The sequence below is a fragment of the Mesorhizobium sp. L48C026A00 genome (assembly GCF_000502375.1).
GTDB classification, from domain to species: Bacteria; Pseudomonadota; Alphaproteobacteria; order Rhizobiales; family Rhizobiaceae; genus Mesorhizobium; species Mesorhizobium muleiense.
This window is the reverse complement of sequence record NZ_AYWU01000032.1, coordinates 1-57,248: the sequence shown is the minus strand read 5'-3', so window position 1 is coordinate 57,248 and position 57,248 is coordinate 1. Positions and strand designations below refer to the sequence as shown.

At 63.2% G+C, this 57,248-nt stretch carries 48 protein-coding genes, 1 tRNA gene and 2 pseudogenes (1 of these 51 running past the window's edge); 23 read left to right on the top strand and 28 right to left on the bottom strand.

The window, feature by feature from the left end:
* Positions 1-638, top strand: partial view of an epoxide hydrolase family protein gene (locus X738_RS74785; RefSeq protein ID WP_023802907.1) — the 3' portion only. Its footprint begins 520 nt before the window's first position; 638 of the gene's 1,158 nt are visible here — the last part of the coding sequence; the start codon falls outside the window, past its left edge; its stop codon occupies positions 636-638.
* Positions 639-651: 13 nt separating this feature from the next.
* Here the strand turns inward: X738_RS74785 and X738_RS83565 are convergent.
* The 3 genes and pseudogenes from X738_RS83565 to X738_RS89345 all read right to left on the bottom strand — a co-directional run.
* Positions 652-744: pseudogene (locus X738_RS83565) on the bottom strand (Atu4866 domain-containing protein); the annotation flags it as partial.
* 237 nt (positions 745-981) lie between these two features.
* On the bottom strand, positions 982-1,731 hold the full coding sequence (locus X738_RS74780; RefSeq protein WP_023802906.1) for a DUF4336 domain-containing protein: 750 nt from the start codon (positions 1,729-1,731) through the stop codon (positions 982-984).
* 264 nt (positions 1,732-1,995) lie between these two features.
* A complete protein-coding gene (locus X738_RS89345) occupies positions 1,996-2,373 on the bottom strand; it encodes an MAPEG family protein (RefSeq protein WP_373420486.1) in 378 nt (125 codons plus the stop codon).
* Between the two features lie 772 nt (positions 2,374-3,145).
* On the opposite strand from X738_RS89345, the pseudogene X738_RS74770 reads away from it, so the two are divergent.
* Positions 3,146-4,067, top strand: a pseudogene (locus X738_RS74770) (adenylate/guanylate cyclase domain-containing protein).
* Between the two features lie 590 nt (positions 4,068-4,657).
* A tRNA-Thr gene (locus tag X738_RS74765) sits at positions 4,658-4,733 on the top strand.
* A gap of 262 nt (positions 4,734-4,995) precedes the next feature.
* On the opposite strand, the gene X738_RS74755 is transcribed toward X738_RS74765, so the two are convergent.
* Complete coding sequence (locus X738_RS74755; RefSeq protein ID WP_023802904.1) at positions 4,996-6,123, bottom strand: PQQ-dependent sugar dehydrogenase; 1,128 nt, start codon at positions 6,121-6,123, stop codon at positions 4,996-4,998.
* Between the two features lie 296 nt (positions 6,124-6,419).
* On the opposite strand from X738_RS74755, the gene X738_RS74750 reads away from it, so the two are divergent.
* From X738_RS74750 to X738_RS74740, 3 genes are all read left to right on the top strand, one after another.
* Positions 6,420-6,845, top strand: coding sequence for a globin family protein (locus tag X738_RS74750; protein WP_023802903.1), 426 nt, complete (start codon positions 6,420-6,422; stop codon positions 6,843-6,845).
* A 63-nt stretch (positions 6,846-6,908) separates the two neighbouring features.
* Complete coding sequence (locus X738_RS74745) at positions 6,909-7,235, top strand: hypothetical protein (RefSeq protein WP_023802902.1); 327 nt, start codon at positions 6,909-6,911, stop codon at positions 7,233-7,235.
* Between the two features lie 127 nt (positions 7,236-7,362).
* Positions 7,363-7,896 carry a DUF2380 domain-containing protein gene (locus tag X738_RS74740; RefSeq protein ID WP_023802901.1) on the top strand — a complete coding sequence of 178 codons (534 nt, stop codon included), beginning with the start codon at positions 7,363-7,365 and terminating at the stop codon, positions 7,894-7,896.
* 68 nt (positions 7,897-7,964) lie between these two features.
* Here the strand turns inward: X738_RS74740 and X738_RS74735 are convergent, their stop codons facing one another.
* Genes X738_RS74735 through X738_RS74715 form a run of 5 tightly spaced genes read right to left on the bottom strand, consistent with a single transcriptional unit; the run spans position 7,965 to position 13,265 of the window.
* Entirely contained in the window at positions 7,965-8,795 is an 831-nt protein-coding gene (locus X738_RS74735; RefSeq protein WP_023802900.1) for a dipeptide ABC transporter ATP-binding protein, read from the bottom strand.
* Positions 8,792-9,685, bottom strand: coding sequence for an ABC transporter ATP-binding protein (locus X738_RS74730; protein ID WP_023802899.1), 894 nt, complete (start codon positions 9,683-9,685; stop codon positions 8,792-8,794). Before X738_RS74730 ends, X738_RS74735 begins: the two co-directional genes overlap by 4 nt.
* Positions 9,686-9,687: 2 nt before the next feature.
* The gene (locus X738_RS74725; RefSeq protein ID WP_023802898.1) at positions 9,688-10,605 is read right to left on the bottom strand and encodes an ABC transporter permease subunit; all 918 of its coding nucleotides are present in this window, start codon (positions 10,603-10,605) and stop codon (positions 9,688-9,690) included.
* Position 10,606: 1 nt separating this feature from the next.
* On the bottom strand, positions 10,607-11,614 hold the full coding sequence (locus X738_RS74720) for an ABC transporter permease subunit (protein ID WP_023802897.1): 1,008 nt from the start codon (positions 11,612-11,614) through the stop codon (positions 10,607-10,609).
* Between the two features lie 58 nt (positions 11,615-11,672).
* Positions 11,673-13,265 (bottom strand): ABC transporter substrate-binding protein, encoded by a 1,593-nt coding sequence (locus X738_RS74715; protein WP_023802896.1) that lies wholly within the window; start codon positions 13,263-13,265, stop codon positions 11,673-11,675.
* A gap of 428 nt (positions 13,266-13,693) precedes the next feature.
* Between X738_RS74715 and X738_RS74710 the strand changes: the two genes are divergently transcribed.
* Positions 13,694-15,628, top strand: coding sequence for a long-chain fatty acid--CoA ligase (locus tag X738_RS74710; protein ID WP_023802895.1), 1,935 nt, complete (start codon positions 13,694-13,696; stop codon positions 15,626-15,628).
* Between the two features lie 29 nt (positions 15,629-15,657).
* Positions 15,658-16,419 carry a class I SAM-dependent methyltransferase gene (locus X738_RS74705; protein WP_023802894.1) on the top strand — a complete coding sequence of 254 codons (762 nt, stop codon included), beginning with the start codon at positions 15,658-15,660 and terminating at the stop codon, positions 16,417-16,419.
* Here the strand turns inward: X738_RS74705 and X738_RS74700 are convergent.
* Together X738_RS74700 and pgi are read right to left on the bottom strand one after the other, a co-directional pair.
* Positions 16,403-17,125 carry an HAD family hydrolase gene (locus X738_RS74700; RefSeq protein ID WP_023802893.1) on the bottom strand — a complete coding sequence of 241 codons (723 nt, stop codon included), beginning with the start codon at positions 17,123-17,125 and terminating at the stop codon, positions 16,403-16,405. The genes X738_RS74705 and X738_RS74700 overlap by 17 nt on opposite strands.
* 5 nt (positions 17,126-17,130) lie before the next feature.
* Positions 17,131-18,774 (bottom strand): glucose-6-phosphate isomerase, encoded by a 1,644-nt coding sequence (gene pgi / locus X738_RS74695; protein ID WP_023802892.1) that lies wholly within the window; start codon positions 18,772-18,774, stop codon positions 17,131-17,133.
* A gap of 370 nt (positions 18,775-19,144) precedes the next feature.
* Between pgi and pdxR the strand changes: the two genes are divergently transcribed.
* Complete coding sequence (gene pdxR, locus X738_RS74690; RefSeq protein ID WP_023802891.1) at positions 19,145-20,638, top strand: MocR-like pyridoxine biosynthesis transcription factor PdxR; 1,494 nt, start codon at positions 19,145-19,147, stop codon at positions 20,636-20,638.
* Between the two features lie 297 nt (positions 20,639-20,935).
* Positions 20,936-22,525, top strand: a complete 1,590-nt coding sequence (locus tag X738_RS74685; protein ID WP_023802890.1) for a trimethylamine methyltransferase family protein — start codon at positions 20,936-20,938, stop codon at positions 22,523-22,525.
* Positions 22,526-22,706: 181 nt separating this feature from the next.
* On the opposite strand, the gene X738_RS74680 is transcribed toward X738_RS74685, so the two are convergent.
* The 3 genes from X738_RS74680 to X738_RS74670 form a co-directional block, all read right to left on the bottom strand.
* The gene (locus X738_RS74680) at positions 22,707-23,105 is read right to left on the bottom strand and encodes a hypothetical protein (protein ID WP_023802889.1); all 399 of its coding nucleotides are present in this window, start codon (positions 23,103-23,105) and stop codon (positions 22,707-22,709) included.
* 268 nt (positions 23,106-23,373) lie between these two features.
* Positions 23,374-24,801 carry a chromate efflux transporter gene (gene chrA / locus X738_RS74675; protein ID WP_084833904.1) on the bottom strand — a complete coding sequence of 476 codons (1,428 nt, stop codon included), beginning with the start codon at positions 24,799-24,801 and terminating at the stop codon, positions 23,374-23,376.
* A complete protein-coding gene (locus X738_RS74670) occupies positions 24,798-25,616 on the bottom strand; it encodes a chromate resistance protein ChrB domain-containing protein (RefSeq protein ID WP_023802887.1) in 819 nt (272 codons plus the stop codon). Before X738_RS74670 ends, chrA begins: the two co-directional genes overlap by 4 nt.
* A gap of 187 nt (positions 25,617-25,803) precedes the next feature.
* Between X738_RS74670 and X738_RS74665 the strand changes: the two genes are divergently transcribed.
* Positions 25,804-26,223 carry a GFA family protein gene (locus X738_RS74665; protein ID WP_023802886.1) on the top strand — a complete coding sequence of 140 codons (420 nt, stop codon included), beginning with the start codon at positions 25,804-25,806 and terminating at the stop codon, positions 26,221-26,223.
* A gap of 181 nt (positions 26,224-26,404) precedes the next feature.
* Here the strand turns inward: X738_RS74665 and X738_RS74660 are convergent, their stop codons facing one another.
* On the bottom strand, positions 26,405-28,210 hold the full coding sequence (locus tag X738_RS74660) for an IlvD/Edd family dehydratase (protein WP_023802885.1): 1,806 nt from the start codon (positions 28,208-28,210) through the stop codon (positions 26,405-26,407).
* Positions 28,211-28,367: 157 nt separating this feature from the next.
* Here X738_RS74660 and X738_RS74655 point away from each other — a divergent pair, with 157 nt between their 5' ends.
* Positions 28,368-28,829: an SRPBCC family protein gene (locus X738_RS74655; RefSeq protein WP_023802884.1), complete on the top strand. Its 462-nt coding sequence runs from the start codon at positions 28,368-28,370 to the stop codon at positions 28,827-28,829.
* Between the two features lie 140 nt (positions 28,830-28,969).
* Here the strand turns inward: X738_RS74655 and X738_RS74650 are convergent, their stop codons facing one another.
* Positions 28,970-30,163, bottom strand: coding sequence for an Mrp/NBP35 family ATP-binding protein (locus X738_RS74650; protein WP_023802883.1), 1,194 nt, complete (start codon positions 30,161-30,163; stop codon positions 28,970-28,972).
* A gap of 236 nt (positions 30,164-30,399) precedes the next feature.
* On the opposite strand from X738_RS74650, the gene X738_RS74645 reads away from it, so the two are divergent.
* From X738_RS74645 to X738_RS74615, 7 genes are all read left to right on the top strand, one after another.
* Positions 30,400-30,777 carry a VOC family protein gene (locus tag X738_RS74645; protein WP_023802882.1) on the top strand — a complete coding sequence of 126 codons (378 nt, stop codon included), beginning with the start codon at positions 30,400-30,402 and terminating at the stop codon, positions 30,775-30,777.
* A gap of 97 nt (positions 30,778-30,874) precedes the next feature.
* Positions 30,875-31,774 (top strand): LysR family transcriptional regulator, encoded by a 900-nt coding sequence (locus tag X738_RS74640; RefSeq protein WP_023802881.1) that lies wholly within the window; start codon positions 30,875-30,877, stop codon positions 31,772-31,774.
* Between the two features lie 130 nt (positions 31,775-31,904).
* Positions 31,905-32,384, top strand: a complete 480-nt coding sequence (locus X738_RS74635) for a formate dehydrogenase subunit gamma (RefSeq protein ID WP_023802880.1) — start codon at positions 31,905-31,907, stop codon at positions 32,382-32,384.
* Positions 32,381-33,937, top strand: a complete 1,557-nt coding sequence (locus X738_RS74630) for a formate dehydrogenase beta subunit (RefSeq protein WP_023802879.1) — start codon at positions 32,381-32,383, stop codon at positions 33,935-33,937. The genes X738_RS74635 and X738_RS74630 overlap by 4 nt, the downstream gene beginning before the upstream one ends.
* Positions 33,938-33,947: 10 nt before the next feature.
* The gene (gene fdhF / locus X738_RS74625; RefSeq protein WP_023802878.1) at positions 33,948-36,824 is read left to right on the top strand and encodes a formate dehydrogenase subunit alpha; all 2,877 of its coding nucleotides are present in this window, start codon (positions 33,948-33,950) and stop codon (positions 36,822-36,824) included.
* 275 nt (positions 36,825-37,099) lie between these two features.
* Complete coding sequence (gene fdhD, locus X738_RS74620; RefSeq protein WP_023802877.1) at positions 37,100-37,927, top strand: formate dehydrogenase accessory sulfurtransferase FdhD; 828 nt, start codon at positions 37,100-37,102, stop codon at positions 37,925-37,927.
* Positions 37,917-38,264: a formate dehydrogenase subunit delta gene (locus X738_RS74615; protein WP_023802876.1), complete on the top strand. Its 348-nt coding sequence runs from the start codon at positions 37,917-37,919 to the stop codon at positions 38,262-38,264. Before fdhD ends, X738_RS74615 begins: the two co-directional genes overlap by 11 nt.
* 69 nt (positions 38,265-38,333) lie before the next feature.
* Here X738_RS74615 and X738_RS74610 read toward each other — a convergent pair whose 3' ends face one another.
* The 7 genes from X738_RS74610 to X738_RS74575 all read right to left on the bottom strand — a co-directional run bounded on the left by X738_RS74610 (position 38,334) and on the right by X738_RS74575 (position 46,053).
* The gene (locus X738_RS74610) at positions 38,334-39,761 is read right to left on the bottom strand and encodes a gamma-aminobutyraldehyde dehydrogenase (protein WP_023802875.1); all 1,428 of its coding nucleotides are present in this window, start codon (positions 39,759-39,761) and stop codon (positions 38,334-38,336) included.
* A 29-nt stretch (positions 39,762-39,790) separates the two neighbouring features.
* Positions 39,791-40,606 (bottom strand): ABC transporter permease, encoded by an 816-nt coding sequence (locus X738_RS74605; protein ID WP_023802874.1) that lies wholly within the window; start codon positions 40,604-40,606, stop codon positions 39,791-39,793.
* Entirely contained in the window at positions 40,596-41,561 is a 966-nt protein-coding gene (locus X738_RS74600; protein ID WP_023802873.1) for an ABC transporter permease, read from the bottom strand. The genes X738_RS74605 and X738_RS74600 overlap by 11 nt, the downstream gene beginning before the upstream one ends.
* A 253-nt stretch (positions 41,562-41,814) precedes the next feature.
* Positions 41,815-42,813, bottom strand: coding sequence for an ABC transporter ATP-binding protein (locus X738_RS74590; protein WP_023802871.1), 999 nt, complete (start codon positions 42,811-42,813; stop codon positions 41,815-41,817).
* Positions 42,814-42,999: 186 nt separating this feature from the next.
* Positions 43,000-44,151, bottom strand: coding sequence for an ABC transporter substrate-binding protein (locus X738_RS74585; RefSeq protein WP_023802870.1), 1,152 nt, complete (start codon positions 44,149-44,151; stop codon positions 43,000-43,002).
* A gap of 125 nt (positions 44,152-44,276) precedes the next feature.
* Positions 44,277-45,203, bottom strand: coding sequence for a LysR substrate-binding domain-containing protein (locus X738_RS74580; RefSeq protein WP_023802869.1), 927 nt, complete (start codon positions 45,201-45,203; stop codon positions 44,277-44,279).
* 76 nt (positions 45,204-45,279) lie between these two features.
* Positions 45,280-46,053, bottom strand: a complete 774-nt coding sequence (locus X738_RS74575; RefSeq protein ID WP_023802868.1) for a DeoR/GlpR family DNA-binding transcription regulator — start codon at positions 46,051-46,053, stop codon at positions 45,280-45,282.
* Between the two features lie 426 nt (positions 46,054-46,479).
* Here X738_RS74575 and X738_RS74570 point away from each other — a divergent pair, with 426 nt between their 5' ends.
* Entirely contained in the window at positions 46,480-47,364 is an 885-nt protein-coding gene (locus tag X738_RS74570) for a phosphotransferase family protein (RefSeq protein WP_023802867.1), read from the top strand.
* Positions 47,361-49,814, top strand: a complete 2,454-nt coding sequence (locus X738_RS74565; RefSeq protein WP_023802866.1) for a GcvT family protein — start codon at positions 47,361-47,363, stop codon at positions 49,812-49,814. Before X738_RS74570 ends, X738_RS74565 begins: the two co-directional genes overlap by 4 nt.
* A gap of 115 nt (positions 49,815-49,929) precedes the next feature.
* Here X738_RS74565 and X738_RS74560 read toward each other — a convergent pair whose 3' ends face one another.
* Complete coding sequence (locus tag X738_RS74560; protein WP_023802865.1) at positions 49,930-50,562, bottom strand: class I SAM-dependent DNA methyltransferase; 633 nt, start codon at positions 50,560-50,562, stop codon at positions 49,930-49,932.
* 158 nt (positions 50,563-50,720) lie between these two features.
* Here X738_RS74560 and X738_RS74555 point away from each other — a divergent pair, with 158 nt between their 5' ends.
* On the top strand, positions 50,721-51,623 hold the full coding sequence (locus X738_RS74555; protein WP_023802864.1) for a phosphotransferase family protein: 903 nt from the start codon (positions 50,721-50,723) through the stop codon (positions 51,621-51,623).
* A gap of 41 nt (positions 51,624-51,664) precedes the next feature.
* Here the strand turns inward: X738_RS74555 and X738_RS74550 are convergent, their stop codons facing one another.
* From X738_RS74550 to ilvD, 4 genes are all read right to left on the bottom strand, one after another.
* Positions 51,665-52,585, bottom strand: coding sequence for a DMT family transporter (locus tag X738_RS74550; protein ID WP_023802863.1), 921 nt, complete (start codon positions 52,583-52,585; stop codon positions 51,665-51,667).
* A 140-nt stretch (positions 52,586-52,725) separates the two neighbouring features.
* Entirely contained in the window at positions 52,726-52,980 is a 255-nt protein-coding gene (locus tag X738_RS74545) for a hypothetical protein (protein WP_023802862.1), read from the bottom strand.
* Between the two features lie 46 nt (positions 52,981-53,026).
* Entirely contained in the window at positions 53,027-54,337 is a 1,311-nt protein-coding gene (locus X738_RS74540; RefSeq protein ID WP_023802861.1) for an amidohydrolase family protein, read from the bottom strand.
* Between the two features lie 28 nt (positions 54,338-54,365).
* On the bottom strand, positions 54,366-56,210 hold the full coding sequence (gene ilvD / locus X738_RS74535) for a dihydroxy-acid dehydratase (RefSeq protein WP_023802860.1): 1,845 nt from the start codon (positions 56,208-56,210) through the stop codon (positions 54,366-54,368).
* Positions 56,211-56,485: 275 nt separating this feature from the next.
* Between ilvD and X738_RS74530 the strand changes: the two genes are divergently transcribed.
* Positions 56,486-56,962: a VOC family protein gene (locus X738_RS74530; protein WP_023802859.1), complete on the top strand. Its 477-nt coding sequence runs from the start codon at positions 56,486-56,488 to the stop codon at positions 56,960-56,962.
* The last annotated feature ends 286 nt before the right edge of the window (positions 56,963-57,248 follow it).

Genomic DNA, 57,248 nt, shown 5'->3' with positions numbered 1-57,248 from the left:
AAGGGGGCGATATCGGCGCCGGTGTCTCGGCTTGGCTCGCGCGGCAGTTCCCAGAGAGCTTGGCAGGCGTTCATGTCAACTATATTCCCGGCAGCTTCCGCCCGACCCTGGGACCGGCATCACCGCCCGTGACAAATGAGGAGCAAGAGTTTCTTAAACGGGTTTCGTCCTGGGCGGCAGATGAAGGAGCCTATGCGGCTTTGCAAGGCACCAAGCCACAGACGCTGGCCTTCTCGCTGACTGATTCTCCCGTGGGTCTCGCTGCCTGGATTGTCGAGAAATTCAGATCCTGGAGCGATTGCGATGGTGATATCCAGCGCGTTTTCTCCCTGGATACGCTGCTTACCGATATTTCTATTTACTGGTTCGGCGACAGCCTCAGCGCCTCCTTGCGGCTGTACAAGGAGAATCGCCTTTGCCCGCTCTCGTTCGACCTTGATGAGCGCGTGACGCCGCCATTTGGCGTCGCGCTCTTTCCCCACGAACTGCCGATGCCGCCACGGTCTTGGGTCGAGCGCGTTTTCGATGTCGTCCGCTGGACTGAGATGCCGGCGGGGGGCCATTTCGCGGCACTTGAGCAGCCAGAGTTGCTGGCGCATGAAATTCGCGCCTTTTTTCGGCCGCGTCGTCAACCTTAGAGACTGTCACCTCTTACGGGTAGAGGACCATTCCTGCGTGGTGGAGCGCGCCGTCGACGAACTTCCCGTCGGCGGTGAAGCCGGTATCGTCCCAATAGAAGATGTCATCGCCTCGCAGTCGCTTAGGACAGCAGCCTCGACGGCAGCTTTCTGATGCCGCGCCAAAGAGCGGACCGGCTCCTAACGGCCCCTAACGCGACGTTCGGAGATTCGCGCGGCGATGACAGCTCATGGCGCCATCGAGCCGGCCGGGGCATGGGCTCGGATTATTCCGCGATGGAGTGTTCTACGTCTCAAACGGGGTGGAGAGCCGATCGCACTTATCTCGCGCCCGCAAGGACAACTACCCGCCGTAGGGCGGTGCTCCGAATATCCTTCGGATGACCTTGTCCGCATCCGCATCAAAGCAGCGGCCATGACTGAGCACGATTCGCTGCGGCTGCCATGAGTGGATCCTTCCGATTGCAGCCTTTGCCTTCCGTCGCTGCACGAGTAGCGGCAGCCGCATACCGAAGAATATTTGACCCCTGGGATGATACATCCCAGTGAGCTTAGTGGCCGTTCGCCATGGCTCGGAAATCTTGTCCAGTTCGATGTTGATGATAGCGTCGGTGAGTATCAGCGTCCTCGACGCTTTGTGGAAAAAAATGAACTCTTTGAAATAACCGCCGGGAAAAAGCACTTGATCGATCTCTCGACGCCATTCTTCAGGCGAACTGACTTCCAGGTCTCTCTTGAAGTCGACAGCCACATGCCGTGCCCGTTGGCGCACACGCGGTGACGCCCAGGTGATCGTATCAGGAAACGCCGCCGCCCATTCCCCGATGTGCGCGTAGTGGAATTGGTTGGGCGATACGAGATGGCGAACCCTCCCCACACCTTGCAGTTCCTCGGCCAGCCTCGCGTCGAACTTGATCGGCGAATGAAGGAAGAGGTCACCGCTTGAAAGGCGAACCACAGTCATTCGTGTCGTGAACGGAAGCGGCAGCTTAAGCCCGCCTACAGTCAAGTATTCCAAGGGACCATCGACGATGCCGATGTCCGGAGCGAGTGGCTTGTAGACGTTTATCGGCTCGTAGAGGGAGGCACCCATGTTGCTGTCAAGATTACCGCATCTTAGCGCAGGCTGGCTACCGGTGCCGACGTCTGCTTCGGGGTCGATTTGAGCCGTTGGGCGAACGGCGCCTCTGGAGAAGCGCCGGGAAAGTCGGCTCCTGGCGCTAGTTACCGGTTCGGGCCGCCGGCTCAAGCGGCAAACCTGACCCAATGAGGTCGTTCGAGAGTTGTTCTTGGAACTTCCGCGATGGTGAAGGAAGCGGACGTCGCCGCAGCGGCGATCGGCATACGGTCACGACAGCTAAGGCCAGACTGACGCGAGCAAAAGAAGGATAATTCCAACGAACGCGGTGTTCCAGACGAGCGAGCGCAGCAAGGGAACGCCCGCTGCGTAGAGTGGAAAGTAAACCAATCTGGCCGAAAAATAGAGACCAGCTCCCCATTCGCTCAGCGCACTCTCACGACCGGGCACGTGAACAAGGAAGACCGCAGCTACAAACACCGGGAACGTCTCAAGGAAGTTTCGAAGTGCTCTTTCCAAACGTCCTGCTACGCCCGTGAGCGGAGGGACTTCGGCGTCGCGAGAGCTGGCCGTCCAGCGATAACCTCGCTGAAGGCTGGCTGCGTGGGAGGAGACAACAATCTGGACTAAACAGAGCACGCAGCTCGCTGCAAGCATCGTTAGTTCGAAGCTCATTCAACCCTCACACCTGCCCGTTCTTCAAAGACCTTACCAGAATCGTGCATTGTATGCCGGTCCGCTGGCCGGACTGACTGTCCCGCCGAGGGTCGGAACAGGTGCGCATCGGCGGCGGTTAATCTCGGAACGGACCAAAACGGCCCTCGCCTCGCGCAAGACCACTGGCATAATACTCGGTAATCCGACTAACACAGCGGAAGCTGCGGCGAAGGGTCGGAAGATGTCGATCGAAGAAGCCGACCGGTTTGCCCAGACTGCCAATCATCGCTTCCATTCAGCGGTCGGGCATCACCAGCCTACGTGGCCTGGCAATCGCTCTGAACAATCGCGGCGTGCGCACAGCGCGCAATGGACAATGGCAGGTGTCGAACGTGCGCAACGTTCTCGCGCGGCACTCCCCTATGCTTTTATAAGCGGGAAATAGCCGCACAGCGGGCTCCATCGGGGCTCCGGGCTTGGCGGCTGGCGCTCCGGCTCGCAAATAAGAAGAACGCGAAACGTCGACGATGCAGCTTCCGCAGGACGCGACGGAAGCGGTCACCGTCCATGACTTCGGGACCCTCCCCCGCCGGGCGGCTTTTCGGGCCCTCCGGTCGACACAACGCGCTTCCTGTTCGCTGCGGCCAGAACCGCCATCCCCGCGCCCAGAAAGAGTGTTTTCAGTATCTTCATGCGACGCGGGAATGCGACGTAGACTCAGCCAACGGAGCACGGCAAGCTTCGGCTGCTCACATCGAGCAGGGACAGTTCAATGTCGGCGACACGACGCAAACTGACGACCATCTTTTCGGCGGATGTTCAGGGCTATACGCGCCTGATGGAAGCCGACGAAGAAGGAACGCTGGCGACTCTGAAACAGTACAGGGACGCAATGGCGCGCCTAATCGAGGCCCGCGGCGGGCGTCAACACCTGGGGCGACGGGTTGATCGCCGAATTCCCGAGCGTGGTCGAGTCCGTCCGGACGGCCATCGACGTTCAGAACGAGTTGGCCGGGCACAATGCCGTTCGCCCGGCCGAAACGCAGATGCGCTTTCGGATTGGAATCAACCTTGGCGATGTCATGGTCGAGGGAGATGACATTTATGGAGACGGCGTCAACATTGCCGCCCGCCTTCAGACCGCCGCCCCGGCAGGCGGGATCGTGATCTCAAATACGGTGTACGATCAGGTCCGCAACAAAATGGCGGTCGGGTTCGAGTTCCTGGGCGACCTCGCCGTCAAGAACATCGAAGAAGGTGTGCCGAGCTACGTTGTCCGGATCGGCGGTGAGAAGAGCGGGGCCGAAGCGGTGGCGCGCCGTGCCGAACCGGCCGCTGACGGGCGGTCGCGCGACGCCGCCCGGTCTGGCGCTTTCCTCGGGCGCAGGATCAGCCGGAAATTCCTTCTGCCTGCCTTGACCGCGCTGGGGTTGGTGGCCATCAATGTGCTTTCGTGGAATGGGATTTTCTGGGCTGGGTGGCCGATGCTCGCCGTAGCGGTTCTGGCGGGCCTCCGCTGGGCAAGCATGACGAGGCTCATCAATCGGGGCGTCGCCATGCTGAGTGTCGTCGCGTTGGGGGTCGTCGGTGTAAACCTGCTGACCTGGAACGGGATTTTCTGGGCGAAATGGCCGCTACTCGGCATCGTGCTTGCGGGAGGCATCGGGTGGATCATCCGGAAACGGGCGTCATGAGCAGGCTACATGCCTGATCGTCCAGTTCTCAGTTTCATCCTCTTTGGCGTACAATGATTTCAAAGGTTTACCAACCAATCGACCAATCGAGAGATGCGGGCCAGATAGGGACCCGAAAAGCAACCACAGAACCTCTAAATGTGACGCAAACCACGGTTTACGTTTCGGTTCCTGTCGCGCTAACGCCTGCGTAGCGCATCCTTCGTAGTCACGGGTCAAGGCATGGCTATTGGTCGGGTTTGCCAGCGCTGATCATCGAATTCGGTGGTTGCAGGAAGGTGATTGGATTTGGGTTGAATGCGTTCGTGCTTTCAGCGTTGAGCATGACACAACAGAAACCACGAAAGGCAGGATTAGACCGGGAGGTGTCGATCCATCAGAGATTCAGGATTCGCCAGATCCACATCCTGCAGCCCTCAATTCGAAGGGGACGGCAGCAGCAAAGAGGTTGACGCGAACCGACGTTTCCTGCGATCAGAACTGCATGGTTTCGGGGGGATTGGATGCGAGACGCAATCAGGCGGATATGTGAGTTGCAGTGGCGGGTTGCGTCTATCACCCAGCGCATCTTGGAGGCCTTGGCTTCCCGGGCCGCTTTAGCTCAGTTGGTAGAGCACATCATTCGTAATGATGGGGTCAGGTGTTCGAGTCACCTAAGCGGCACCAGTTCTCCATCCGACGCAAGCGTGACGGCAGGTGCAAGGCTAATGCACGTCACTCCCTACGCCNCCGCTTTAGCTCAGTTGGTAGAGCACATCATTCGTAATGATGGGGTCAGGTGTTCGAGTCACCTAAGCGGCACCACTAATCAACTGATATCATTACGCTTTCTGCTGTATCGAGACGCAACGTTTCGAATGAGTTGGAAGTGTGCCGAAAAGTGTGGCAGCGATGATGTTCGGCCCTTTCCCAGCACCACCGCGCGGCATCACTGCGACGCTGCCGGCGTCAGTCGCAATATCTTTCCCGCTGGTTCGTCGGTTAGCGCCATGACCCCGCCGTCGGGAGCCTGCACCACGTCCCGGATACGCCTGCCGAGAGCGAGGACTTCCTCGCCGGCGACCTGCTTTCCGTCGATCCTGACACGAACGATGCCTTCCGCCGACAGTCCGCCAATCAAGAGGTCGCCTCTCCAATCGGCAAACATGTCGCCGGTGTAGAAGGTCATGCCAGAAGGCGAGATGACGGGCGTCCAGCTATGGATGGAGTCGGCAAACTCCGGCCGCGTCGACGGCTCGGGGATGCGTTCGCCAGAATAGTGCCGGCCCCAGCTGACCTCGGGCCAGCCGTGATTCCTGCCCGCTTGCGGAATGTTCAGCTCATCGCCGCCGAGCGGTCCCATTTCCGCCGTCCAGAGCACGCCGGTTTCGGGATGGAGCGCAGCACTTTGCACATTGCGATGGCCGTAGGACCAGATCTCGTCGGCGCCGTCCTTGCCGACGAAGGGATTGTCGTCAGGCACGGAACCATCGGGGTTGATGCGGACGATCGTGCCGAGATGATTGTTCGGGTCCTGCGCCTCTCGCATCTTGCCGCGCTCACCGAGCGTGACGAAGAGCTTGCCGTCCGGCGCGAATACCAGGCGGGAGCCGTAGTGCAGCCGGCTGGATACGGCTGGTTCCTGCCGGAAGATCACTTCGAAGTTCGAAAGCGCGCTGCCGTTCTCGTCCAGGCGTCCACGGCCGACCGAGGTGGCCGCGCCGCCGCCGCGTTCCTCCGAATAGGAGAGATAAACCGTCCGGTTGTCGGCAAAGTCCGGATCGAGCGCCACATCCAGCAGACCGCCTTGTCCGCTGGCAAGGACGTCCGGCACACCGTCGATCGGGTCGGAAACGGCCCCGTCGGTCGAGACGAGCCGCAGGCGCCCCGGACGCTCGGTGACCAGCAACGCGCCGTCGGGCAGGTAGATCGCGCCCCAGGGATGCTCGAGCCCTTCGGCAAAGGTCTCGACCGCAACGCGGCCTGTTTCGCTCTCGATGCTGCTGTCCTGCGCGAGCGTGGTCGAGGGCGCACCGAAGGCGAGAAGAAAAGACGAAGCAATGAATATCCGCAGCATGATTTCTCCATCCGAACGGAGGCATAGGGGAGGAGCCGCCGGCTCCCCGATATAATGACCGACTGCCGATGCAGTTCCAAGCTGGCGCCGCGCCCCAGGTTTTCAGCTATGGCCAGGTCGAGGTCGGCGAGAGTTCGGCCTGGCACTCTCGGCGTGCCTCTAGATAAAGAAGTCAAATGAGCGCGAACTGAAACCAATTGAGACACAACTGAAACACATCCAGGCGCAGGCGACATGCATGCGAAACGCTTTGGGGCGATGGTCGCCGCAAGACCAGGAACGCAGGAGCGTCGCCGATGACACCCGACCAGACCAGACTTGTCCAGGACAGTTTTCGCGAGATCGTGCCGATCCGCGTGGCCGCCGCCGCGCTGTTCTACGAGCGCCTGTTCGCGATCGACGCGGATCTTCGCGCGCTGTTTCCGGTGACAGACATGACCAAGCAAGGCGCCAAGCTGATAGCGAGCCTCGGCTTCGTGGTGCATGGACTGGACCGAGCCGACACCATCCTGCCGACGGTGCGCGTGCTCGCCAGGCGTCACGTGACTTACGGTGTCGAGGAGCGTCATTACCCGATCGTCGGACAAGCGCTCATCGAGACGCTGGCGGCCGGCCTCGGCACGGCTTTTACGCCGGCTGTCCGCGAGGCTTGGGAGGCGGCCTACGGGTTGCTCGCCAGCGTAATGATCGCGGCTGCCCGTGAGGATCAGCTCGCAGCGTAATTGGGGGATGCAGCCGCAGGCGACCACCCACCCAAACGACAATTCCAAATGGAGAGAAACACGATGTTCAGATACACAGCACTTGCGGCGCTTTGCGTCGTGGCAGGTTCCGCTTCTGCCGGCGAACTCACGGCCCGTCAGGGTGGGACCGTCGATCTCGGCAATTTTCACGGCGTCGTCTACTACACCGAGGCGGAGGACGGCTATCGGGTGGTCACCACGATGGCGGCGGGCGAAGAAAACCTGCCGGTACGCTTCGTCGCGACCCTCAGTGAGGGCCAGGCATTCGTGATCTCGGTTCCCGGCGAATTGGCAGGGGCCGGACAGGCACTCGAAATCTCGCGCGCCAAAGGCAAGCTGGTTGTCGCGGAGGTGGAGTCCACCCAGTAACGGGTTGAAAGTTGACGTCGCGACGCAACCGGGTAGTCTGCGCCCGCTTCCGCGTCTTCCAGCAGCGCGAAGAGACAAATCGGCACCGTCATTGGGATGGGTATCGTCCTAACCTCGGAGAAACGAGATGCTCAAGGTGCAAAGTGCGGAAGTTCGATTTCGACTTTTTGAGTGTGGACAATTTTTCCTGATCCTGATGGGCGCTGGTCTACTTGCGCCGGCCGCTTTTGCCGATGTCGTCGAGCCAGCGACCCTCGCCGTCGCGGATTTCGAGTTCAGGGATACATCAGGCGAAGTCAGGGACCAGACCGCCGAACACGAAGCGCGACTGAAGGCATTTGGTGTTGCGTTGCAGGATGGCCTTTCGGAGAAGATCAAGCTCGTCGCGTTACCCTGTCAGGCAGAACAGTGCACCATCAAGGACCCCGGCCTTGTCGATCTCTCGAAAAAGGCAAAAACAGCCAGCGCGAAATATCTCCTGATCGGTCAGGTGCACAAGATGAGCACGCTGGTCGGCTGGGTGAAGTTTGCAGTGCTGGATTTGAGCAACAACAAACCTGTCTGCGATCGATACCTGACTTACCGGGGAGATACCGACGAAGCATGGCGGCGAGCAGCAGAGTTCACCGCGCGTGACGTCGAGAAGCACTGCATTCCGTAGGAATCGCGGTCGCTTTGATCAGCCGGCGCCCTGAACCTCAGCATGGGCTGGGTCCCGCAATTGCGGCGTCAGGCGGCCTTCTTCTTCGCCAGCCTCGCCTTGATGCTGGCGACGTCGGCGCGCGGCGTCGCCGCAAACAGCGTTTTGGTGTAGCTGTGCTTGGGGTCGGCAAAGACCTCGTCGCGTGAGCCGTATTCGACGGCCTCGCCATAATACATGACCATCACATCGTCGGCGATGTAGCGCACCACCGACAGGTCGTGGCTGATGAAGACATAGGTCAGTTCGAATTCGTCCTGCAGGTCGGCGAGCAGGTTGAGCACCTGCGCCTGCACCGACAGATCGAGCGCCGAGACCGGCTCGTCGAGCACCAAAAGGCTCGGATTGAGCATCAGCGCGCGGGCAATGGCGATGCGCTGGCGCTGGCCGCCCGAGAACATGTGCGGGTAACGGTTGTAATGCTCCGGTCCGAGGCCGACCTTCTTCAGCATCTTCATGGCGAGATCGCGCCGTTCGTCGGCTGGCGTGTCGGTGTTGATGAGCAGCGGCTCGCCCAACACGTCGCCGATCTTCTGGCGCGGATTGAGCGAACCGTAAGGGTTCTGGAAGACGATCTGCACCTTGCGGCGCATCTCCTTCGTCAGCCCATTCCTGGCGATGTCGACCTTGTTGCTGTCGATGAAGAGCTCGCCCGCTGTCGCGGGATCGATCAGGGTTATGATACGTGCGAGCGTTGACTTGCCGCAGCCGCTTTCGCCGACGATGGCCAGCGTCTTGCCCTTTTCGACGCTGAACGAAACGCCCTTGACCGCGTGCACCGTGCGCGAGGGACGAAATAGGCCGCCGCCGACATGGTAGTCGCGCACGATGTTCTTGCCTTCGAGAACCGTCACGCTCATGACGCGGCTCCCGTTGCAGGCCCGCTTCCAGCAGCAGGCCCGGTTCCCGCAGCAGAGGGGGCCGGTTCGAACAGCATGTCGGAAATGGTCGGCAGCCGGTCGCCGACGGCGTTTTCCGGCAGCGCCGACAGCAGCGCCCGCGTGTAGTTGCTCTTCGGCTGCTCGAACAGCGACAGAACGTCGGCCTCTTCCATCTTGCGGCCCTTGTACTGGACGATGACGCGGTCGGCGGTCTCGGCCACGACGCCCATATTGTGGGTGATCATGATCAGGCCCATGCCGTATTTGGCCTGCAAGCCAACCAAAAGGTCGAGAATCTGCTTCTGGATGGTGACGTCGAGCGCGGTGGTCGGCTCATCGGCGATCAGCAGCTTCGGATTGCAGGCGATGGCGATGGCGATCATGACGCGCTGGCACTGGCCGCCCGACATCTGGTGCGGGAATGAGTTCAGCCGCTCTTCCGGATCGGCGATGCCGACCAGCTTCATCAGTTCGATGGCACGGGCCCGGCGCTGGGCGCGGTCCATGCCCAAATGGAAGCGCAGCACCTCCTCGATCTGGAAACCAGCGGTGAAGCACGGGTTGAGGCTGGCGATCGGCTCCTGGAAGATCATCGAGATGTCCTTGCCGACGATCTTGCGGCGCTCGGACGGGCTGAGCTCAAGCAGGTCGATGCCGTCGAAGGCCATGCGATCGGCCTTTACCGTCGCCGTGTTCGGCAACAGCCCCATCACCGCGAGCATCGCCACCGATTTGCCGGAGCCGGATTCGCCGACGATCGCCAGCACCTCGCGCGGCTCGATCGACAGGTCGATGCCTTGCACGGCCATGAATGGTCCGGCGGCGGTATCAAACGACACGGTGAGGTTCTTGATCTCGAGAAGAGGCATGGTCACGACCTCTTCAGCTTGGGGTCGAAGGCATCGCGCAGGCCATCGCCGATCAGGTTGATCGCAAGCACCGTGATCAGGATGGCAAGGCCGGGGAAGGTCACCACCCATGGCGCGCGCAGGATGAACTCGCGCGCCGTGGCCAGCATGGTGCCCCATTCCGGGGTTGGCGGCTGCGCGCCGACGCCAAGGAAGCCAAGAGCCGCGGCCTCGAGAATGGCGTTGGAGAAGGACAGCGTCGCCTGCACGATCAGCGGCGCCATGCAGTTCGGCAGGATCGTCTTCACCATCAGCCTGAGATGGCTGGCACCAGCCACCTTGGCGGAGATCACATATTCGCGGTTCTTTTCGGCCATCACCGCCGCACGGGTGAGCCGCGCGAAATGCGGCTGCAGCACCAGCGCGATCGCCAGCATGGCGTTGAACAGGCCGGGTCCGAGGATCGCCACCAGAACCAGGGCAAGCAGCAGCGACGGGAAGGCCAGGATGACGTCCATGACGCGCATGATCAGCGTATCGACCCAGCCGCGGAAATAGCCGGCGAGCACGCCGAGGACGATACCGCTGGTCAGCGAGAAAACAACGACGACCAGACCGATGAACAGCGAGAACCGAGCCCCGAAAATCAGCCGCGAAAGCATGTCGCGGCCAACGGCGTCGGTGCCGAGCAGGAACGTCGATCTGCCGCCCTCCTGCCAGGCCGGCGGCGCCAGCAGCGCATCGCGGAACTGTTCGTCAGGCGAATGCGGCGCGACCAACGGCGCGAAGATCGCCACCAGCACCAGCGCAGTGAACACGACCAGGCCGATGACGGCGCCGGTGTTCATCGAGTAGTAATGCCAGAACTCGGTGAAGGCGCGTTGCCGGCCGCCGGTCGGAATGGAGGCGGCGGTGGCTTCTGCCGTGGTTTGGTCGGTCATCTCACTGCACCCGGATACGTGGGTTGATGACGGCGTAGAGCACGTCGACGATCAGGTTCACCGCCATGACGATCAGCGCGATGATCAGCAAGCCGCTCTGGACGACAACATAGTCGCGCTTGGCGATCGCGTCGATCATCCACTTGCCGATACCAGGCCAGGAAAAGATCGTTTCGGTCAGGATGGCGCCCGCCATCAGCGTGCCGACCTGCAGGCCGATGGTGGTGACGACGGGGATCAGCGCATTGCGAAAAGCGTGGAGCCCGATGACGCGACGCGGCGCCAGGCCCTTGGCGCGGGCGGTGCGGACATAGTCTTCGCCCAGCACCTCCAGCATCGCCGACCGCGTCTGGCGCGCTATGACGGCGAGCGGGATTGTCGCCAGCACGATCGCCGGCAGGACAAGATGACTGGCGGCGGACCTGAAAGCGCCGCTCTTGCCGGAGATCAGGCTGTCGATCAGCATGAACCCCGTCGTCGGCTTGAAGAAATATTGAAGGCCGATGCGGCCGGAAACCGGCGTCCAGCCGAGATAGCCGGAGAAGAAGATGATGAGCAGCAGTCCCCACCAGAAGATCGGCATCGAATAGCCGGTCAGCGCCACGCCCATCGTCGCCTGGTCGAACCAGGATCCGCGCTTGACCGCGGCGAAGATGCCGGCGGGAATGCCGATGAGCACGGCGATGATCAGCGCGATCGTCGCCAGTTCCAGCGTCGCCGGAAACAGCGCTTGGAATTCACCGAGCACCGGCCGCTTGGTGGCGAGCGATATGCCGAAGTCGCCGGTCAGGACCCTGCCGATATACTCGAGATACTGGACGACATAGGGCCGGTTGTAGCCAAACCGCTCGACAAGCTCGGCGTAGCGTTCCGGGCTGACGCCGCGCTCGCCGGCCAGGGCCGTGATCGGGTCGCCCGGCAAAAGCCGGACGAAAGCGAACGCCGCCAGCGATATGCCGAACACGGTCGGGATGATCAAGGCGAGCTTGTGGAGGAGATAGCGGAGCATCTTGCTTCATAGAACGGCGGCGCTTTAAGTCCAGCGTCGCCGTTCTATTTCTCAGCAGTTATTCGGCGACGTCGACGCCGTCAAACCGGTGGATGCCGAGCGGATCCATGACGAAGCCCGTAACTTTCTTGTTCATCGGCATGAAGACCTTGGAATGGGCGATGGTCAGCCACGGCGCCTCACGCTTGAACACGACCTGAGCCTCCTCGTAGATCTTGGTGCGCTCGGCGACGTCCGTGGTCGCCTTGCCCTTCTGCAGGAGGGCTTCGAACTCCTGGTTGCACCAGATCGCATAGTTGGACTGGCCGATGGCATCGCAGCCGAGCAGGAACAGGAAGTTGTCCGGGTCGCCATTGTCGCCGGTCCAGCCGAGCTGGAAGGCCCCGTCACGGTCCTTCTGCTTGCCGCGTTCGCGATACTCGGTCCATTCGTAGCTGACGATCTCGGCCTTCACGCCGATCTTGGCGTAGTCGGCCTGGATCAGTTCCGCGACCCGTTGGGCATTCGGATTGTACGGGCGGCTGACCGGCATTGCCCAGATCTTCATCGACAGATCCGTGACGCCGGCATCAGTCAGCATCTTCTTGGCCGCGTCGGGATCGTAGGGATCGTCCTTGACCTCCTTGTTATAGGACCACATCGTCGGCGGGATCGGGTTTATCGCCGCCTGGCCAGCGCCCTGATAGACGGCATCGAGAATGGCCTGCTTGTTGACGGCCATGTTGAGGGCCTTGCGGACCTCGACCTTGTCGAAGGGCGCCTGCGTCGTGTTGTAGGCCATGTAGCCGATGTTCAGGCCTTCCTGCTCGTCGACCTTGAGGTTCGGGTCGGCTTTCAGGCCGGCAATGTCGGCCGGCGCCGGGTACGACATGATATCGCACTCGCCCGCCTTCAGCTTCTGCGCGCGCACGGCCGGATCGGTGGTGATGGCAAAGATCAGATCGTCGATCTTCTGGCGGCCGCCATAGTAGCCGTCCCATGCCGCATAGCGGATGACCGCGTCGACCTGGTAGTCGACGAACTGGAACGGACCGGTGCCGATCGGCTTCTGGGTGAATTGCTGCCTGGTGCCAGCCTTGTCGAGCTGGTCGGCATATTCCTTGGAGACGATCGAAGCGAAATCCATGCCGAGATCCGGCAGAAAAGCGACCTCAGGCTTGTTCAGCACGAACTTCACCGTCAGGTCGTCGACCTTGACGATTTCCTTGAGAAGATCCGGGAAGCCCATGCCGGCAAAATATTCCCAGCCGGTGCCTGCCAGATAGTCGAACCACGGGTTTTCCTTCTTCCACTGGCGCTCGAAGGAGAAGATCACGTCGTCGGCGTTGAGATCGCGCGTCGGCGTGAAGTAGTCGGTGGTCTGGAACTTCACGCCCGGCCGAAGCTTGAACGTGTATTCGAGACCGTCGTCGGAAACCGTCCAGCTCTCGGCGAGGCCAGGCGTGATGGTGGTCTTGCCGTGTTCGAACTCGACCAGGCGCGAATAGATGGTGCGCGACGACGCGTCGAAATCGTTGCCACCGCTCCACGGCGACGGGTCGAAGCCGGCCGGCGACGCCTCCGAGCAGTAGACCAGCTGTTTCGCATTGGCCATGCCGCCGAGGACGCTTGCGGCCAGCAACGCGGCCGCAAAAGTCAGTTTCTTTTTCATGGAGGACTCCCTGATGTTCTTCCAAGCCCCTCTATCAGGCTCGTGAAGCGCGCATATAAGCACCGTTTTTCCGGCTTTGGAACACCCCGTTTGCCTACCCCATGGGAAGCAGAATTTATTTCTGTGCACTCGCCAAAAAGGAGAAAGAAATGTCAATTACCGCCTATCACGGTAATGTTAACGACTGCATTTTTTTATTGATCTTCAACCCGGCGTTGGTGAGGAACTGCGACCTTCGGCTGGTCGTTGCCGCGGACGATTTCTTCCCACCTTGCCGCAGGCGCAGACTTGCACGGCTGCCGATAGTCGCAATACATAGATGACAGGCTGGATTTCCTGGATGCCGGCAGCAGTGGAGGACGTCTCTGTCATTCGGAGGCGACGCGGCGAGCAGGCAGAGACAATAAGAACAATCGAGGGAGGGACGAGTGGCAAAAACACCAAGGACGACGGCACCAGCGACAGCCAAGGCCAAAACTGCTGCGAAACCGGCCAGCCCCGACAAGCTAAAAGCGCCGACGGCCAAAGCCAAGCCGAAGGCGGCCGCGGTGCCCGCCAAGGCCAATGTATCCGCGAAGGGTGGCGCAAAGCCCGCCGCCGCCAAACCAGCGGCGAAGGCGGCACCGACAGCGGCTGCATCGACGTCAAACCCAGGTCCGGCCACAAGGCTGCCGAATGTGGTTGCCGCCGGATTGCCGGAAAAACCCTGGCTCAAAAGCTATCCGAAAGTCGTTCCGGCCGAGATCGGCGCTCTGCCCTTCGGCTCCATCGGCGATCTGCTCGCCGACGTCTGCAAGCAGTACGCCAGCCGGCCTGCCTTTACCTGCATGGGCAAGACCATCACCTATGCGGAAGTCGAGCGGCTATCGGCCGCCTTCGGCGCCTATCTGCAATCGACGGGACTGCCGAAAGGCGCACGCGTGGCGCTGATGATGCCGAACGTGCTGCAATATCCGGTTGCGATGATGGCAGTGCTGCGCGCTGGCTATGTCATGGTCAACGTCAACCCGCTCTACACGCCGCGCGAGCTGGAACATCAGCTCAAGGATTCCGGCGCGCAAGCCATCGTCATTCTCGAGAATTTCGCCAGCACCTTGCAGGCGGTGATCGCCAAAACGGCGGTCAAGCATGTCGTGGTCGCGGCGATGGGCGACATGCTTGGCGGCCTGAAGGGGACGATCGTCAATCTCGTCGTGCGCCGCGTGAAGAAGATGGTGCCGGCCTGGTCGCTGGCGGGCCATGTCAAGTTCAACGCAGCGTTGAAGGCAGCCGCCGGCATGAATTTCAAGCCGGCGAAGGTCGCTGCCGACGACGTCGCCTTCCTGCAATATACCGGCGGCACCACCGGCATCTCGAAGGGCGCGATGCTGCTGCACAGCAACGTGCTGGCCAACGTCGCGCAGAACGCGCTGTGGATCGAGGACGCCTTCACGGTCAAGCCCAAGCCGGCGCATCTCAACTTCATCTGCGCGCTGCCGCTCTATCATATCTTCGCGCTGACGGTGAACGCGCTGATGGGCATGCAACTGGGTGGCCAGAACATACTCATTCCCAATCCGCGCGACATTCCCGGCTTCGTCAAGCAACTCGGCAAATACCCGATCCACATCTTTCCAGGCCTCAACACGCTGTTCAACGCGCTGCTCAACAATGAGGATTTCCGCAAGCTCGACTTCAGGCCGCTGATCCTGACGCTGGGTGGCGGCATGGCGGTGCAGAAGGGTGTCGCCGAACGCTGGAAGGCGTTGACCGGCTGCCCGGTCACCGAGGGCTACGGGCTTTCGGAAACCTCGCCGGTGGCCACCGCCAACACATTCAGCGACGGCAACTTCACCGGCACGATCGGCCTGCCGCTGCCCTCGACCGAGATCGCCATCCGCGACGAAGACGGCAATGATTTGCCGCCCGGCGAAGTCGGCGAGATCTGCATCCGCGGACCGCAGGTGATGGCCGGTTACTGGAACCGGCCGGACGAGACCGCCAAGGTGATGACCAAGGACGGTTTCTTCAAGTCGGGCGACATGGGCTTCATGGACGAGCGCGGCTTCACCAAGATCGTCGACCGCAAGAAAGACATGATCCTTGTGTCCGGCTTCAACGTCTATCCGAACGAACTCGAGGAAGTGGTGGCGCTGCATCCGGGCGTGCTCGAAGTGGCCGCGATCGGCGTGCCGGACGAGCATTCAGGCGAAGTGCCGAAGCTGTTCGTCGTCAAGAAGGACCCGTCGCTGACCGCAGAGGTGCTGACTGTCTATTGCCGCGAGAACCTGACCGGTTACAAGCGGCCAAAATACATCGAGTTTCGGACCGAACTGCCGAAGACGCCGGTCGGCAAGATCCTGCGGCGGGCGTTGCGGGAATAGGAAGAATTTGGGCGGGAATAGGGACAATTTTGGCCGATAGCCTTACTGTCGATGACGCGGCGGATACGCTTTCCCGTCCCGATCCGCTAACGTTCATCAAGGCGAACATGCGTATCGCCCCTGTTGCCGCGCTTCCCGAAATCCGGCTTTATGCAGCCCATCCAGCGAGCGGACTGTGGCGGCTGACGCGTCCACAAGGACGAGCAGCCGAGCCGGAAGAAGAAGCAAACGAAGCCGACGAGGATGGCCCCGAGCCGCAGCCTCCTTACTGGGCCTATGCCTGGGCCGGCGGCGCGGTGCTTGCCCGCTACATCCTCGATCGGCCGGAGACCGTGGCTGGGCTTCGCGTGCTCGATCTCGGCGCCGGGTCTGGCCTCGTCGGTATCGCCGCGGCAAGGGCCGGCGCCAGCCAAGTGATTGCATCCGAGATCGACCGCAATGGCGTCGCCGCGCTCGGTCTCAATGCGGCGGCGAACGGCGTCGAAATCACGGTCGTCGGCGAGGACATCACCGCTGGTCCGCCGCCGCCAGTGGACGTCGTGGCAGCCGGCGACTTGTTTTACCGGCAAGATCTCGCCGACCGGGTCATCCCCTTCCTCGACCGCTGCCTGGCCGCCGGCATCAATGTGCTGATCGGCGACCCGGGCCGCGCCTACTTGCCCCGCTCGCGGCTTCACCTTCTGGCCGAATACCAGGTGCCGGATGTCGGCCAAGGCACGGCGACGAAGCCGAGCGGCGTCTTCTCGTTCGAGCCGAAGCAACCCGGAGGCGAGTTCAGATCGTCTCCTTGACCTTTGCCGAAAGAAAGTCGGGCAGATCGGCAACCGAATCCAGAATGACGTCGGCGATCTGCGACAGCGATTCCCGCGTGCCGGTGCCGGAAAGCACGCCGATCGCCAGACCGCAGCCGCCGGCCCGCGCCATCTCCAGATCGTGGCGATTGTCGCCGACCACGGCGATCGCGGCAGGCCTCAGGCCGGTCAGGTCCGAGAAGGCGAGGATCGTGTCGGGCGCCGGTTTCGGATTGGCCACCGCGTCGTAACCATAGGCGGCGTCGAACAGCTGCGCGACGCCCAGCGTGAGCAATGTCTTCTCAGCGCCAGTGGTCGAATCGTTGGTGGCGACGCCGAGCCGGTAGGATTTCCTGTGAAGAACGCCAAGCGTCTCGACGATGCCCGGCAGCGCCACCGCCATCGACGAGCCCTGCACCGACGTGATCTCGTTGAAGCGGGCGACGGCAAGCATCTGGTCTTCATCCGACAGTCGCGGAAACCAAAGCTCGACGACATCCATGTTGGTGCCGGAGGCAAAGATGGAATCGGGCTTGAAGCGTTTGGTGGCGAAATCGTAGCCCGCCGCGGCAAGCAGCCTGTCGGCCTTCCAGCGGTCGCCCTCCGCCGCATCCATCGCCATGAAATCGGCAACGCCGAGCCACGTCGCGTTGAAGTCGACAAGGGTGCCGTCCTTGTCGAACAATATTCCCTTGATCTCGGCCAAGCCGCTTACTCCGATCCGCGCAATCGATGGATGTGTCCCACCAGTCCGGCAGTCGAAGCGTCCCGCTTTGCGGCATTCTCCTTGCCTTCCACGACAGGCAGCAGCCCGGTCGCCAGTTCCTTGCCCAACTCGACGCCCCACTGGTCGAAGGAATTGATGTTGAAGAGCGTGCCCTCGACGAAGACGCGGTGCTCATAGAGCGCGATCAGCCGTCCGAACGTATGCGGATCGAGTTGTCTGTAGAGGATCGTCACCGAGGGCCGGTTGCCGGAGAAGACGCGATGCGGGGCGATCCTGTCGACCTCGGTGGGCGCCATGCCCTTTGCCAGCATCTGCGCACGCGCTTCCTCCAGCGTGCGACCCTTCATGAACGCCTCCGACTGCGCCAGGCAGTTGGCGAGCAACAGGTCGTGGTGATGATTGAGATCCGGCTCATGGCCGATGGCTGCGGCGAGGAATTCGACCGGAATGAAATCGGTGCCCTGGTGCAGCAGCTGGAAGAAGGCGTGCTGGCCATTGGTGCCGGGCTCGCCCCAGACCAGCGGGCCGGTCGGCGTCTGGACAGCGCCGCCGTCGAGGGTGACGCTCTTGCCGTTCGATTCCATATCGAGCTGCTGCAGATAGGCCGGCAGCCTGGACAGGCGCTGGTCGTAGGGAATGACGGCGCGGGCGGGGTATTGGCAGATCACCCGATGCCACCAGCCGATCAGCCCCATCAGCGCCGGCAGGTTGCTGGCCAGCGGCGCCGTCTGGAAATGTTCGTCCATCGCATGCGCGCCATCGAGAAAGGCGCGAAAATTCTTCGGGCCGACGGCGATCATCACCGGCAGGCCGATCGCGCCCCACACCGAATAGCGTCCGCCGACCCAGTCCCAGAAGCCGAAGACGCGGTCGGACGCAATGCCGAACTTGGCCACCAGGTCGAGCGCCGTCGAGACGGCGGCGAAATGCTTGCCGACCGCTTCCTTGCCGAGCGCCTTCTGCACCCATTCGCGCGCCGTCTCGGCATTGGTCATCGTCTCGATGGTGGTGAAGGTCTTGGAAGCAACGATGAACAGCGTGGTTTCGGCGGAGAGGCCCTTCAGCGTGTCGTGGATATGGGCGCCATCGATGTTCGACACGTAATGCGTGCGCGGCCCGTCGTGATAGGGCGCCAGCGCCAGCGTCGCCATGGCCGGGCCAAGGTCGGACCCGCCGATGCCGATGTTGACGATGTCGGTGATCTTCTTGCCGGTGGCGCCGGCCGCCTTGCCGGAGCGCACGGCATCGGCGAAGCCGCCCATCGCATCGAGCACGGCGACAACCTGCGCCTTCACGTCCTGGCCGTCGAGCACGATGCCCTTGCCGTTCAGGTTGCGCAGCGCGGTGTGCAGCACGGCGCGGCCTTCGGTGACGTTGATCTTCTTGCCCGAGAACATCGCAGCGCGCCGGCCTTCGAGATCGGCGGCTGCCGCCAGCTTCTCGAGCAGATCCATCGTCTGCGCATCGACCGCGCATTTCGACCAGTCGAGCAGCAGGTCGCCGTCGGTGGCGGAGAATTTTTCGAAGCGCTGCGGATCGGCGGCGAAAGCCTCGCGCATGCTGCCCGATTTGGCCGCACGGTGATCGCGCAGGGCGTCGAGCTGTTTTTGAAAGGACGATTGATCCACTGCCTCACTCCGAGCCTTGAAATGCCAACATAACAGACCGGGTGTTTCCGGCGCGTGTCGTCGCGCCGAACTATCTAGCCGAAATCGACTGGTTTCAATGCGCCGCGATGACGCGTTGCGTCAGGCAGCGATGACGCAACGCGGCACGCGGGGGATGGCGCGCTGCGTCAGGCAGCCGGATGACGCTTTGCGTCACCAGCGGGATTACGCGCTGCGTCACCAGCGGGATGACGCTTTGCGTCACCCTTGGGAAGGATCACTGGCGTAAATCCCAGTGATCAGAAAAATTGATTGGCGCAACAGCTTGTGCCACCGGTACATTCGACTGGTCCAGCCAGGTGAAAAAGGCTGGCCATCGAGGAACATCCCCATGCCACAGCGAAACGACACGGCCATATGGTCCGGCCTGTTCCGGATTTCGGCGGAATCCGGCCAGACCCTGCAGGCGCAGATCCGCCAAGCGATCGTCGCCGCCATCCTCGACCGGCAAATCGCCGCTTCGATGCCGCTTCCGTCCTGCCGGATCCTGGCCGAGAAACTCGGCGTGGCGCGCGGCACCGTGGTGCTGGCCTTCCAGCAGCTCGTCGACCAGGGTTTCCTGGTGGCGCGCGAACGGCGCGGCCATTTCGTCAATCCGGACGTGCTGGCGACGCCGGCCAAACCGCACCAGAAGGCGCCAGACCAGGCCAATGAGATCGACTGGAAGGCGCGCCGGCAGATCGCGGCCAGTGACATGCCGCCGCCGGCCAAGCACGACAACTGGATCAAGTCGTCCTACCCCTTCGTCTATGGCCAGTTCGATCCGGCACTGTTCCCGACAGCCGAGTGGCGCGAGTGCAACCGCATGGCGCTGGCCGTGCTCGAGATCCGCAATTGGGCGTCCGACATGGTCGACCGCGACGATCCGCTTTTGATCGAGCAGATCCAGGCGCGGCTGTTGCCGCGGCGCGGCATCTTCGCCAATCCCGATGAGATCATCGTCACGCTCGGCGCGCAGAACGCGCTCTACATGCTGGCGACGCTGCTGATGACCAAGGGCTCCAAGGTGGCCATGGAAGACCCCGGCTATCCCGACGCACGCTCGATCTTCCGTCTGGCGGGTGCCGACGTCGCACCGGTCCCGGTCGACCATTCCGGCATTGTAACCGCTTCTATTCCCAACGATTCCGGCTTCGTCTTCGTGACGCCCAGCCACCATTGCCCGACCATGGTGCCGCTGTCGGCGGAGCGCCGGCAGGATTTGCTGGCGCGCGCCAACCGCCACAACCAGATCATCATCGAGGACGGCTATGACAGCCAGCTACTGGACGAGGCGCCGCAGCAGGCGCTGAAGAGCCTCGACCGTTCCGGCCGCGTCATCTATGTCGGCTCGATGTCGAAGACGCTGGCTCCGGGCCTTAGGCTCGGCTACATCGTCGCCTCGGCCGGGCTGATCTCCGAGCTTCGCGCGCTGCGCCGCTTCATGCTGCGTCATCCGCCGGCCAACAACCAGCGCGCGGTCGCGCTGTTCCTGTCGCTTGGCCATCACGAGGCGCTGGTGCGGCGGCTGTCGAGCGCCTTCGACGAACGGCGCAAGCGTCTGATCCATGCGATTTCCGCCTTCCTGCCGGAGTGGCGCTCGACCGATTCCGCCGGCGGCGCGTCGCTCTGGCTCGAAGGGCCGCGCGGCACCGATTCGCGCGGGCTGGCCGAGGCCGCCGCCTCGCGCAGCGTCATCATCGAGCCCGGCGACCGTTTCTTCGACCGCACCGAAAAGCCGTCGCGCTTCATGCGGCTCGGCATCTCCTCGATCGCGCTGCAGCACATCGAGCCCGGCATCCGCGAACTGGCGACGGCGGCCGGGCGCAGGCCGGCCGCCGCCTGATGCCTCGTCGGGGCCGTGACCGACCACCGTTGTTTAGCTCCCTGGCATATGCGACGGGAACGTCTGGCTCATAGGCTGTGCCAATGCCGGCGGCATAGTTCGCGGCATAGCGCATGACCCCGGAAACCAATCTTCGGTTTCCGGGGTCATGCGCAAGCAAGAAAGTGTTAGAGCGTCCTTTGCGCGTCCAAGTGGACGCGCGGCGCTCTAAGGGGGACGAAGCGGACGATGGTGGACCAACCACCTGGTGGACCAACCACCGCCGCCCGCTTCGCAGCTAAAGGTGGAGTGCCTCCCATGTCAGTGGCTGTTGAGAAGCCGGATACGCCCTCGGACCAGCGTTCGCGGCGTTCCGGCGGGCGCGAAGCGCGTCGCGCCATGCGGGCAGCACCCCTTGCCGACGATATCAAGCCGGTGCGCGCCGGCCTTGAAGGCGGAAGCTACGGACCGCTCAGCGAAAACGACCGCGAGCGCATTCACGAAGCGGTGCTGACGCTGCTTGAGACGGTCGGCTTCGCCAATGCCATCCCCTCCTGCATCGAGGCGCTGACCGAGGCCGGCGCCACGCTCGGCGAGGACGGCCGCATCCGTTTTCCGCGCGCGCTCGTCCTCGACACCATCAAGAAAGCGGCGCGCCATTTCACCCTGCATGGCCAGGATCCCAAGCACGACATGCTGATCCAGGGCAAGCGCGTGCATTACGGCACGGCGGGCGCCGCGGTGCATCTGGTCGACGTCGAGAAGCGCTGTTATCGCGAGTCGCTGCTGCAGGACATCTATGACGCGGCGCGCATCGTCGAAGGGCTCGACAACATCCATTTCTTCCAGCGGCCGATGGTGCCGCGCGACATCCCTGATCCGCTCGACATGGATTTCAACACGCTTTACGCCTGCGTGATGGGCACGTCGAAGCATGTCGGCACATCCTTCACGGTGCGCGAGAACGTCAAGCCGGCGCTCGACATGCTTTACGCGATTGCCGGCGGCGAAGAGAATTTTCGCGCCCGGCCTTTCGTCTCCAATTCGAACTGTTTTGTCGTGCCGCCGATGAAGTTTGCCGAGGATGCCTGCGGCGTGCTCGAGGCCTGCGTCGAAGGCGGCATTCCGATCCTGCTGCTGTCGGCCGGCCAGGCGGGCGCCACGGCGCCGGCGGCGATCGCCGGTGCGGTGGTGCAAGCGGTGGCCGAGGTGCTCGCCGGCCTCGTCTATGTCAACGCCATCAAACCCGGGCATCCGGCGATCTTCGGCACCTGGCCGTTCGTCTCCGACCTCAGGACCGGCGCCATGTCCGGCGGCTCGGCCGAGCAAGCGGTGCTGACCGCTGCCTGCGCCCAGATGGCGCAATTCTACGACCTGCCCGGCGGTTCGGCCGCCGGCATGACGGATTCGAAACTGCCCGACATTCAGTCCGGTTACGAAAAGGGCATCACCGATGTGATGGCCGGCCTGGCCGGCCTCAACCTCGTCTACGAATCGGCCGGCATGCACGCCTCGCTGCTCGGCTTTTGCCTGGAAAGCCTGATCATCGACAACGACATGCTCGGCCATTGCCTGCGCTGCGTGCGCGGCATCGAGGTGACCGATGAGTCGCTGTCGATAGACACCATCGCCGACGTCTGCCTGAAGGGGCCGGGTCATTACCTCGGCAACGAGCAGACGCTGCGGCTGATGCAGACGGAATATTTCTATCCGGCGGTCGGCGACCGCTTTTCGCCCAAGGAATGGAACGAGAAAGGCAGGCCCGACATCCTGCAGCGAGCGATCATCGAGAAGAACCGCATCCTCGCCGAGCGCTTCCCGCGCCACGTGCCGAAGCCGGTCGACGACAAGTTGCGCGCCCGCTTCGGCAATCTGATCCAACTGCCGCGCAGCGGCATGGGCGGCTGAAGACGGTTCTCGTCAAAACGGTCAGAGACTAATCCATCCCGGCAAAATCGGGATGGGGCTCTACCTCTTTATTTGACCATGATCTTTTCCGAAAACCGGGCTCCACTTTTCGGGATCATGGTCTAGTCTGTTTGACCATGATCTTTTCCGAAAACCGGGCTCCACTTTTCGGGATCATGGTCTAGTCGGCGCTCAACCCGTAGCGGTCGACGACCTCGCCACTGATCAGCTTGGCATGCAGCGTCATCAGTATGATTTGCGCATCGAAGCTGTCGCCGGCCTCGAGTGCCGCCTCGAGCCGGCGCTCCGCATCCAGCCTATGTCGAAGGCCGTTGGATTGCTCGAATGCGTCCGGCCCGGCAATACAATAGCCAAGCAGCTGCGCCACCGGCGGGTAGGCTTGTGGCGGCGGCTCGTCGGGCCAGTGGTCCTTCATCAGATTGACGATGGTGAGCTTTGCTCCCTCCGGCACAAGGGCGGGATGAAGGTCGACGCCGCGTAGCGCGGCGTCGAGTTGCCTGAGGTCGCCTGAACGGCCGAACATTCCAAGGAAGCCTAGGGAGGAGCGCCGTTTCGCCATGATGTTCCTATCCGAATGCCCGAAACCGCAACGAAGCGCCGTCCGCAGGCAGCCGCTAAAGCGCGTCGCATTTGAGCCGGCCGCATGCGACGCGCTTTAGGTTGTTGTTTTATGCATGTCGTTATCGCAAAACCGCTGCACACCCTCGGGTCAGGCCCNGCCGGCCGCATGCGACGCGCTTTAGGTTGTTGTTTTATGCATGTCGTTATCGCAAAACCGCTGCACACCCTCGGGTCAGGCCCGAGGGCATGCTTTTGCGCGACATGCATTAACCACTCGCTGCCAGCAACAGAACACCGGCGAGGGCCGATCCCGCAAGCGTCGGCAGCATGCCGATCTTCAGCTTCAGAATGGCGATCATGGCAGCACATGACAGCAGCGCCGCGCGCCAGTCGATCGACGAGAGCACCGGCACGTCGGTTCCAAGCCCGACGTTGCGCACCTCGCCGAAGATGACGTGCAAGCCGAACCACAGAGCGAGATTCATGATGACGCCGACGACGGCGGCGGTGATCGCGCCCAGCGCCGCCGACAGCGCCTTGTTGTCGCGCAGGGATTCGATATAGGGCGCGCCGAGGAATATCCAGAAGAAGCAAGGCGTGAACGTCGCCCACAGGGTGAGCATCGCCCCAAGCGATCCGGCAAGCAGCGGGCTCAACGATCCGGATTGGCGGAACGCGGCCAGAAAGCCGACGAACTGCAGGACGAGTATGAGTGGACCCGGCGTGGTTTCGGCAAGCCCGAGGCCATCGACCATCTCACCGGGTGCGAGCCAGCCGAAGGACTCGACCGCTGCCTGCGCGACATAGGCAAGGACTGCGTAGGCGCCGCCGAAGGTGACGACCGCCATGACGCTGAAGAAGCCGCCGATCTGCGTCCACACGCTGGCGGATCCGGTGAACGCCCAGATCAGCAGCACCGGCCCGAGCCAGATCGGCAGCCAGATCGCGACGGTGCGCGGCGCATGCCATCGCGTCGGCCTGACGTGGGCCAGCTCGCCGCGCTCGAACATCAGGTCGACCGCGCCCTTGATGTCGGGAACCGCGTCCTTGCCGTGCGCCGCGCCGGAAAAAAGCGCCGGCGCAACACGATTGCCAATCCAGCCCGCCAGGCCGGCAAGCAGGACGATGAGCGGAAACGGCATGTTCAATGCATAGATGGCGATGAAGGCGGCGAGCGCGATCGAAACCATGACCCGGTTCTTCAGGGCACGACGTCCGATCCGGATCATCGCCTCGATCACGATGGCGAGCACGGCCGCCTTTACCCCGAAAAACAGTGCCTCGACGAGCGGAGCGTCGCCATACAGCGCATAGAGGATGCTCAAGGTGAGCATCACAAGCGCGCCCGGCGCGACGAACAGGATGCCGGCGACCAGGCCGCCGATCGTCCGGTGCAGCAGCCAGCCGATATAGATGGCGAGTTGCTGGGCTTCAGGGCCGGGCAGCAGCATGCAGTAGTTCAACGCATGCAGGAAACGTTGCTCGCCGATCCAACGCCGTTCCTCGACCAATTCCCTGTGCATGAGCGCGATCTGGCCGGCCGGCCCTCCGAAGCTGAGCAGGCCGATTTTCGCCCAGAGTTTTACGCCTTCACGGAAGCTCGGCGCAGCCGGCGCTTCGACGATCTCGGCCGTTTTTCCCAAAGCCCCCGTTTTGTCAGAAGCCCCCGTTTTGTCAGAAGCCGGGGCGCTCATGATGGCTTGCTCGCGCTTGGCCAATTGTGCGTCTCCTCGGTGGCATCGCGGCACCATCGGAAAAACGCGTCGTAGAGCAGCATGCCTGCCTCCAGCTGTTCCAGATCGTCGCGAAACATCCGCGACAGGCCAAGCGAGGCGGCCAGGAATCCGGCTGCCTGGGGAACCAAATCGAGGCGTGCGGTATCGGCGGCGCGCACGATCATGGCCAGGCGGTCGAGCGCCTCGGATTCGAGCCCGAACTCTTCGATCATCGTGTCGAAGGTGCAGCGTTCGCCCCGGTGAGTCCAGAACACATTGTTGATGTCGAAAGGCACGGCCTGAAAGCGGTCCGCAACGGCCGACACTTCGGCCGCCTCGACAAAGAGGAAGACCGCGCCCGAATCGATGAAGCGCCTGATCAGCCAGGGGCAAGCGATGCGATCGACCTTCGGGCGGCTCCGCGTCACCCACACGGTGCGGCCCCTTTCGTCGCGGGTTGGTATCTTGCCGGCATCGATCAAAGGCCCCTTGGCATCGCGCCAGGCCTCGAACCCGCCTTCGAGGGATTCGGCGGCAATGCCTTCATGCCGCAGCCATGCGGCCACGCCTTGCGAGAGCTTTTGCCCTTTTTGGCAGACGACCGTCACTCGGCTGCCGGCGAATTCGGATGCCCAGGTCGAGACGGTTTTGAAATCACGCCGGTTTGAGGCCGGCAGCAGGCGCGGATCGGCGCTGTAATCCTCTTCGATGCGAATATCGATGATCGCGGGCGCGCCCGGCAGACCAATCAGACGGGACAGTTGCGATACGGTGATAGCGGTTGTCGACGGCATGGCGTCCACCTCCTTGAGAGAGAAGCTTGGACGCGAACGTTGGGCTGACGCCTCACGGGGTCGTCGCGATGCACCCCTTGCCATGATCGTGGATTTGTCGCGCCCGCTTGTCAAGCGCCATGCCTGGAGCAAAGGATGCTCTGGCTCCGGCGGGCGGCGGAGCCAGGACATGTTTGGGAGGAAACCCATGAAAAAGACCTATCACGGCAGCTGCCATTGCGGTGCAGTGCGTTTCGAAGCCGAAATCGATCTCGCTGAGGGCATCCGCAAATGCAATTGCAGCTTCTGCTGGAAACTCGGCTACCGGAAATCCTTCGCCGCCTATGAGGCCGTGCGGGTGACGGACGGCCGCGACCGGATGCGGGAGTACAAGGCGACGCCGTCGAACTGGCCGGAAGGCGACATCAACCACTATATGTGCCCGAACTGCGGCGCGAATTTTCTCTCGCGCGGCTATCTCGATTTCATGGGCGGGAATTTCTGGGCGGTGAACGTCGCCTGCCTCGACGACGTCACCGAAGAGGAACTCGCCGCAGCCCCAATCGTCTACGAGGACGGCAAGCACGACAGGCAGGACCAGACGCCTGAGATTGTTGGCTATTTATAGGCGCTTGGGTGCGGCTTGGCGCTCTTCCTTCTCCCCTTGTGGGAGAAGGTGGATCGGCGCGCAGCGACGAGCCGGATGAGGGGTGCTGGACGGAGTGCGTCGGTGCCAAGCTGGAGCACCCCTCATCCGTCGCCTTCGGCGACACCTTCTCCCACAAGAGGAGAAGGCAAAAAAAGAACGTTCAGTGATTGTCCCGCGGCACGCCTGCGGTGTGCGCCACATCCTGGTATTTCACCGCGGGCTTCAGCACCATTCCTTCGGAGAACTGGTCGACCATGCCGCGCTGGATCTCCTGCCATGGGGTCTGGTGCTTGGGGTAGCGATAGCCGCCACTGTTCTGCAGCTCGGCGCGCCGGCGCGTAATCTCGTCATCGGTGACGAGAATGTCGGCAGTGCCCTTGCGCAGGTCGATGCGGACGCGGTCGCCGGTCTTCAACAGCGCCAGCCCGCCGCCTATGGCGGCTTCGGGCGAGGCGTTGAGGATCGACGGCGAGCCCGACGTGCCTGACTGGCGGCCGTCGCCGATGCAGGCCAGCGCATGGATGCCCTTCTTGATGAGATGGGCCGGCGGCTGCATGTTGACGACTTCGGCGCCGCCGGGATAACCGATCGGGCCGGCGCCACGCATGAACAGGATGGTGTGCTCGTCGATGCCTTGCGCCGGGTCGTCGATGCGGGCGTGGTAGTCCTCTGGCCCGTCGAAGACCATGGCGTTGCCCTCGAAGGCCTCGGGGTCGTTCGGGTTCGACAGATAGCGCTCGCGGAATTCGGGCGAGATGCCGCTGGTCTTCATGATCGCCGAATCGAACAGATTACCCCTAAGATTGATGAAACCGGCATTGTCCTTCAGCGGCTCGGCGACGGTGCGGATAACATCGAGATTCTCGTTGACGGCCGCGCTGCAATTGGCGCCGATCGTCTTGCCGTTGACCGTCATGACGTCGGGATGAGGCAACAGCCCGGCCTTCATCAGTTCGGCCACCACCGCCGGCACACCGCCGGCATGGTGATAGTCCTCGCCGAGATACTCGCCCGACGGCTGCAGGTTGACAATGAGCGGTATCTGGAGGCCGACCGTCTGCCAATCGTCATTGTCGAGCGGCACGCCGAGATGGCGGGCGATGGCGTTGAGGTGGATCGGCGCGTTGGTCGAGCCGCCGATGGCCGAGTTGACGACGATGGCGTTCTCGAAGGCCTGGCGGGTCATGACGTCTGAGGGTTTCAAGTCCTCATGCACCATGTCGACGATGCGCTTTCCCGTCTCATAGGCGATCTGGCCGCGCTCGCGGTAGGGCGCCGGAATGGCGGCCGAGCCCGGCAGCTGCATGCCGAGGGCCTCGGCCAGCGAGTTCATGGTGGTGGCGGTGCCCATGGTGTTGCAATAGCCGGTGGACGGCGCCGAAGAGGCGACGATGTCCATGAACTCGTCATAGCCGATCTCGCCGGCCGACAGGCGCTGGCGCGATTCCCAGACGATGGTGCCGGAGCCGGTGCGCTTGCCCTTGTGCCAGCCGTTGAGCATCGGGCCGACCGACAGCGCGATAGCCGGAATGTTGACGGTGGCGGCGGCCATCAGCAGGGCCGGCGTCGTCTTGTCGCAGCCGATGGTGAGCACGACGCCGTCGAGCGGATAGCCGTAGAGCACCTCGACCAGGCCGAGATAGGCGAGGTTGCGGTCGAGTGCGGCGGTCGGGCGTTTGCCCGTCTCCTGGATCGGGTGGCACGGGAACTCGAAAGGGATGCCGCCCATCGAGACGATGCCCTCACGCACGCGCTTGGCCAGTTCGAGATGATGGCGGTTGCAGGGCGACAGATCCGAGCCGGTCTGGGCGATGCCGATCAGCGGCTTGCCCGACATCAGTTCGGCACGCGTCAGCCCGTAATTCAGGTAGCGCTCGAGGTAAAGCGCCGTCATCCCCGGATTGTCCGGATTGTCGAACCACTCCTGCGAGCGAAATTTCTTTTTCTGCGTGGGGGCGCCGGCCATCATGGTCTCCGTATTTGTATGACAAATCGATATGACAACGCGCGAGAGCAGGCAAGAGGCACGCGCCATCCGATTCCGGACTTTGGTGCGATAGACATGTGTTTACCCCCACGCTAGACCGGATCGGGGTTTGTCAATTCGTATCCGGGAGATTTTGATGGCTTTGGTTATCGAAGGCGAGGAACGCATCGCCGCACCCTTGCAAAAGGTGTGGGAGGCGCTGAACGACCCGGACGTTCTGAGGCAGACCATTCCGGGCTGCCAGAGCCTCGAAAAGAAGTCGGACACCGAGATGGCGGCGACCGTGGTGGTCAAGATCGGCCCGATCAAGGCGACGTTCAACGGCGAGGTGACGCTCAGGAATCTCAACCCGCCGCATTCCTACACCATCCAGGGCGAGGGCAAGGGCGGCATCGCCGGCTTCGCCAAAGGCGGCGCCGATGTGACGCTGACCGCCGATGGCCCGGAGGCGACGATTCTCAGATATGCGGCCAAGGCCGATGTCGGCGGCAAGATCGCCCAGCTCGGCAGCCGTCTGATCGAATCGACATCGAAGAAACTGGCCGGACAGTTTTTTTCGAGCTTTGGCGACAAGGTGGGCGGCTCCCCTCCCCCTTGAGGGGAGGGTGCCGCGCGAAGCGGGCGGGAGGGGTCGCCTCAACCGCCTCGACCTACAACTGGCGTTGACCAAGAAAGGTGGAGTGCGTCGCCACCGACCCCACCCGGCCCTGCGGGCCACCCTCCCCTCAAGGGGGAGGATCATTCAAACACGATGTTCGGCACGGCGGCTTCGGCCGCGCCGCGTTCTTCCTTGACCCTGCCCCAGACGTTCGCGGCGATGTCGCGGTAGATCTTGGCCTCGGCGCTGTCGGGCTTGGAGACCACCACCGGCGTGCCGGCATCCGAGCTTTCGCGGATGCCCATTTCGAGCGGCACTTCGCCGAGGAAGGAGACGCCGAGACGCTCGGCCTCGCGGCGCGCGCCGCCATGGCCGAAGATGTCGTAGCGCTTGCCGGTGTCGGGGGCGAGGAAATAGCTCATATTCTCGACGATGCCCAACACCGGCACGTCGACCTTCCTGAACATGTTGAGGCCTTTTCGCGCATCGATCAGGGCCAGATCCTGCGGCGTCGAGACGATGACGGCGCCGGCCAGCGGCACCTGCTGGGCCATGGTCAGCTGCGCGTCGCCGGTGCCGGGCGGCATGTCGACGACGAGCACGTCGAGCGGACCCCATTCGACCTCGCGCAACATTTGCGTCAATGCCGACATCACCATCGGCCCGCGCCAGATCATTGGCGTCTCCTCATCGACGAGGAAGCCCATCGACATCACCTTCAGGCCGTAATTCTCCATCGGCTTCAGGACCTTGCCGTCGACCATCTGCGGCCGGCCATGGATGTTGAGCAGCCGCGGCATCGACGGGCCGTAGATGTCGGCGTCGAGCACGCCGACCCTCAGGCCGTTGGCGGCGAGGCCAAGCGCGATATTGACGGCAGTGGTCGACTTGCCGACGCCGCCCTTGCCGGAAGCGACAGCGATGATCGCCTCGATGCCGGGCACGCCGCGCTTGCCCTGACTGTGCGAGGCCGGAGCGTGCGGAGCCGGACGCGGCGCGGCAGCGGGTGCGGCCGGCGGTACGGGCCTGGTGGCAGGCCTTTGCGGAACCGGAGCCTCCATGCCGCCACCCTTCTTTTCCGCCGTCAGGGCGACCACGGCGCCGGCGACACCCGGGATCGCCTTGACGACACGCTCGGCGGCGGCACGCAGCGGCTCCATCTCCTGGGCCCGGGCAGCCGGCACGGTGATCGAAAAGAAAACCTTGGCATCGGCAATGAAAATCTCGGAGACCATGCCGAGGTCGACGATGTTGCCGGTGAAGTCCGGTCCGTTGACCGTCTTCAGGCGCTCGATGACGATTTCCTTGGTGACGTTTTCCTGGACGGCGGGCATCAGCTTTTCCTCTGCTTTTACGCCTGAGATAGTGCAGTTCCCGAACAGAACCAAGCGGCGGAACGACACGCACGGGCGTGGCTGCAAAGACTTGCGTCCGTTTGTCGGTCTTGCAGAGGACGAAACGTCTTTAGGGAAGAAGCACGCCGATCGCACAGGCTGCGTCGCCTGAAGACGAAGCAGCCCTATCTTTGCAGGCTTCGGACGTGCTCGCCCGCAAGCAAAGGAGACCAATCATGCTCGCAAACAGCAACGCAACGGCCAATCTCGCGGTGAAGGACCTGGCCAAGGCCAAGGCCTTCTATGAAGACGTTCTGGGGCTGACGGAGGTTCACAACGAGGGGGGCGAACTGATCGTCTACAAATGCGGCGACACCAGCATCAATGTCTATCGCTCGCAATTCGCCGGAACCAACAAGGCGACGGCGGTGACCTGGATGGTCGGCGACGAGATCGACACCATCGTCAAGGCGCTGAAATCGAAAGGCGTTGTCTTCGAGCACTACGAGATGCCGGGCCTGAAGCTGGAAGGCGACATCCACGTCGGCTACGGCATGAAGGTCGCATGGTTCAAGGATCCTGACGGCAACATTCTGAACTTGGTCGACAGCTAGGCCTGGACGGCGGCGAAGCTTCGGCCGCAATGAGGATTCGCCAGGCAAAAACAGCATGCATCTGGCGCAGCCTCACTCGGCCGGGTAGCGTCCGCTCATGATCGACAAGCTGGAATTCTTCATCGCGCTGGCCAGGGAGGAGCATTTCGGCCGGGCGGCGGAGGTGTGCGGCGTCACCCAGCCGACGCTTTCGGCCGGCATCAAGCAGCTGGAGGGCCAGCTCGGCGTGATGCTGGTTCTGCGCGGCTCGCGCTTCCAGGGGCTGACGCCGGAGGGAGAACAGGTGCTGGCGTGGGCGCGCCGCATCGTCGGCGATACCCGCACCATGCGCGAAGAGATGCGGGCGGCGCGTCACGGCCTTTCGGGGCGCATCCGCATCGCCGCCATCCCGACGGCGCTGGCCATGGTGGCGCGGCTGACGACGCCTTTTCGGGCAAAACATCCCGGCGTCACCTTCTCGGTGCTGTCGCGCACCTCGATCGAGGTGCTGTCGCTGCTCGGCAATTTCGACATCGACGCCGGCATCACCTATCTCGACAACGAGCCGCTGGGGCGGGTGACCAGCGTGCCGCTCTATGACGAGCGCTATCAGCTGATCACCGCGATCGGAAACCCCTATTCCCACCGCGACAAAGTGACATGGGCGGAGCTCAGCCAGCTGCCGCTCTGCCTGTTGACGCCGGACATGCAGAACCGCCGCATCATCGACCAGCATTTGGCCGAAGCCGGCACGCAGGTGCGGCCGACACTCGAATCCAATTCGATGATCGTGCTGTTCTCGCATATCCGTACCGGAAAATGGTCGTCGATCATGCCGCTCAACCTCTCGGAAACATTCGGCTTTTCCGAGCCGATCCGGGCCATTCCGATCGTCGAGCCGGACGCCAGCCACACCGTCGGGCTGGTGGCGACGCTGCGCGAGCCGCACACCCCGCTGGTCTCGGCGCTGCTGGACGAGGCAATGGCGCTGGCAGACGATTTCCGCGCCCGCCACTGAGCTAGAGATTGCAGCTGGACGGCATCGATAGAAGATTTCTATCGAGCAACGGATCAGCTTTATTGATTTGGCGGGTTTCCTCCGATTTCCTAGGCACTTAGCGGATTACTACGACCAGGGAGGGCGCTGCATGATCATGCAGCCTGCAAGTACCGAGATCACGTCGCGCACGGCGGCGATCGTTCAGGAGTTGAAGGGGCTCGAAGGCCCGCTGTTGCCGATCCTCCACGGCATCCAGGAAGAGTTTGGCCATGTGCCGCATGACGCGCTGCCGGTCATCGCCGAAGCGCTGAACATCTCCAAGGCGGAGGTGCACGGCGTCGTCACCTTCTACCACGATTACCGCAGCCGGCCGGCCGGCCGGCATGTGCTGAAGCTCTGCCAAGCCGAAGCCTGCCAATCGATGGGCTCGGACGCGATTGCCGCCAAGCTCAAGCAATTGCTGGGCATCGGCTTCCACGAGACGGCCCGCGACGGTTCGGTGACGCTAGAGCCGGTCTATTGCCTCGGCCTTTGCGCCTGCGCGCCATCGGCGATGCTGGACGGCGAGGTGATCGGCCGGCTCGATGACGAAAAACTCGACGAGATCGTAGCCGAGGTGCGCTCATGATCCCGCGCATCTATATTCCCGGCGATTCCGGCGCGCTGGCGCTCGGTGCGGAAAAGGTCGCCAAGGCGATTGAGAAGGAATTGGCCGATCGCGGCATCGAGGCCAAGATCGTGCGCAACGGTTCGCGCGGCGCCTATTTCCTCGAGCCGATGGTCGAGGTGGCGACAGAAAATGGCCGTGTCGCCTATGGGCCGGTGAAGCCATCCGATGTCAAAAGCCTGTTCGACAGCGGCTTCCTCACCGGCGGTCACCACAAGCGCTGGCTGGGCGCGCCCGACAAGATCCCGTTCCTGGCCAGGCAGACGCGCCTGACCTTCGCGCGCTGCGGCGTCATCAATCCGCTGTCGCTTGATCACTACAAGGCGCATGGCGGACTGAAGGGCCTGCAGAACGCCGTGGCGATGGCTCCGGCCGACATCGTCAAGCAGGTCACCGAGTCGGGCCTGCGGGGTCGCGGCGGCGCCGGCTTCCCGACCGGCATTAAATGGAAGACGGTGCTCGATACGATCGCCGACAAAAAGTACATCGTCTGCAATGCCGACGAGGGCGACAGCGCCACCTTCGCCGACCGCATGATCATGGAGGGCGATCCCTTCGTGCTGATCGAGGGAATGGCAATCGCCGGTGTCGCCACCGGGGCAACCAAGGGCTTTGTCTATATCCGCTCGGAGTATCCGCATGCGGTGGCGATGATGCAAAAGGCGGTCGAGGCCGCCCGCAAGGCCGGCCTGCTCGGCCTCAACGTGCTGGGCTCGCCCCACGCCTTCGACATGGAAATCCGCGTCGGCGCCGGCGCCTATGTCTGCGGCGAGGAAACCTCGCTGCTCAACAGCCTCGAAGGCAAGCGCGGCGTCGTTCGCGCCAAGCCGCCACTGCCGGCCATCCAGGGCCTGTTCGGCAAGCCGACGGTGATCAACAACGTCATCTCGCTGGCCTCGGTGCCTGTCATCATGGACAAGGGTGCTGCCTTCTACAAGGATTTCGGCATGGGCCGCTCGCGCGGCACCATTCCGATCCAGATCGCCGGCAATGTCAGATATGGCGGCCTGTTCGAGGCGGCGTTCGGCATGACGCTTGGCGAGATCGTCGACGACATCGGCGGCGGCACGGCGACTGGACGGCCGGTCAAAGCGGTGCAGGTCGGCGGCCCTCTGGGTGCCTACTTCCCACGCTCCCTGTTCGACACGCCGTTCGACTACGAAGCCTTCGCCGCCAAGGACGGGCTGATCGGCCACGCCGGCATCACCGTCTTCGACGACACCGCCGACATGCTGAAGCAGGCGCGCTTCGCCATGGAGTTCTGCGCCATCGAGAGCTGCGGCAAGTGCACGCCCTGCCGCATCGGCTCGACACGCGGCGTCGAGACGATCGACAAGATCGCCAGGGGTAGCGAGCCGGAAAAGCAGATCGAGCTGGTGACGGACCTCTGCAACACGATGAAGTTCGGTTCGCTCTGCGCGCTGGGTGGCTTCACGCCTTATCCGGTGATGAGCGCAATCAACCACTTCCGCGAAGATTTCAAGCCGGCGCCAGTCGCCGAAGCAGCAGAATAGGAACCTCGCGATGGGTCTCATTCAGGAAATCGACTACGGCACGCCGGCCTCGACGTCCGAGAAGCAGGTGACGCTGACCGTCGACGGCTTCACCGTCACCGTGCCGGAAGGCACATCCATCATGCGCGCCTCGATGGAGGCCGGCATTGCCATCCCGAAACTTTGCGCCACCGATATGGTCGACGCCTTCGGCTCCTGCCGGCTCTGCCTGGTCGAGATCGACGGCCGCAACGGCACGCCCTCCTCCTGCACGACGCCGGTGGCGCCGGGCATGGTCGTGCACACCCAGACCGGTCGGCTGAAGGACATCCGCCGCGGCGTGATGGAGCTCTACATCTCCGACCATCCGCTCGACTGCCTGACCTGTGCGGCCAATGGCGACTGCGAATTGCAGACGCAGGCCGGCGTCGTCGGCCTGCGCGATGTGCGCTACGGCTATGAGGGCGACAACCACGTCTTCAAGAAGAACGACGGCGCCGAAAACTTCAAATGGATGGCGAAGGACGAGTCCAACCCATACTTCACCTATGATCCATCGAAATGCATCGTCTGCTCGCGCTGTGTGCGCGCCTGCGAGGAGGTGCAAGGCACATTCGCGCTGACCATCGAGGGCCGCGGCTTCGAAAGCCGTGTGTCGCCCGGCATGCACCAGCTTTTCATCGACAGCGAGTGCGTGTCCTGCGGCGCCTGTGTGCAGGCCTGCCCGACGGCGACGCTTTCTGAGAAATCGGTGATCAAGATCGGCCAGCCCGAGCATTCGGTCGTCACCACCTGCGCCTATTGCGGCGTCGGCTGCTCGTTCAAGGCCGAAATGCGCGGCGACGAGCTGGTGCGCATGGTGCCCTACAAGGACGGCAAGGCGAACCGTGGCCATAGCTGCGTCAAGGGCCGTTTTGCCTACGGCTACTCGACCCACAAGGAGCGCATCCTCAATCCGATGATCCGCGAAAAGGTGACCGATCCATGGCGCGAGGTGTCGTGGGAGGAAGCGCTGACCCACACCGCCAACGAGTTCCGCCGCATCCAGTACCAGTATGGCCGCACCTCGATCGGCGGCATCACCTCGTCGCGCTGCACGAATGAGGAAACCTATCTGGTGCAGAAGCTGATCCGCCAGGGTTTCCGCAACAACAATGTCGATACCTGCGCCCGCGTCTGCCATTCGCCGACCGGCTATGGCCTTGGCCAGACTTTCGGCACCTCGGCAGGCACGCAGGATTTCGACTCGATCGAGCAGACCGATGTGGTGATGATCATCGGCGCCAATCCGACCGACGCACATCCGGTGTTTGCTTCGCGCATGAAGAAGCGGTTGCGCAAGGGCGCCAAGCTGATTGTGCTCGACCCGCGCCGCACCGACATCGTGCGCTCGGCTCATATCGAGGCGCAGCATCATCTGCCGCTGAAGCCGGGCACCAATGTCGCCGTGGTCACCGCGCTTGCCCATGTCATCGTCACCGAAGGCCTGTTCGACGAGGCCTTCATCCGCGAACGCTGCGACTGGGACGAGTTCCAGGATTGGGCGTCGTTCGTGGCGCTACCGGAAAACAGCCCTGAGGTGGTCGGCCAGCTCGCCAACGTCGATCCTGAAGAGATCCGCAGCGCCGCAAGGCTGTTTGCCGCCGGCGGCAATGGCGCGATCTATTACGGCCTCGGCGTGACCGAGCACAGCCAGGGCTCGACCGCCGTCATCGCCATCGCCAATCTCGCCATGGCGACCGGCAATATCGGCCGGCCGGGCGTCGGCGTGAACCCGCTGCGCGGCCAGAACAATGTCCAGGGCTCTTGCGACATGGGCTCGTTCCCGCATGAGCTGCCCGGCTATCGCCACGTCTCCGGCGACGCGGTACGCGATATCTATGAAAGCCTGTGGGGGGTCAAACTCGACGACGAGCCCGGCCTGCGCATCCCCAACATGCTGGACGCCGCCGTCGACGGCTCGTTCAAGGGCCTCTATGTGCAGGGCGAGGACATTTTGCAGTCGGATCCCGACACCAAGCATGTCGCCGCAGGCCTTGCGGCCATGGAATGCGTGGTCGTCCACGATCTCTTCCTCAACGAGACCGCCAACTACGCGCATGTCTTCCTGCCCGGCTCGACCTTCCTCGAAAAGGACGGCACCTTCACCAATGCCGAGCGCCGCATCAACCGCGTGCGCAAGGTGATGGCGCCGCGCAACGGCTTTGCCGACTGGGAAGTGACGCAGAAGCTCGCACAGGCGATGGGGCTTGCCTGGAATTACCAGCATCCGTCCGAAATCATGGACGAGATTGCGAAGACGACGCCGAGCTTCGCCAAGGTTTCCTACGGTTATCTGGAAAGGATGGGCTCGGTGCAGTGGCCGTGCAACGAGCAGGCGCCGGAAGGCACGCCGATCATGCATATCAGCGGCTTCGTGCGCGGCAAGGGCAAGTTCATCCGCACCGAATATGTGGCGACTGACGAGAGGACGGGACCGCGCTTCCCGCTGCTGCTGACCACAGGCCGCATCCTATCGCAGTACAATGTCGGCGCGCAGACCAGGCGTACCGACAATGTCATGTGGCACAGCGAGGACCGTCTCGAGATCCACCCGCATGACGCCGAAAACCGAGGTTTGCGCGACGGCGACTGGGTCCGCCTGACCAGCCGCTCCGGCGAGACGACGCTGCGCGCGCTGATCACCGACAAGGTGTCGCCTGGCGTGGTCTATACGACGTTCCACCACCCCGACACGCAGGCCAACGTCATCACCACCGACTTCTCCGACTGGGCGACCAACTGCCCGGAATACAAGGTGACGGCGGTGCAGGTCGGCGCGTCCAACGGGCCGTCGGGATGGCAGCTCGACTATGACGAGCAGGCCCGCAACAGCCGTCGCATCGCGACGCTGGAAGCAGCGGAGTAATCGTGCCGAGGCATTCGACCGAAAGCGCTTCAATCTTGACGGTTGGTCGACCCCCACTCCGTCGAGCTTCGCTCGACACCTCTCCCCCGATCGACGGGGGAGAGGAAAGCGCGCGAACTGCAGGCTCCCTTCCTCTCCCTCCGGAGGGGGAGAGGTGGCGCTGCGAAGCAGCGACGGAGTGGGGGATGGCCTGGGAGAGCAACTGCCAATTGAAGCAAGAAGCCTTCGACGCTTCCCAAGTAAAATGGCCGGCAGGCCAAAGGGGGTGCCGCGTGATGCCTAAACGTTGCGCTATCACACAAATCTCCCGCCTCGCCCACCGCGCCGGCGGCAGTGCGGCCGCCAACCGGATGGTGCCGGAAGAGACGCCGGTGGCGTTCTCCTTTGCCGGCACCACTCACGCGGTGATGATGGCAAGTCCGGCCGATTTCGAGGATTTCGCGCTCGGCTTCTCGCTGACCGAAGGCATTGTCGCCGACGGCCGGGAAATCGAGGCGATCGAGGTCGAGGATCACGGCGCCGGCATCGACATCCAGATCAGGCTGAAGGACCAGGCCAATACGCGCTTCGAGGCGCGGCGCCGACGCCTGGCCGGCCCGGTCGGCTGCGGGCTGTGCGGCATCGAGTCGATCGAGGAGGCGATGCGCTCGGTCGAGGCGGTCGGTTCGTCACGACTTACACTTAACACCGACGACATCGTCCTTTCGGTCAGGCTTTTGTCGAAAGCGCAGCCGCTTCATGCCGAGACCGGTGCGGTCCATGCCGCCGGTTTTTATATCCCCGGCAAGGGCATCGTCATGGCGCGCGAGGATGTCGGCCGCCACAATGCGCTCGACAAGCTGGCCGGGGCGCTCGCCAAAGCCGGCATCGATGGCACCTTGGGTGCTGTCGTGGTGACATCGCGCGTTTCGGTCGAGATGGTGCAGAAGACGGCGGCGATCGGCGCTGCGTTCATCATTGCCGTTTCGGCGCCGACGGCACTTGCCATCCGTACCGCCGGGGACGCCGGCATGACGCTGGTGGCTTTGGTGCGCGGCGATGATTTCGATATTTTTACCCACCCCGACCGGGTGGCTACCGGAGTTGCCAAGCATGTCGCATGACGAAGGCCACATCATGAGCACCAGCGAAAAGCTGGTCCGCATGGCCAACCAGATTGCCACCTTTTTTCACTCCAAGCCGCGCGAGGAAGGCGTTGCCGGCGTCGCCGAGCACATCAACAAATTCTGGGAGCCGAGGATGCGGCGGCAACTGTTCGAGATGCTGGACGATGGTGGCGAAGGCTTCAACGAGCTTGTCGTGGCCGCCTCGGCAAGGATCAAGCGGCCGGCCGCATCGGAAGCAGCGGGCTTCGGCGCCAATGCCGGGGGCGTCGTTCCAAGCGGCAAGGGCCCTGGGGCCGGTGAGTCGAATACCGGGATCGCCGCTTCGCAGAAGTAGGCCCGGTGCTGCCCCTCATCCGGCCCTTCGGGCCACCTTCTCCCCGTCAACGGGGAGAAGAAAAAGGCGCTACCCGTGCGCCACCATCACATGGCGCACGGCGGTATAATCCTCCAGCGCATAGAGCGACATGTCCTTGCCGTAGCCGGACTGCTTCAGCCCGCCATGCGGCATCTCGTTGGTCAGCATGAAGTGGGTGTTGATCCAGGTGCAGCCATATTGCAGCCGGGCGGCCGTCGCCATGGCGCGCGAGACATCCTTGGTCCACACCGAGGACGCAAGGCCATAGTCGCTGTCATTGGCCCAGTTCACCGCCTCGTCGACCTCGGCAAAGCGGGTGACGGAGACAACCGGCCCGAACACCTCGCGGCGCACGATCTCGTCCTCCTGCAGCGCGCCGGCGACGACGGTCGGCTGATAGAAGAAGCCGGTGCCCTCGCCCGGCTTGCCGCCGGTGGTGATCTCGATGTGCTTAAGCTCCGAGGCGCGCTCGACGAAACTCGAGACGCGGTCGCGCTGGCGGCGTGAGATCAACGGTCCGATCTCGTTTTCGGTGTCGTCGGGGCGGTTGTATTTGATGGTCGAGACGGCGGAGGAAAGGTCGGCGACGAGCTTGTCGTAGATCTTCTTGCCGGCATAGATGCGGCAGGCGGCGGTGCAGTCCTGGCCGGCATTGTAATAGCCGAAGGCGCGCAGGCCATTGACCACCGCGCCGAGATCGGCGTCGTCGAAGACGATGACCGGAGCCTTGCCGCCTAGTTCGAGATGCGTGCGCTTGACCGATTTGGCGGCGGCCTGCAGCACCTTCTTGCCGGTGGCGACATCGCCGGTGATCGAGATCATGTTGATTTTCGGGTGGTTGATCAGCGTGTTGCCGACGCTGTCGCCTCTGCCGAGCACGACGTTGACGACGCCCTCGGGCAGTATCTCGGCAAGGATTTTTGCCAGCTTCAGCGCCGTCAGCGGCGTCTGCTCGGACGGCTTGAAGACGACCGTATTGCCGCCGGCAATCGCAGGCGCCAGCTTCCAGGCCATCATCATCAGCGGGTAGTTCCACGGCGCGATCGAGGCGACGACGCCGATGGCATCGCGGCGAACCATCGAAGTGTGGCCGGGAATGTATTCACCGGCGACCTGGCCGGGCATCGAGCGGACAGCGCCGGCAAAGAAGCGGTAGCAGTCGACGATCGCCGGGATTTCGTCGTTGAGCACGGCATTGATCGGCTTGCCGCAATTGAGCGCCTCGAGGGCGGCGAAATCTTGCGCCGCGGCCTCGATGCGATCGGCGATTTTCAGGAGATAGGCTGAGCGCTGCGCCGGCGTGGTGCGCGACCAGGTGACGAAGGCCTTTTCGGCCGCCAGCACCGCGGCCTCGATCTGCGCCTGGCTGGCTTCAGGCAGGTTGAGGATAGTCGCCCCGGTCTTCGGATTGAGGATCGGCTCCTCGGTCTCGGTGCCCTTCTCGAATTTCGATCCGATCAGCATCTTTGTGTCCATGGCAATCTCTCCCTTATGGATTCTTGACGTCATTTGCCCGAACCGGCGATCTGGTCGCCGTCGCGGGTCAGGTAATAGGCGACGAGGATGGGCAGCAGCGTCACCAGCACGACGACCATGGCCACGACATTGGTGACCGGGCGCTGGCGCGGACGGATCAATTCCTCCAGCATCCAGATCGGCAGCGTCTGCTGCTGGCCGGCGGTGAAGGTGGTGACGATGACCTCGTCGAACGACAGCGCAAAGGCAAGCATGCCGCCGGCCAGCAGCGCGGTGGCGATGTTGGGCAGCACGACATGCCGAAACGTCTGGAAGCCGTCGGCGCCGAGGTCCATCGACGCCTCGATCATCGAGCCGGAGGTGCGGCGAAAGCGGGCGACGGCGTTGTTGTAGACGACGACGACACAGAAGGTGGCGTGGCCGAGCACGATTGTCCAGAACGAGAACGGAATCTCGGCCAGCGAAAAGGCCGAACGCAGCGCGATGCCGGTGATGATACCGGGCAGCGCGATCGGCAGGATGACCAGCAGCGAGATGGTTTCGCGGCCAAAGAACCGTGTTCGCGACACGGCGGCCGCGCAGAGCGTGCCGAGGATCAGGGCGACGAGTGTCGAGATGGCGGCGACACGGACCGACAGCGACAGCGCTTCCCACACGTCCGGGCGGTTCCAGGTGACGGCGAACCATTGCATGGTCAGCCCCGGCGGCGGCCAGGCGAAGCTCTTTTCCTCGGTCGTGAAGGCATAGACGAAGATCAGGAAGATCGGCAGATGCAGGAACAGCAGGCCGCAGGCGGCGGCGACCTTCAGGCCGAGAGGAGCGGATGGTGAGCCATCAGAGCGCATCGAAGGCCCCCATGCGCTTGGCGCCCCAGAGGTAGAAGCCCATGATGACGATCGGCACCACGGTGAAGGCGGCTGCGAGCGGGATGTTGCCGGCGGTGCCCTGCTGCGAATAGACGGCCCGGCCGATGAACAGCCGCGAGGTGCCGATGATCTGCGGGATGATGTAGTCGCCCAGCGTCAGCGAGAAGGTGAAGATCGAGCCGGCGACGATGCCCGGCAGCGCCAGCGGGAACAGCACGTTGCGGAAGGTCTGGCCGGGCGAGGCGCCGAGATCGGACGAGGCCTCGACCAGATTGCCCGGCACGCGCTCAAGCGCCGCCTGCACCGGCAGGATCATGAACGGCAGCCAGACGTAGACGAAGACGATGAAGGTGCCGGTGGACGACACCGACAGCGAGTTGCCGCCGACGACCGGCAGCGACAGCCAGCCATCGAGCAGCCATAGCAGATGCAGCTTGGCGAGCAGCCAGGTGAGAATGCCTTCCTTGGCGAGAATGAGCTTCCAGGCGTAGATCTTGACCAGATAGCTCGACCACAGCGGCAGCATCACGCCGAGATAGAACAGCGCTTTCCAGCGGCCGCGCGCATAGCGGGCCGCGTAATAGGCGATGGGAAAGGCGATGGTCGCCGAGGCGAGCGTGACCAGGGCCGCCATCGTCACCGTGCGCAGGATGATGTCGAGATTGGCGGCCTGCAGCAGGTCGCCATAGGTCTTCAGCGTGAACTGCCGGTTGATGAGGCCGGAGAATTCGTCGATCGAGAAAAAACTCTGCAACAGCAGCGCGAACAGCGAGCCGACATAGACGATGCCGAGCCACAGGACCGGCGGCAGCAGCATCAACAGCAGCAGCAGCTTCGGCTTGCGCCAGAACAAGTCGGACAGGGCGCCGCGCACGCCGCCGCTTCCCGGCAGGATGGCGGGAGCGGGATTGGAGTTGAGCGCGGCGATTGTCATGACGCCGCTCTGTCTTGGCGGAGGATATTTGGGAGGCCGCGATCCTTCGCGCCCCCCTTTGTCCTGCCGGACATCTCCCCCACTTGGGGGGAGATCGGCAGCTTCGCCGGCGGCGCCTCTTCTGCAACGTTGGTGACTGGCGAAAGTGGTTGCAACAGCCGATCTCCCCCCTCGTGGGGGAGATGTCCGGCAGGACAGAGGGGGGCGCCGTAGAGCGTCTTGCCTCGGCTAGCCACAATTGCCGACAGCGCCATCATCCCGGCTCGTCCATCAGATGCAAATGCTCGCGGTTGAAGGTGAGCACGACCGCCTCGCCTTCCCTGGGCAATTTCGCACCGGCCGGCACAATGGCATGCAATCTCAACCCGTCGGCGTCGAGCGCCAGTCTGGTCGTGGCGCCGAGATAATTGGTCGAGACGAGACGGGCGGCAACGCCGTCGCCCTTCGCCGCCCGGCCGATGCGAATGGATTCAGGGCGCAGGCTGCCCCAGCGATGCTGGCCGGAATAGCGCTGAACGAAATCCGGCGGCAGCACATTGGACGAGCCGACGAAATCGGCGACGAAGCGCGTCCTCGGCCGCTGGTAGATGTCCTCCGGCGTGCCGATCTGCATGATCTTGCCGTCGTTGAAGACGGCAACGCGGTCGGCCATCGACAGCGCCTCGCCCTGGTCGTGGGTGACGAAGACGAAGGTGATGCCGAGCGCCTTTTGCAGCGACTTCAGCTCCTCCTGCATGTTCTCGCGGAGCTTGAGGTCGAGCGCGCCAAGCGGCTCGTCGAGCAGAAGCACCTTCGGCTGGTTGACCAGCGCGCGGGCGAGCGCGACGCGCTGGCGCTGTCCGCCGGAAAGCTGGCTCGGGCGGCGGGCGCCGTAGCCGGGAAGCCGGACCAGCGACAATGCTTCCTCGGCCGCCTTCTGCCGTTCGGGCTTGCCGACACCCTTGACCATCAGCCCGTAGGCGACGTTTTCGAGCACGTTCAGATGCGGGAACAGCGCATAGTCCTGAAACACGGTGTTGACGTTTCGGCGATAGGGCGGAACGCCTTCGGCGCGTTCGCCGAAGATGGAGATCGAGCCCGATGTCGGCTGCTCAAAGCCGGCGATCAAGCGCAGGCAGGTCGTCTTGCCGGAACCCGAAGGTCCAAGCATGGCGAAGAACTCGCCCGGCACGATGTCGAGATCGACCATGTCGACGGCGCGCACGGTGCCGAAATGGCGCGAGACTTTTTGGAAGGAAACGGCTGATGTCATGGAGCTGTCCTGATCTGCCAGGCTCGTCAATTCAGACAACAGCGCTGCCCCTCATCCGCCTGCCGGCCTTCTGCCCGTATAGAGACGGGAGAAGGGGCTAGCCGCAACGGTCGCGATCCCCTCTCCCCGTTGTTCACGGGGAGAGGGTAAGGGGCAGCGCCAACTTGCCAGCAATGCGAAACGAACTCACCGTCCGCCGATGACGCCGATATAGTCCGACACCCAGCGATAGTAAGGCACGCACTGGTCCTGGGTGGCGCATTTCGACACCGGCGTCTTCCAGAACTTGATCTTTTCGAAATTGTTGTAGCCGTTGGTCTTGCAGCCTTCGTCGCCGAGCAATTCGTTGCCCTTGCAGGCAGCCGGCACCACCGGCAGCGAACCGAACCAGGCGGAGACATCGCCCTGCACTTTCGGTGACAGCGAGTGCTCCATCCACATATAGGCGCAGTTCGGGTGGGCTGCGTCGGCTGCCAGCATGGTCGTGTCGGCCCAGCCGGTCACGCCTTCCTGGGGGATGGTCGAAGCGACCGGCTTCTTGGCAGCAACCAGCGTGTTGACCTGATAGGGCCATGAACCGGAGGCAACGACGCCTTCGTTCTGGAAATCGTCGACCTGGATGGCGGCGTCATGCCAGTAGCGTCCGACCAGCGTGCGCTGGACGCGCAGCAGATCGAGGGCGGCCTTGTACTGGTCCTCGGTCAGCTCGTAGGGATCCTTGATGCCGAGCTCCGGCTTGTGGAACATCAGATAGTTGGCGGCATCGGCGATGTGGATCGGCCCGTCATAGGCTTGGACGCGGCCCTTGTTCGGCTTGCCGTCGGGCAAGGTCATCTCCTCGAAGACGACGTTCCAGCTCTTCGGCGCTTCCTTGAACACCTCGGTGTTGTACATCAGCACGTTCGGCCCCCACTGGTAGGGGGCGCCGTAGTGGGTGCCGCCGACCGTGAACCACGGCGCATCCTTCAGCCGGTCGTCGACCGTGCTCCAGCTCGGGATCAGATCGGTGTTGATCGGCTGGACCCGCTTGCCGGCGACAAGGCGCAGCGAAGCGTCGCCCGAGGCGGTAACGAGGTCAAAACCGCCCTCGTTCATCAGCGCGACCATCTCGTCGGAGGTGTTGGCGGTCTTGATGTTGACCTTGCAGCCTGTGTTCTTCTCGAAAGACGTGACCCAATCATAGTTCTTGTCGGTTTCGCCGCGTTCGATGTAGCCGGGCCAGGCGACAATGTTGACCTGGCCTTCGCCCTTGCCAAGTTCCTTAACCTGGGCGATCGCCTGGCCGGAGAAGGCCAGCGCGACCGTCAATGCAGTGCATGACTTCAGGAATGAATTCATCGTCGATCTCCCATTTGAGGGGCCGCACTCTCGCGGCGGCTTGGTCCCTGATTGTCAAAGTGCTGTGAAATTTCCGGTTTCGCAAATTCATTTGTCAGAAAGGCGATATCGGTTTTTCCGATAGATCAGCGGCCGTTCTTGTCCGGCCGCTGACGAACCATGCGCTGCGACTGGGCAAGCCCGATGAAGTCGCGCGCGGCCTGCGGCAGGCCGGAGCCGCGCCGCCAGACCGTGCCGACCTGAACAACCGGCAACGAGCCCGAAATATCGCGCGATTCGATGCGGTCGCCTTCCAGCGACCATGGCCGGTAGACGAGATCCGGCAGCAGCGCCACGCCGGCGCCGGTGGCGACGAGGCTGCGCACCGCTTCGACCGAGCGGGTGCGGAAGGCGACATGCGGCTTGGCGGCAATCGCCGCCAGCAATTTTCCGGTATTCTCTTCGATCTCGTCGACGGTCAGCATGATCAGCGGCTCCGACGCGATATCGCTGATGCCGATGATGTCGGCGCTGGACAGCGGATGGCCAAGCGGCAGCCATAGCCGGTAGGGCGAGACTTCTAGAATTTCCGATTGCAGGGCGGTGCGGTCGCGCAGGTTCGAGGTGACCATGACGGCGATGTCGAGCTTGCCGCCGACCAGCAGATGTTCGAGGTAGTCGCCATTGTCCTCGATGGCCGAGATCTCGACGCCCGGATAGGCGCGGCGATAGCGGGCGAGAAGGTCGGACAGCACATAGCCGGCAACCAGCGAGGTGACGCCGAGTTGCAGCCGGCCGCCAGCCGCCGCTTGCTCGCCGGAGAAGGCGCGGCGCGCATCGGAAACATCGGCAAGGATCTTTGTCGCGTGGCGCAGGAACTGGTGGCCCTTGTGGGTGATGTTTAGGCCGCGCGGATGGCGCTCGAACAGTTCGACGCCGAGATCGCCTTCGAGCTCCTTGATCGCCTCGGTGACCGACGATTGCGAGATGGACAGGTTTTGGGCGGCGCCAGACACGGTGCCTTGCTCGGCGACGGCGATGAAGAACTGCAATTGGCGGATGGTGAAAGCCATCGCCGGACTAAACACCGGGACGGCAAGGAAGAAAAGCCGCCGATCCCAGGCTCACCGCATTACTGCTCTGGCCAGGTCAGATCCCGCTTTCGCTGCCGGCAATGCTGAGCCGTGCGCCAGCCTGGGCAAGCGCTGCGGCGATGGCGTGCGGCGGCGGCCGATCGGTGACGAGTTCGGAAAAACCGTCGAGGCCGCAGACCTGGACCAGGCCCTGGCGGCCGAACTTGGTGTGATCGGTGATGACGAGCGAGCGCTGGCCGCGCGACAGCACCATGCGGGCGAACTCCGCCTCGTCCAGATCATAGTCCATCACGCCGGTGACGGCATCGACCGCGCCAGTGGAGATCACAGCGTGGCTGACGGAAAAGCGGCTGACGAATTCAATGGCCGAGACGCCGAAGGCGGCGCCCGAATCGCTGCGCAGTTCGCCGCCGGCCATATAGACCTTGTTGCCGTTGACGGTGGCCAGCGTGCGGGCGATGTCGGAGGAGTTGGTGACCACCGTCAACCGCCGGTGACCGAGCAGTTCGCGGGCCAGGAAAGAGGTCGTGGTGCCGGTGTCGAGCATGATCGCTTCGCCGTCGCGGATGGTGGCGGCAACCATGCGGGCGATGGCGCGCTTGGCATCGGCATTCTCGCGCATACGCCGCTCGAACGGCGCCTCGCCGGCCATCGACGGCAGGCCGACGGCGCCATGCATCTTCAGGATCGAACCGTCACTGGTCAGCGGCTTGACGTCGCGGCGCACGGTCTCCAGCGAGACGCCCAGCCGGTCGGCCAGGCTGGCGATGGTGACGGTGCCTTCCTCATGGAGGAGACGCAGGATCTCGCCATGCCGCTTCGAGGGCATCGGTCTCACCCAATCGATTTGTTGCGCTACTGACCGCTTCTAAGGCAAATCGGCCACAGTTTACAAGAAATTCTTGTGATTTCGGGCAAAAAGCCACAAGTTGTCGTTGACAAGCCGGATCACATGGCGCGACACTGGCTTGTGACAGGCTTCGGAACTGCCACGGGAGAACGATGGCAGAGCCGCACCAAAATTCGCCTGCCCGAACGTCCGGGAAATCGTCTGACGTAAGGGAAAAGGACTTTTTTGAATCCGCGGGGGCGGATGCCGGAGTCAAAGAACCCGGCACTGGGGCTCGTCGGTGCGGTGCGGGATACCGATCCCGGGATCCCGCACCGACGAGGACTTCGCATTGCTCCCTCCTGCCGGCCGCCATCTTTGCGTCGCCCGCGACGCCTTGAACCCCGCGCAACGAGGGATTCACCCGTGACCGCCGAGGACCGCATCCGCGCCCTGCCCTGCTGGACCGGCAGCATCGAGATCGCGCCGCTGCCAGGCGGCCTGAGCAACGCCAACTATCTGGTCAAGGACGCCGCCGGGCGGCATGTCGTGCGCTTTGGCCAGGACTTTCCATTCCATCATGTCTTTCGCGAGCGCGAGGTGATGACCGCGCGCGCGGCGCACGCCGCCGGCTTCGCGCCTGCGGTCCGCCATTCCGAGCCCGGCATCCTGGTAACGGAATTTCTCGGCGCCAAGACTTTTGTCGCCGAGGACGTCCGCGCCAATATCGACCGCGTCGCCGCCCTGATGCGCGGCTTCCATCGCGAGATGCCCAATCATGTCTCCGGCGCCGGCTTCATGTTCTGGGTATTCCATGTCATCCGCGACTATGCGCGCACGCTGGAGGAAGCCGACAGCCGCATGCGAAGCGAGTTGCCGCGGCTGCTGACGCTTGCAGACGAGCTCGAACGGGCGCAGAAATTGCTGCCGATCGTCTTTGGTCATAATGACCTTCTGCCGGCTAATATTCTCGATGACGGCCACCGGCTGTGGCTGATCGATTTCGAATATGCCGGCTTCAACACGGCGATGTTCGACCTCGCCGGCGTTGCCTCGAACGCCACCATGAACGACGAGGAGTCCTTCGCCTTCCTGACCGCCTATTTCATGAAGGAGCCGGACGAGGCGATCCGCCGCTCGCATGCGGCCATGCAATGCGCATCGCTGCTGCGCGAGGCGATGTGGAGCATGGTTTCCGAACTTTATCTCGACGCGCCCGGGATCGACTACGTTGCCTATACCGACGAAAACCTGACGCGGCTCGATGCCGCGCTGGAAAACTACAGAACAAAATACGGACAGATATCATGACCTTGCCCGCCCACGCCGAGATCGTCGTCATCGGCGGCGGCATAATCGGCTGTTCGACGGCTTATCATCTGGCGCGTGACCACAAGGCCGATGTCGTGCTCCTGGAACAGGGCAAACTGACTTCGGGCTCGACATGGCATGCGGCGGGGCTGGTCGGTCAATTGCGGTCTTCGGCCTCGATCACCCGCGTGCTCAAATATTCGGTCGATCTCTACAAGGGACTGGAAGCCGAAACCGGACTGGCCACCGGCTGGAAGATGACCGGATGCCTCAGGGTCGCCACCAATGCCGACCGCTGGATCGAGTACAAGAGGCTGGCGACGACGGCGAAGAGCTTCGGCATGGACATGCAGTTGCTGTCACCGGCCGAGGTCAAGGCGATGTGGCCGCTGCTGGCAACCGGCGATCTCGTCGGCGCCAACTGGCTGCCGACCGACGGCCAGGCAAACCCTTCCGACATCACCCAGTCGCTGGCCAAAGGCGCGCGCATGCATGGCGCCAGGCTGTTCGAGGATGTCCGCGTCACCGGCTTCGACATGCAGGAGGGCCGCATCACAACGGTAAAGACCAACAGGGGCGATATCGCCTGCGACAAGGTGGTGAACTGTGCCGGGCAATGGGCGCGGCAGGTGGGGGCGCTAGCCGGCATCAACGTGCCGCTGCAGCCGGTGAAGCACCAGTACCTCGTCACCGAAAGAATAGACGGGTTGGCGACCGATGCGCCGACGATCCGCGACCCCGACCGCCGCATTTATTTCAAGGAGGAGGTCGGCGGGCTGGTGATGGGCGGCTATGAGCCGAACCCGCAAGCCTGGACGACCGATCTTCCCGGCGGCGATGTCCCTGACGACTGGCAGTTCCGGCTGTTCGACGACGATTATGATCATTTCGAGCAGCATATGAACCAGGCGATCAAGCGGGTTCCGACGCTCGAAACCGTCGGCGTCAAGCAGATGATCAACGGGCCGGAGAGCTTCACGCCGGACGGCAATTTCATTCTCGGCGTGGCACCCGAATGCGCCAACATGTTCGTCGGCGCCGGCTTCAACGCCTTTGGCATCGCGGCAGGCGGCGGCGCCGGCTGGGTGCTGGCGCAGTGGGTCGTCGACGGCGAGGCGCCACTCGACCTGTGGGTGGTCGATATCAGGCGCTTTTCCGACCTGCACCGCGACCGGCAATGGGTCCGCGACCGCACGCTGGAAGCCTATGGCAAGCACTATACGATCGGCTTCCCGCATGAAGAGTATGCCACGGGCCGGCCACGGATCGTGTCGCCACTCTACGAACGGCTGCAAAAGCACCGCGCCGTGTTCGGCTCCAAGCTCGGTTGGGAGCGGCCGAACTGGTTTGCGCCCGAAGGCGTCGAGCCGAAGGACATCTATTCGATGGGCCGGCAGAACTGGTTTTCGCCGGTCGGCGACGAGCACCGGCACGTGCGCGAACACGTCGGCATCTTCGACCAATCGTCCTTCGCCAAATACGAAATGACCGGTGCGGATGCGCTGAAGGCGCTCGACTGGATCTGCGCCAACGACGTCGCCAAGCCGGTCGGCCGGCTGACCTACACGCAGCTTCTCAACACGCGCGGCGGCATCGAGGCCGACCTGACCGTGGCGCGGCTCGGCGAAGACCGATTCTACGTCGTCACCGGCACCGGCTTTAGGACGCATGACTTCTCGTGGATCGGCGACCATGTCGGCAACGAGCTCGACGTGACGCTCACCGATGTCACCGAGGATTTCGGCACGCTGTCGCTGATGGGGCCGCAGGCCCGCGACGTGCTGGCTGCGGTGACCGATGCGGACGTGTCGAACACCGCTTTCCCGTTCGGACACGTGCGGGAAATCTCCATCGCCGGCACCACAGTTAGGGCGCTGCGCGTCACCTATGTCGGCGAGCTCGGCTGGGAGCTGCATGTGCCGATCGCGGCGACGGGCGAAATCTTCGACGCTCTGATGGCGGCGGGCGAGGAGCACAGCATCCGCCCGGTCGGCTACCGGGCGCTGGAATCGCTGCGGCTGGAAAAAGGCTACCGCGCCTGGGGCTCCGACATCACGCCCAACGACACGCCGCAGGAGGCCGGCCTTGGCTGGGCGGTGAAGCTTCGCAAGAACACAGATTTTCTCGGACGGCGGGCGCTGGAAGATATCAGCGGCGCGGCGCTGAAAAAACGCTTTGCCGGCTTCACCGTCGACGATTGCGAGATCGTGCTGCTCGGGCGCGAAACGATCCTGCGCAACAGCGAGCCGGTCGGCTATCTGACCAGCGGCGGCTATGGCTACACGGTCGGGAAGAACATCGGCTACGGCTATGTGCGCAACGCCGACGGCGTCAGCGACGATTTCCTCACCTGCGGCGACTACGAGTTGGTGGTGGCTATGGAGCGGACGCCGGCAAAAATCCATCTCGAGCCGCTTTACGACCCGGCCGGAGAAAGGATCAGAGGCTAAAGCGCGTCGCGTCTGAACGGATTCATGCGAGGCGCTTTAAGTTCTTGTTTCTATGCATGGCGTTATCGCAAAACCGCTGCGCACTTTTGCGCGACATGCATAAGAGCGGGGATGGTCAGTTCACGCGCAGAACGAGACCCCGGCTGGGCACGGTGTCGGCCTCGCCCGGCATGGAGACATAGGGCGACGTCTCCTCGGCGCGCGTGACGACGCCCTTCGCCTCGAGGTCGGCTATCCCTGCGGAAAAGCCGGCGTCCCACAGGGTGTTCTTGACCGTCAGCACGATTATCCCGCCTGGCCGGCAGATGCGGATCAGTTCGTCCAGCCCCTCAGCACCGACATGGCCCGAGGTGAAGACGCCGGCCGATATGATGCCGGCATAGGCATCATCCGCGAAGGGCAGCGGGCCGCCGAGCGCCAGGCAGTGAAGCGCCGAATAGACGCCCTTGCGCGCTGCCTGGGCCAGCATGCCTTCGGAGATGTCGAGCGCCTCGACCTGCGGATAGCCCGCGATCTTCAGCCACTCGCCGATGAGCCCGGTGCCGGCGCCGGCATCGAGGAGCGGTGCCGCGCCGCGCGGCAGGTGGCGGGCAAGCAGGGCGAGGCAGATGGTCGGATGGCGATAACCGGCCGCCGACATGTCGGCGTCGTAGGTGTCGGACCAGCGGTCGTAGAGCGCCGCCACCTCCTCTGGCCGCTTCGCTGCGTAGGCCGCGGCGAGCGCGCCTTTGTTTTTCCTGTCCGCCATTACAGTCTCGTCCGCAAATCAAAGCGCCGCAGCGTTCTTAGCGCGTCCTACGGGAACGCACGGCGCTGGAGTGAACCGCATGCAGGCGATGATAGCCAAACGGCGAAATTTGTGGAACCGTCGTCACCACAAATAGACGCGAAAAGAGGGCAGAAGCGATGGTGGACGAGGAAGCACGCGCGGCGCTTGCAGCCATTCCGGCGCTGGCCGGCTACGAGGGACCGCTGGAGCGGCTGGGTGGCCTCACCAACCTCGTCTTCAGGGCTGGAGATGCCTGCGTGCGGATTCCCGGCAAGGGCACGCAGGAGTATATCAACCGCGCCAACGAGGCGGTGGCGGCGCGGGAGGCAGCGATGGCCGGCGTCAGCCCCGAGCTGCTGCATGTCGACGGCGAGACAGGCGTGATGGTGACGCGCTTCATCGCGGGCGCCGAGACGATGTCGCCGGATAAATTCAAGACCCGGCCGGGCAGTCCGGCGCGTGCCGGCAAAGCCTTCCGCAGATTGCATACATCCGGCGCGGTGTTTCCCTTCCGCTTCGAGCTGTTTGCGATGATCGACGACTACCTGAAGGTGCTGTCGACCAAGGACGTCGCCCTGCCTGCCGGTTACCACGACGTCGTTATCGAGGCGGAAACCGTGCGCTCGGCGCTTGCCGCGCATCCCCTGCCTCTCGTCGCCTGCCACTGCGATCCGCTGTGCGAAAATTTTCTCGATACGGGCGACAGGATGTGGATCGTCGACTGGGAATATTCCGGCATGAACGACCCGCTTTGGGATCTCGGCGACCTCAGCGTCGAAGGCCAGTTTGATACGGCGCAGGAGGACGAGATGATGGGCGCCTATTTCGGTGGCGAGCCGACGCCGGCGGAGCGCGGCCGCATCGTCATCTACAAGGCGATGTGCGATCTCTTGTGGACGCTGTGGGGACTGATCCAGCTTGCCAACAGCAATCCAGCCGACGATTTCCGCGCCTATGCCGACGGTCGCTTTTCACGCTGCAGGGCGCTGATGGAGACGGCCGACTTCTCAACGCATCTGGCGGCGGTGCGCGCCGGTTAAGTGCGAAAACTCTGAACCTTAAGGCACCAGAAATCTGGACCCTAGTTGACACCTTTCGGCACGTTTTCGGGCGGCAACGTGTCGACCACTTTCTGGCGATGGAAGATGAACAGGCCGGCCAGCACGATGATGCCCGAGCCGATCAGAATGCGCGGGCCGGGCATGTCGCCGAAGAAGGCCAGCCCGAAGATGACGGCCCACAGCAGCAGGCTGTAATGCAGCGGCGCCAGCGTCGACGCCGGCGCCAGCTTCAGCGCCCTGGTGATCATCAGATGCGCGCCGCAGGAGACGATGCCAAGAAGCAGCATGGCGCCGAAATCGAGCGAGGACGGCGTCTGCCAGTTGCCGATGGTGAGAAACCCGCCGACCAGCAGCGTGCCGATGGTTTGCCAGGTAACGAGCGAGGTGTCGCTGGTGCTACGCAACCGCCGGTTGAGAATGATCGCGAAGGCGAATGAAATGCTTCCGGCCAGCGCGAAGGTCGACGACAGCGAAAACGCGGCCGAGGACGGTTCGAGCATGATCAGCACACCGCAGAACCCGACCAGAATCGCCATCCAGCGGCGCCAGCCGACCTTTTCACCAAGCAACAGGTGGGACAGCGCCGCCACGTAGATCGGCCCTGCCATGTAGAAGCTCATGACGTCGGCGAGCGGCAGATAGACGACGGCGGCGTAGAACAGCGCCGTGTCAAGCGTCGTCATGACGACGCGCAAGACCTGCAGTTCCAGGCGCTCCATGCGGAACAGCCTGGCCGCGCCTTGACGCGCGATCATCGGACCGAGCACGAAAAAGGCGCCGATGGAACGGATCAGCACGACCTGGCCGACGGAAAAGCTGGCGACCAGCCATTTGCCCATCGCATCATTCAAAGCAAACAGGAAATCGCCGGCCAGCATCAGCAGAATGCCAGCAAAAAGCACGTTCCTGAACGTTGAATTCTGGGCTGTTGGCTGTGCCATGCCGATGTCGCTTCCTCCCGCATGAAAGCCCGGTGAGCAGCGTCGTAGACGCAAGCGGCCGCTTTGACGAGCGGAAATCGGGAAGCCGGCCAGACCAGGGACCGGAAATCGGCTGGGCCTGTACGGACGATCGCAACGGCCTACTTTGGCCGTGGCCGAATGATAACCGGACGATAGATCACCGGCCGATCCCAAGGATCGAAGACCGACGCACTTCTGAGCTCGGCGCGGCGCGCCAGATCGATGCGCTGCAGACATTCGGCGAAGGCATCATTCTTCCTGACGAAGCCGTAGGATCGGCATTTCGCCTCGTCCGCGGCACGACGGTCTTCGGCCGTCATGCAGCCTGCACAGGTCGCCGCCAACACGACCACCATCGCCGCCTTGTGCCACATGACATCCTCCTCGGCATAAAACTGGAGGTTGATTGTAGACTTGCGGTCAGGACCTATCAATCTGATCGATGGAGTTTTGAGACCGGCGGTGCCTGCGGTTTACTGTTGCCGGCCGTCCGGCGATCGAGAGCCGTGTTTCCTGCCTGGCCCGCTCGGCCACCACCTTGCCCCTGGCGATGACACAGAGCCGCTCGGGACGCAGGCGCAAGGCCTCGACCGGATCGCCGGCATCGAGGACGACGAGGCTGGCGCGCTTGCCGACCGACAGGCCGAAATGGTCGAGGCCCATGATGGCGGCGTTGACGTTGGTGACCATGTCGAAGCAGCGCGCCATGTCGGCCGGGCTCGACATCTGGGCGACGTGAAGGCCCATGAAGGCGACGTCGAGCATGTCGGCGGTGCCCAGCGAATACCAGGGGTCGAGCACGCAATCCTGACCCCAGCCGACGCGGATACCGTGGGCAAGCATTTCCTTGACCCGCGTCAGGCCGCGGCGTTTGGGGAATGTGTCGTGGCGGCCCTGCAGCATGATGTTGATCAGCGGATTGGGGATCGCCGAGACGCCTGCCTCTGATATCAGCGGCAACAGCTTCGAGACATAGTAATTGTCCATCGAGTGCATCGACGTAAGATGCGAGCCGGCGACCCTGCCCTGCAGGCCGAGGCGTTGCGTCTCATAGGCCAGTTGTTCGATATGGCGCGACAGCGGATCATCGGTCTCGTCGCAATGCAGGTCGACCATGAGGCCGCGTTCTGCCGCGATTTCGCACAGTTCCGTCACCGAACGCGTGCCGTCGGCCACGGTGCGCTCGAAATGCGGAATACCGCCGACGATGTCGACACCCATGCCGAGCGCGCGGATGGTGTTATCGCGCGCCGTCGGCGAGCGATAAAACCCATCCTGCGGGAAGGCGACCAGTTGCAGGTCGATATAGGGCGCGACGGTCTTCTTCACATCGAGCAGGGCTTCGACCGCCAGCAGCCTGGTATCGCAGACATCGACATGGCTGCGGATGGCGAGCAGGCCCATGGACACTGCCCAGTCGCAATAGGCGAGCGCGCGGTCGCGCACCGCTTCGTGCGTCAACAACGGCTTCAGTTCGCCCCACAGCGAGATGCCTTCGAGCAGCGTGCCCGACACGTTGATGCGCGGGATGCCTAGCGAGAGCGTGGCGTCCATGTGAAAATGCGGATCGACGAAGGGCGGCGAGATCAGATTGCCATGGGCGTCGATCGCCGTGCCCGCGCGAGCGTTCAGCTCCGGCTCGATGGCCGCGATCGTCTCGCCGATGATGCCGATATCGGCGATCCTGCCGTCGGGCAGCGTGCCGCCGCGGACGATAAGGTCGAAATCCATCTACCGTCATCCCTTTGAAGAAGCGAACCTATTCCGGCACATACCTTACCGCACCCTTTGCAGCACTGGTCGCCATCGAGGCGTAGGCGCGCAAGGCCATCGTCACCTTGCGCTTGCGCTTTTCCTCGGGCTTCCAGGCGGCGGCTCCCTTGGCCTCCATCGCGGCGCGGCGGGCGGCTAGTTCGGCATCGTCGACGGCAAGCCGGATGGTGCGGTTCGGGATATCGATCTCGATCGTATCGCCCTCATGCACCAGCCCGATCAGCCCGCCTTCCGCCGCCTCGGGAGAAGCATGGCCTATCGACAGGCCGGAGGTGCCGCCGGAGAAGCGGCCATCGGTGACCAGCGCGCAGGCCTTGCCGAGGCCCTTCGACTTCAAATAGCTGGTCGGATAGAGCATTTCCTGCATGCCGGGGCCGCCGCGCGGCCCTTCGTAGCGGATGACGACGACATCGCCGGCCTTGATCTCGTTGGACAGGATCGCCTTGACGCTGGCGTCCTGGCTTTCGAACACCCTGGCCGGGCCGGTGAATTTCAGGATCGATTCATCGACGCCCGCGGTCTTCACGATACAGCCGTCGAGCGCCAGGTTGCCTTTCAGCACGGCAAGGCCACCATCCTTGGAAAAAGGATATTGGGCCGAGCGGATGACACCCTTCTCTCGGTCGAGATCGAGTTCGTCCCAGCGGCGATCCTGGCTGAAGGCGACCTGCGTCGGCACGCCGCCCGGGGCCGCCAGAAAGAAGTCGCGGACATTCTGGCTTGACGTGCGCGAGATATCCCAATGGTCGAGCGCTTCGCCGAGGCTTGCGGTGTGGACGGTCGGCAGGTCGCGGTTGATCAGTCCGGCGTTATCGAGCTGGCCGAGGATCGCCATGATGCCGCCGGCGCGGTGGACGTCTTCCATGTGCACATCCGCCTTGGCGGGGGCAACCTTGCATAGCACCGGCACCTTGCGTGACAGCGCGTCAATGTCGTCCTGACCGAAATCGATCTCGCCCTCATGCGCGGCAGCCAGGATGTGCAGCACGGTGTTGGTCGAGCCGCCCATGGCGATGTCGAGCGTCATGGCGTTCTCGAAGGCGCCCTTCGAGGCGATGCTGCGCGGCAGCGCGGTGTCGTCGTCCTGCTCGTAGTAGCGCTGCGCGAGATCGACGATCAGGTGGCCGGCCTCGACGAACAGCCGCCTGCGGTCGACGTGCGTCGCCAACGTCGAACCGTTGCCGGGCAGCGAAAGGCCGAGCGCCTCGGTCAGGCAATTCATCGAATTGGCGGTGAACATGCCCGAGCAGGAGCCGCAGGTCGGGCAGGCCGAGCGCTCGATGGTCTTGACGTCCTCGTCGGAGATCTTGTCGTCGGCAGCCGCGACCATGGCGTCGACCAGATCGAGCGCCTGCGTCTTGCCGGCAAGCACCACCTTGCCGGCCTCCATCGGGCCGCCGGAGACGAAGACGGTCGGGATGTTGAGACGCAGCGATGCCATCAGCATGCCCGGCGTGATCTTGTCGCAATTCGAGATGCAGACCATGGCGTCGGCGCAGTGGGCGTTGACCATATATTCGACCGAGTCGGCGATCAGCTCGCGCGAAGGCAGCGAATAGAGCATGCCGTCATGACCCATGGCGATGCCGTCGTCGACAGCGATGGTGTTGAACTCCTTGGCGACGCCGCCGGCCTTCTCGATCTCGCGGGCGACCAGTTGGCCGAGATCCTTGAGATGGACGTGGCCCGGAACGAACTGGGTGAAGGAATTGACGACAGCGATGATCGGCTTGCCGAAATCGGAATCCTTCATGCCGGTGGCGCGCCACAGGCCGCGGGCGCCGGCCATGTTACGGCCATGGGTAGTGGTGCGGGAACGGTAGGCGGGCATTAAACTGTCCTTGCTGTTTGCGTCGTCCGAACAGGGGCGGAAAACCGGAATTGAGCGGCGTTATATACGCCACCGTCTGGTCTGGCCACGGTTTTGCGATGCGCCGGGATCTTGAGCCAAAGACGGCAAGCCGGTCCAGGCAGTAAAAAAGTCAGAGGTGCTGTCGGATCGTGTTTTGTTTGAGCGTCCTTGGGCAGACGGCGGCGACCGGCATCTATCGCCAGCCGGCCGTTGGACCCGTGAAAACAAGCCAAAACAGCCCGAGGAGCAAGAAAATGCAAAAGATCACCCCCTGCCTGTGGTTCGACGACCAGGCCGAGGAGGCCATGAACCATTACATCTCCATCTTCAAGAACTCGAAGGTGCTGAGCGTGATGCGCTGGCCCAAGGGCAGCGGCGATAATGAGGGCAAGGTGCTGGTGACCTATTTCGAGCTCGACGGCGTGCAGTTCCAGGCGCTCAACGGCGGGCCGCAATTCAAGTTCACCGAGGCAGTCTCGCTGTCCATCGACTGCAAGACGCAGGAGGAGGTCGACTATTTCTGGGACAGGCTGATCGAGGGCGGTGGCGAGCCCAGCCAGTGCAGCTGGCTGAAGGACAAATTCGGCGTCTCCTGGCAGGTCGTGCCGGAGCAATTGCCGAGGCTGCTGCAGGACCCCGACACGGAAAAGGCCGGCCGCGTCATGCAGGCGATGATGCAAATGACCAAGATCGACATCGCCAAGATCGAAGAGGCCGCCAGGGGTGAGTGAGACGCTCCCGACAGGCGATCTTTGCCCGATTTTGGGAATATCAACTGCCAAAGTCGGCGCCGTCCCTCACCTGCCTGCCGGCATCCTCTCCAAGTATACTGACGGGGAGAGGGGCGCTCTCATACATGATTTCGCCAATTACCCACGTTGCAGGAAGGGCGTTGGCGTTGCGGCCAGCCCCCCTTCTCCCCGTCACTATACGGGGAGAAGGTGCCGGTGTCCGAACCGGATAGATAGGTAACAGAATGGACTGATTGCATGGGTGACAGTTTTCTCCTTCGCCGGG

What these genes read in the sequence shown, in the direction of transcription:
- X738_RS74565 (WP_023802866.1), top strand. Translation starts at nt 47,361, where the DNA reads ATGACCTTGCCCGCCCACGCCGAGATCGTCGTCATCGGCGGCGGCATA.
- X738_RS74610 (WP_023802875.1), bottom strand. Translation starts at nt 39,761, where the DNA reads ATGGACACAAAGATGCTGATCGGATCGAAATTCGAGAAGGGCACCGAG.
- X738_RS74605 (WP_023802874.1), bottom strand. Translation starts at nt 40,606, where the DNA reads ATGCGCTCTGATGGCTCACCATCCGCTCCTCTCGGCCTGAAGGTCGCC.
- X738_RS74665 (WP_023802886.1), top strand. Translation starts at nt 25,804, where the DNA reads ATGAAAAAGACCTATCACGGCAGCTGCCATTGCGGTGCAGTGCGTTTC.
- X738_RS74660 (WP_023802885.1), bottom strand. Translation starts at nt 28,210, where the DNA reads ATGGCCGGCGCCCCCACGCAGAAAAAGAAATTTCGCTCGCAGGAGTGG.
- X738_RS74585 (WP_023802870.1), bottom strand. Translation starts at nt 44,151, where the DNA reads ATGAATTCATTCCTGAAGTCATGCACTGCATTGACGGTCGCGCTGGCC.
- X738_RS74725 (WP_023802898.1), bottom strand. Translation starts at nt 10,605, where the DNA reads ATGACCGACCAAACCACGGCAGAAGCCACCGCCGCCTCCATTCCGACC.
- X738_RS74560 (WP_023802865.1), bottom strand. Translation starts at nt 50,562, where the DNA reads ATGGCGGACAGGAAAAACAAAGGCGCGCTCGCCGCGGCCTACGCAGCG.
- X738_RS74670 (WP_023802887.1), bottom strand. Translation starts at nt 25,616, where the DNA reads ATGCCGTCGACAACCGCTATCACCGTATCGCAACTGTCCCGTCTGATT.
- fdhD (WP_023802877.1), top strand. Translation starts at nt 37,100, where the DNA reads ATGCCTAAACGTTGCGCTATCACACAAATCTCCCGCCTCGCCCACCGC.
- X738_RS74720 (WP_023802897.1), bottom strand. Translation starts at nt 11,614, where the DNA reads ATGCTCCGCTATCTCCTCCACAAGCTCGCCTTGATCATCCCGACCGTG.
- X738_RS74555 (WP_023802864.1), top strand. Translation starts at nt 50,721, where the DNA reads ATGGTGGACGAGGAAGCACGCGCGGCGCTTGCAGCCATTCCGGCGCTG.
- X738_RS74635 (WP_023802880.1), top strand. Translation starts at nt 31,905, where the DNA reads ATGATCATGCAGCCTGCAAGTACCGAGATCACGTCGCGCACGGCGGCG.
- X738_RS74755 (WP_023802904.1), bottom strand. Translation starts at nt 6,123, where the DNA reads ATGCTGCGGATATTCATTGCTTCGTCTTTTCTTCTCGCCTTCGGTGCG.
- X738_RS74540 (WP_023802861.1), bottom strand. Translation starts at nt 54,337, where the DNA reads ATGGATTTCGACCTTATCGTCCGCGGCGGCACGCTGCCCGACGGCAGG.
- X738_RS74730 (WP_023802899.1), bottom strand. Translation starts at nt 9,685, where the DNA reads ATGCCTCTTCTCGAGATCAAGAACCTCACCGTGTCGTTTGATACCGCC.
- X738_RS74530 (WP_023802859.1), top strand. Translation starts at nt 56,486, where the DNA reads ATGCAAAAGATCACCCCCTGCCTGTGGTTCGACGACCAGGCCGAGGAG.
- X738_RS74645 (WP_023802882.1), top strand. Translation starts at nt 30,400, where the DNA reads ATGCTCGCAAACAGCAACGCAACGGCCAATCTCGCGGTGAAGGACCTG.
- chrA (WP_084833904.1), bottom strand. Translation starts at nt 24,801, where the DNA reads ATGAGCGCCCCGGCTTCTGACAAAACGGGGGCTTCTGACAAAACGGGG.
- X738_RS74630 (WP_023802879.1), top strand. Translation starts at nt 32,381, where the DNA reads ATGATCCCGCGCATCTATATTCCCGGCGATTCCGGCGCGCTGGCGCTC.
- X738_RS74680 (WP_023802889.1), bottom strand. Translation starts at nt 23,105, where the DNA reads ATGGCGAAACGGCGCTCCTCCCTAGGCTTCCTTGGAATGTTCGGCCGT.
- fdhF (WP_023802878.1), top strand. Translation starts at nt 33,948, where the DNA reads ATGGGTCTCATTCAGGAAATCGACTACGGCACGCCGGCCTCGACGTCC.
- X738_RS74745 (WP_023802902.1), top strand. Translation starts at nt 6,909, where the DNA reads ATGTTCAGATACACAGCACTTGCGGCGCTTTGCGTCGTGGCAGGTTCC.
- X738_RS74575 (WP_023802868.1), bottom strand. Translation starts at nt 46,053, where the DNA reads ATGCCCTCGAAGCGGCATGGCGAGATCCTGCGTCTCCTCCATGAGGAA.
- X738_RS74600 (WP_023802873.1), bottom strand. Translation starts at nt 41,561, where the DNA reads ATGACAATCGCCGCGCTCAACTCCAATCCCGCTCCCGCCATCCTGCCG.
- X738_RS74650 (WP_023802883.1), bottom strand. Translation starts at nt 30,163, where the DNA reads ATGCCCGCCGTCCAGGAAAACGTCACCAAGGAAATCGTCATCGAGCGC.
- X738_RS89345 (WP_373420486.1), bottom strand. Translation starts at nt 2,373, where the DNA reads ATGCTTGCAGCGAGCTGCGTGCTCTGTTTAGTCCAGATTGTTGTCTCC.
- X738_RS74655 (WP_023802884.1), top strand. Translation starts at nt 28,368, where the DNA reads ATGGCTTTGGTTATCGAAGGCGAGGAACGCATCGCCGCACCCTTGCAA.
- pdxR (WP_023802891.1), top strand. Translation starts at nt 19,145, where the DNA reads ATGCCACAGCGAAACGACACGGCCATATGGTCCGGCCTGTTCCGGATT.
- X738_RS74780 (WP_023802906.1), bottom strand. Translation starts at nt 1,731, where the DNA reads ATGGGTGCCTCCCTCTACGAGCCGATAAACGTCTACAAGCCACTCGCT.
- X738_RS74580 (WP_023802869.1), bottom strand. Translation starts at nt 45,203, where the DNA reads ATGGCTTTCACCATCCGCCAATTGCAGTTCTTCATCGCCGTCGCCGAG.
- X738_RS74545 (WP_023802862.1), bottom strand. Translation starts at nt 52,980, where the DNA reads ATGTGGCACAAGGCGGCGATGGTGGTCGTGTTGGCGGCGACCTGTGCA.
- X738_RS74685 (WP_023802890.1), top strand. Translation starts at nt 20,936, where the DNA reads ATGTCAGTGGCTGTTGAGAAGCCGGATACGCCCTCGGACCAGCGTTCG.
- X738_RS74615 (WP_023802876.1), top strand. Translation starts at nt 37,917, where the DNA reads ATGTCGCATGACGAAGGCCACATCATGAGCACCAGCGAAAAGCTGGTC.
- X738_RS74715 (WP_023802896.1), bottom strand. Translation starts at nt 13,265, where the DNA reads ATGAAAAAGAAACTGACTTTTGCGGCCGCGTTGCTGGCCGCAAGCGTC.
- X738_RS74640 (WP_023802881.1), top strand. Translation starts at nt 30,875, where the DNA reads ATGATCGACAAGCTGGAATTCTTCATCGCGCTGGCCAGGGAGGAGCAT.
- X738_RS74750 (WP_023802903.1), top strand. Translation starts at nt 6,420, where the DNA reads ATGACACCCGACCAGACCAGACTTGTCCAGGACAGTTTTCGCGAGATC.
- X738_RS74735 (WP_023802900.1), bottom strand. Translation starts at nt 8,795, where the DNA reads ATGAGCGTGACGGTTCTCGAAGGCAAGAACATCGTGCGCGACTACCAT.
- X738_RS74550 (WP_023802863.1), bottom strand. Translation starts at nt 52,585, where the DNA reads ATGGCACAGCCAACAGCCCAGAATTCAACGTTCAGGAACGTGCTTTTT.
- ilvD (WP_023802860.1), bottom strand. Translation starts at nt 56,210, where the DNA reads ATGCCCGCCTACCGTTCCCGCACCACTACCCATGGCCGTAACATGGCC.
- X738_RS74740 (WP_023802901.1), top strand. Translation starts at nt 7,363, where the DNA reads ATGCTCAAGGTGCAAAGTGCGGAAGTTCGATTTCGACTTTTTGAGTGT.
- X738_RS74590 (WP_023802871.1), bottom strand. Translation starts at nt 42,813, where the DNA reads ATGACATCAGCCGTTTCCTTCCAAAAAGTCTCGCGCCATTTCGGCACC.